Source organism: Cognatilysobacter segetis, from assembly GCF_004359965.1.
GTDB lineage: Bacteria > Pseudomonadota > Gammaproteobacteria > Xanthomonadales > Xanthomonadaceae > Cognatilysobacter > Cognatilysobacter segetis.
Window position 1 is genome coordinate 1 of record NZ_SMRQ01000017.1, and the last position, 56866, is coordinate 56866.

Annotated in this window: 52 protein-coding genes, 2 tRNA genes and 1 pseudogene (1 of these 55 cut by a window edge); 44 read left to right on the forward strand and 11 right to left on the reverse strand. The window is 68.8% G+C overall.

Features of this window, described 5'->3' with window-relative positions:
- The coding region (locus E4F61_RS05410; protein ID WP_162301415.1) for a TonB-dependent receptor plug domain-containing protein at positions 1-545 on the reverse strand (545 nt) is incomplete at its 3' end.
- A 142-nt stretch (positions 546-687) separates the two neighbouring features.
- Between E4F61_RS05410 and apbC the strand changes: the two genes are divergently transcribed.
- Positions 688-1755: an iron-sulfur cluster carrier protein ApbC gene (gene apbC, locus E4F61_RS05415; protein ID WP_133478655.1), complete on the forward strand. Its 1068-nt coding sequence runs from the start codon at positions 688-690 to the stop codon at positions 1753-1755.
- Positions 1756-1816: 61 nt separating this feature from the next.
- Positions 1817-2386, forward strand: coding sequence for a dCTP deaminase (gene dcd / locus E4F61_RS05420; protein ID WP_133478656.1), 570 nt, complete (start codon positions 1817-1819; stop codon positions 2384-2386).
- Positions 2387-2389: 3 nt separating this feature from the next.
- On the opposite strand, the gene E4F61_RS05425 is transcribed toward dcd, so the two are convergent.
- Positions 2390-2803, reverse strand: coding sequence for an HIT domain-containing protein (locus E4F61_RS05425; RefSeq protein ID WP_133478657.1), 414 nt, complete (start codon positions 2801-2803; stop codon positions 2390-2392).
- The gene (locus E4F61_RS05430) at positions 2800-3465 is read right to left on the reverse strand and encodes a dienelactone hydrolase family protein (RefSeq protein ID WP_133478658.1); all 666 of its coding nucleotides are present in this window, start codon (positions 3463-3465) and stop codon (positions 2800-2802) included. Before E4F61_RS05430 ends, E4F61_RS05425 begins: the two co-directional genes overlap by 4 nt.
- A gap of 127 nt (positions 3466-3592) precedes the next feature.
- Between E4F61_RS05430 and rimO the strand changes: the two genes are divergently transcribed.
- Positions 3593-4981, forward strand: a complete 1389-nt coding sequence (gene rimO, locus E4F61_RS05435) for a 30S ribosomal protein S12 methylthiotransferase RimO (protein ID WP_133478659.1) — start codon at positions 3593-3595, stop codon at positions 4979-4981.
- A gap of 33 nt (positions 4982-5014) precedes the next feature.
- Here rimO and greB read toward each other — a convergent pair whose 3' ends face one another.
- Both greB and E4F61_RS05445 read right to left on the reverse strand, forming a co-directional pair.
- Positions 5015-5518 carry a transcription elongation factor GreB gene (greB, locus tag E4F61_RS05440; RefSeq protein WP_133478660.1) on the reverse strand — a complete coding sequence of 168 codons (504 nt, stop codon included), beginning with the start codon at positions 5516-5518 and terminating at the stop codon, positions 5015-5017.
- A gap of 37 nt (positions 5519-5555) precedes the next feature.
- Positions 5556-7016 carry a helicase HerA-like domain-containing protein gene (locus tag E4F61_RS05445; protein WP_133478661.1) on the reverse strand — a complete coding sequence of 487 codons (1461 nt, stop codon included), beginning with the start codon at positions 7014-7016 and terminating at the stop codon, positions 5556-5558.
- A gap of 144 nt (positions 7017-7160) precedes the next feature.
- Here E4F61_RS05445 and E4F61_RS05450 point away from each other — a divergent pair, with 144 nt between their 5' ends.
- Entirely contained in the window at positions 7161-8756 is a 1596-nt protein-coding gene (locus E4F61_RS05450) for a transglycosylase SLT domain-containing protein (RefSeq protein ID WP_133478662.1), read from the forward strand.
- Positions 8757-8777: 21 nt separating this feature from the next.
- Here the strand turns inward: E4F61_RS05450 and asd are convergent, their stop codons facing one another.
- Positions 8778-9632, reverse strand: a complete 855-nt coding sequence (gene asd / locus E4F61_RS05455; RefSeq protein ID WP_133478663.1) for an archaetidylserine decarboxylase — start codon at positions 9630-9632, stop codon at positions 8778-8780.
- Positions 9629-10270, reverse strand: a complete 642-nt coding sequence (locus E4F61_RS05460; protein WP_133478664.1) for an SCO family protein — start codon at positions 10268-10270, stop codon at positions 9629-9631. The genes asd and E4F61_RS05460 overlap by 4 nt, the downstream gene beginning before the upstream one ends.
- 79 nt (positions 10271-10349) lie before the next feature.
- Between E4F61_RS05460 and prmB the strand changes: the two genes are divergently transcribed.
- The 11 genes and pseudogenes from prmB (at position 10350) to E4F61_RS05515 (ending at position 22252) form a co-directional block, all read left to right on the forward strand.
- A complete protein-coding gene (prmB, locus tag E4F61_RS05465) occupies positions 10350-11282 on the forward strand; it encodes a 50S ribosomal protein L3 N(5)-glutamine methyltransferase (RefSeq protein WP_133478665.1) in 933 nt (310 codons plus the stop codon).
- Between the two features lies 1 nt (position 11283).
- Positions 11284-12378, forward strand: coding sequence for a chorismate synthase (gene aroC / locus E4F61_RS05470; protein WP_133478666.1), 1095 nt, complete (start codon positions 11284-11286; stop codon positions 12376-12378).
- A gap of 136 nt (positions 12379-12514) precedes the next feature.
- Positions 12515-13528: an aspartate-semialdehyde dehydrogenase gene (locus E4F61_RS05475; RefSeq protein WP_133478667.1), complete on the forward strand. Its 1014-nt coding sequence runs from the start codon at positions 12515-12517 to the stop codon at positions 13526-13528.
- 80 nt (positions 13529-13608) lie between these two features.
- Complete coding sequence (locus E4F61_RS05480; RefSeq protein ID WP_133478668.1) at positions 13609-15273, forward strand: FimV/HubP family polar landmark protein; 1665 nt, start codon at positions 13609-13611, stop codon at positions 15271-15273.
- Positions 15270-16082: pseudogene (truA, locus tag E4F61_RS05485) on the forward strand (tRNA pseudouridine(38-40) synthase TruA); the annotation flags it as partial. The gene E4F61_RS05480 and the pseudogene truA, both read left to right, overlap by 4 nt.
- A 13-nt stretch (positions 16083-16095) precedes the next feature.
- Positions 16096-16764, forward strand: coding sequence for a phosphoribosylanthranilate isomerase (locus E4F61_RS05490; RefSeq protein WP_133478670.1), 669 nt, complete (start codon positions 16096-16098; stop codon positions 16762-16764).
- Between the two features lie 48 nt (positions 16765-16812).
- Complete coding sequence (gene trpB, locus E4F61_RS05495; protein WP_133478671.1) at positions 16813-18042, forward strand: tryptophan synthase subunit beta; 1230 nt, start codon at positions 16813-16815, stop codon at positions 18040-18042.
- Positions 18043-18119: 77 nt separating this feature from the next.
- Positions 18120-18914 (forward strand): tryptophan synthase subunit alpha, encoded by a 795-nt coding sequence (trpA, locus tag E4F61_RS05500; protein WP_133478672.1) that lies wholly within the window; start codon positions 18120-18122, stop codon positions 18912-18914.
- 110 nt (positions 18915-19024) lie between these two features.
- Entirely contained in the window at positions 19025-19903 is an 879-nt protein-coding gene (accD, locus tag E4F61_RS05505) for an acetyl-CoA carboxylase, carboxyltransferase subunit beta (protein WP_133478673.1), read from the forward strand.
- The gene (gene glmM, locus E4F61_RS05510) at positions 19900-21249 is read left to right on the forward strand and encodes a phosphoglucosamine mutase (RefSeq protein WP_133478674.1); all 1350 of its coding nucleotides are present in this window, start codon (positions 19900-19902) and stop codon (positions 21247-21249) included. Before accD ends, glmM begins: the two co-directional genes overlap by 4 nt.
- 61 nt (positions 21250-21310) lie before the next feature.
- Positions 21311-22252 carry an isopenicillin N synthase family dioxygenase gene (locus tag E4F61_RS05515; protein ID WP_133478675.1) on the forward strand — a complete coding sequence of 314 codons (942 nt, stop codon included), beginning with the start codon at positions 21311-21313 and terminating at the stop codon, positions 22250-22252.
- 72 nt (positions 22253-22324) lie between these two features.
- Here the strand turns inward: E4F61_RS05515 and E4F61_RS05520 are convergent, their stop codons facing one another.
- Entirely contained in the window at positions 22325-22996 is a 672-nt protein-coding gene (locus tag E4F61_RS05520) for a DUF6445 family protein (RefSeq protein ID WP_133478676.1), read from the reverse strand.
- Positions 22997-23003: 7 nt separating this feature from the next.
- Positions 23004-23531: a DNA-deoxyinosine glycosylase gene (locus E4F61_RS05525; RefSeq protein WP_133478677.1), complete on the reverse strand. Its 528-nt coding sequence runs from the start codon at positions 23529-23531 to the stop codon at positions 23004-23006.
- Positions 23532-23589: 58 nt separating this feature from the next.
- On the opposite strand from E4F61_RS05525, the gene tpiA reads away from it, so the two are divergent.
- The 25 genes from tpiA (at position 23590) to pnp (ending at position 49074) form a co-directional block, all read left to right on the forward strand.
- Positions 23590-24342: a triose-phosphate isomerase gene (gene tpiA / locus E4F61_RS05530; RefSeq protein ID WP_133478678.1), complete on the forward strand. Its 753-nt coding sequence runs from the start codon at positions 23590-23592 to the stop codon at positions 24340-24342.
- A gap of 16 nt (positions 24343-24358) precedes the next feature.
- A complete protein-coding gene (gene secG / locus E4F61_RS05535) occupies positions 24359-24808 on the forward strand; it encodes a preprotein translocase subunit SecG (protein ID WP_133478679.1) in 450 nt (149 codons plus the stop codon).
- Positions 24809-24901: 93 nt separating this feature from the next.
- Positions 24902-24986: transfer RNA gene (locus tag E4F61_RS05540), tRNA-Leu, on the forward strand.
- Positions 24987-25080: 94 nt separating this feature from the next.
- On the forward strand, positions 25081-25437 hold the full coding sequence (locus E4F61_RS05545) for an NADH-quinone oxidoreductase subunit A (RefSeq protein ID WP_133478680.1): 357 nt from the start codon (positions 25081-25083) through the stop codon (positions 25435-25437).
- A 10-nt stretch (positions 25438-25447) separates the two neighbouring features.
- Positions 25448-26014, forward strand: coding sequence for a NuoB/complex I 20 kDa subunit family protein (locus E4F61_RS05550; protein ID WP_133478681.1), 567 nt, complete (start codon positions 25448-25450; stop codon positions 26012-26014).
- Positions 26015-26043: 29 nt separating this feature from the next.
- Entirely contained in the window at positions 26044-26769 is a 726-nt protein-coding gene (locus tag E4F61_RS05555; RefSeq protein WP_133478706.1) for an NADH-quinone oxidoreductase subunit C, read from the forward strand.
- Positions 26766-28058: an NADH-quinone oxidoreductase subunit D gene (locus tag E4F61_RS05560; RefSeq protein WP_133478682.1), complete on the forward strand. Its 1293-nt coding sequence runs from the start codon at positions 26766-26768 to the stop codon at positions 28056-28058. The genes E4F61_RS05555 and E4F61_RS05560 overlap by 4 nt, the downstream gene beginning before the upstream one ends.
- A gap of 28 nt (positions 28059-28086) precedes the next feature.
- Positions 28087-28614: an NADH-quinone oxidoreductase subunit NuoE gene (gene nuoE / locus E4F61_RS05565; RefSeq protein ID WP_133478683.1), complete on the forward strand. Its 528-nt coding sequence runs from the start codon at positions 28087-28089 to the stop codon at positions 28612-28614.
- A 7-nt stretch (positions 28615-28621) separates the two neighbouring features.
- Positions 28622-29986: an NADH-quinone oxidoreductase subunit NuoF gene (nuoF, locus tag E4F61_RS05570; RefSeq protein ID WP_133478684.1), complete on the forward strand. Its 1365-nt coding sequence runs from the start codon at positions 28622-28624 to the stop codon at positions 29984-29986.
- Positions 29983-32214: an NADH-quinone oxidoreductase subunit NuoG gene (gene nuoG, locus E4F61_RS05575; protein ID WP_133478685.1), complete on the forward strand. Its 2232-nt coding sequence runs from the start codon at positions 29983-29985 to the stop codon at positions 32212-32214. The genes nuoF and nuoG overlap by 4 nt, the downstream gene beginning before the upstream one ends.
- A 3-nt stretch (positions 32215-32217) precedes the next feature.
- Positions 32218-33279, forward strand: a complete 1062-nt coding sequence (gene nuoH / locus E4F61_RS05580) for an NADH-quinone oxidoreductase subunit NuoH (RefSeq protein WP_133478686.1) — start codon at positions 32218-32220, stop codon at positions 33277-33279.
- A gap of 16 nt (positions 33280-33295) precedes the next feature.
- Complete coding sequence (gene nuoI, locus E4F61_RS05585; protein ID WP_133478687.1) at positions 33296-33784, forward strand: NADH-quinone oxidoreductase subunit NuoI; 489 nt, start codon at positions 33296-33298, stop codon at positions 33782-33784.
- Between the two features lie 7 nt (positions 33785-33791).
- The gene (locus tag E4F61_RS05590; RefSeq protein WP_133478688.1) at positions 33792-34427 is read left to right on the forward strand and encodes an NADH-quinone oxidoreductase subunit J; all 636 of its coding nucleotides are present in this window, start codon (positions 33792-33794) and stop codon (positions 34425-34427) included.
- Between the two features lie 5 nt (positions 34428-34432).
- A complete protein-coding gene (gene nuoK, locus E4F61_RS05595; protein ID WP_133478707.1) occupies positions 34433-34747 on the forward strand; it encodes an NADH-quinone oxidoreductase subunit NuoK in 315 nt (104 codons plus the stop codon).
- Between the two features lie 4 nt (positions 34748-34751).
- Positions 34752-36899 carry an NADH-quinone oxidoreductase subunit L gene (gene nuoL / locus E4F61_RS05600; protein ID WP_425480115.1) on the forward strand — a complete coding sequence of 716 codons (2148 nt, stop codon included), beginning with the start codon at positions 34752-34754 and terminating at the stop codon, positions 36897-36899.
- Positions 36900-36930: 31 nt separating this feature from the next.
- Positions 36931-38445 carry an NADH-quinone oxidoreductase subunit M gene (locus E4F61_RS05605; RefSeq protein ID WP_133478709.1) on the forward strand — a complete coding sequence of 505 codons (1515 nt, stop codon included), beginning with the start codon at positions 36931-36933 and terminating at the stop codon, positions 38443-38445.
- A 10-nt stretch (positions 38446-38455) separates the two neighbouring features.
- Positions 38456-39910: an NADH-quinone oxidoreductase subunit NuoN gene (gene nuoN / locus E4F61_RS05610; protein WP_162301418.1), complete on the forward strand. Its 1455-nt coding sequence runs from the start codon at positions 38456-38458 to the stop codon at positions 39908-39910.
- 79 nt (positions 39911-39989) lie between these two features.
- Positions 39990-40066: transfer RNA gene (locus E4F61_RS05615), tRNA-Met, on the forward strand.
- Between the two features lie 157 nt (positions 40067-40223).
- Positions 40224-40832, forward strand: a complete 609-nt coding sequence (gene rimP / locus E4F61_RS05620) for a ribosome maturation factor RimP (protein ID WP_133478690.1) — start codon at positions 40224-40226, stop codon at positions 40830-40832.
- A gap of 7 nt (positions 40833-40839) precedes the next feature.
- Positions 40840-42351, forward strand: coding sequence for a transcription termination factor NusA (nusA, locus tag E4F61_RS05625; protein ID WP_133478691.1), 1512 nt, complete (start codon positions 40840-40842; stop codon positions 42349-42351).
- Positions 42352-42477: 126 nt separating this feature from the next.
- Positions 42478-45057, forward strand: a complete 2580-nt coding sequence (infB, locus tag E4F61_RS05630) for a translation initiation factor IF-2 (protein ID WP_133478692.1) — start codon at positions 42478-42480, stop codon at positions 45055-45057.
- Positions 45057-45449, forward strand: coding sequence for a 30S ribosome-binding factor RbfA (rbfA, locus tag E4F61_RS05635; protein WP_133478693.1), 393 nt, complete (start codon positions 45057-45059; stop codon positions 45447-45449). Before infB ends, rbfA begins: the two co-directional genes overlap by 1 nt.
- A gap of 10 nt (positions 45450-45459) precedes the next feature.
- A complete protein-coding gene (truB, locus tag E4F61_RS05640; protein ID WP_133478694.1) occupies positions 45460-46425 on the forward strand; it encodes a tRNA pseudouridine(55) synthase TruB in 966 nt (321 codons plus the stop codon).
- A gap of 165 nt (positions 46426-46590) precedes the next feature.
- Positions 46591-46851 (forward strand): 30S ribosomal protein S15, encoded by a 261-nt coding sequence (gene rpsO / locus E4F61_RS05645; protein ID WP_133478695.1) that lies wholly within the window; start codon positions 46591-46593, stop codon positions 46849-46851.
- A gap of 114 nt (positions 46852-46965) precedes the next feature.
- Positions 46966-49074, forward strand: coding sequence for a polyribonucleotide nucleotidyltransferase (gene pnp, locus E4F61_RS05650; protein WP_133478696.1), 2109 nt, complete (start codon positions 46966-46968; stop codon positions 49072-49074).
- 106 nt (positions 49075-49180) lie between these two features.
- Here the strand turns inward: pnp and E4F61_RS05655 are convergent, their stop codons facing one another.
- Positions 49181-50638, reverse strand: coding sequence for a DUF1501 domain-containing protein (locus E4F61_RS05655; RefSeq protein ID WP_133478697.1), 1458 nt, complete (start codon positions 50636-50638; stop codon positions 49181-49183).
- 10 nt (positions 50639-50648) lie between these two features.
- Complete coding sequence (locus E4F61_RS05660) at positions 50649-52439, reverse strand: DUF1800 domain-containing protein (RefSeq protein ID WP_133478698.1); 1791 nt, start codon at positions 52437-52439, stop codon at positions 50649-50651.
- Between the two features lie 182 nt (positions 52440-52621).
- On the opposite strand from E4F61_RS05660, the gene E4F61_RS05665 reads away from it, so the two are divergent.
- The 4 genes in view from E4F61_RS05665 to ligA are tightly spaced (at most 52 nt apart) and all read left to right on the forward strand, a layout consistent with a single transcriptional unit that may run on beyond the window.
- The gene (locus tag E4F61_RS05665; protein WP_133478699.1) at positions 52622-53236 is read left to right on the forward strand and encodes a CDP-alcohol phosphatidyltransferase family protein; all 615 of its coding nucleotides are present in this window, start codon (positions 52622-52624) and stop codon (positions 53234-53236) included.
- A gap of 52 nt (positions 53237-53288) precedes the next feature.
- A complete protein-coding gene (locus E4F61_RS05670) occupies positions 53289-54212 on the forward strand; it encodes a poly(R)-hydroxyalkanoic acid synthase subunit PhaE (protein ID WP_133478700.1) in 924 nt (307 codons plus the stop codon).
- Positions 54212-55306, forward strand: a complete 1095-nt coding sequence (locus E4F61_RS05675) for a class III poly(R)-hydroxyalkanoic acid synthase subunit PhaC (protein WP_133478701.1) — start codon at positions 54212-54214, stop codon at positions 55304-55306. Before E4F61_RS05670 ends, E4F61_RS05675 begins: the two co-directional genes overlap by 1 nt.
- Positions 55307-55310: 4 nt before the next feature.
- A protein-coding gene (gene ligA / locus E4F61_RS05680; protein ID WP_133478702.1) for an NAD-dependent DNA ligase LigA crosses the window boundary here: on the forward strand, positions 55311-56866 show its 5' portion. The gene runs 784 nt beyond the window's last position; only the first 1556 of its 2340 coding nucleotides appear in the window; the start codon lies at positions 55311-55313; its stop codon lies beyond the right edge, outside the window.

A 56866-nucleotide genomic window follows, 5' to 3' on the forward strand; every position in this document is an offset into this window, starting at 1 on the left:
GCGATGGCGTCGGAGCCGTAGATCGCCGAGGCGCCGCCGGTAAGGACTTCCACGCGCTCGATGATCGAGGACGGGATGGCCTTGATGTTGACGACGTTGTTGTCGCGGTTGTACGGCTGCGGGTACTGCGCGGGGCGGCGGCCGTTGATCAGCGTCAGCGTGTAGCCGGGGCCGAGGTTACGCAGGTTGACGACCTGGGCATTCGGCGTGAAGCCGGTGATCGCGAGGTCACCCGTGAACGACGAGGTCGTGTTCTGGGTGAGCGTCTGCAGCATGTCGCCGACGGTCTGGAAACCTTCGCGATCGATGTCCGCGCGGGTGATGACCGTGACGGGGGCCGGACCTTCGGTCTCCGAGCGCTTGATGCGCGAGCCGACGACGGTGACCCGGTCGAGCTCGGTCTTCTTCGCGGCGTCTTTCGATTCGTCCGTGGTGGTGGTCGTGGCCTGCTGAGCGAAGGCCGCGGTGGCCGCCGGAAGGACGAGGGCCGCGAGGACGGCCGATGCGATGCGGCTGCGCCGCAGTCGCTGTTGCGTAACTGGCATTTGGTTTCCCCAAAACAGAAAATGATCAGTGCCGCCCTCCTTGCGGCCCCCTGTCTCCCTGACGCCTCGACCGTAACATGGCTTTAACAAGTTGTGTTGCGGGGACGGCCCGTCCTCAGCATCCTTTTTTTGGAACGCATTCATGAGCGACCCGCTGGCCAGACGCCTCGACGCCCTCCCGCTCAATGGTTTCGGCGTCACCGTCGGAGAGGTGGGCCGCGTCTCGGTCGGGCCCGAGGGGCCGGGTGGTGTCGTGGTCGACATCACGTTCGGTGTGCCCATTGCTGCCGTGCAGCATGAAATCGTGCGATCCGTGGCGGAGGTTATTGCACTCGTTGGCAGGGACGGCCCCCCGGCGGTGGTCCGGCAGCGCATCGGCGTCCACGCGCCGCAGGCGGCCACCGTGCCCTTGGCGAACGTCCGGAACCTGATCGCCGTCGGGTCCGGCAAGGGCGGCGTGGGCAAATCGACGGTCGCCGTCAATCTCGCGGTGGCGCTGGCCCGGGAGGGCGCGCGGGTCGGGATCCTCGATGCCGACATCTACGGACCCAGCATCCCCACCATGCTCGGCGTATCGGGGCGGCCGGACAGCCCCGACGGCAAATCGATCGAACCGCTGCGCGCCCACGGCGTGCAGGTGATGTCGATCGGCCTGCTGGTGGAGCAGGACACGCCGATGATCTGGCGCGGACCGATGGCGACCTCCGCGCTGACCCAGCTGCTGAACGATTCGCGCTGGGACGACCTGGATTACCTGGTGGTCGATCTGCCGCCCGGCACCGGCGACATCCAGCTGACGCTCTCGCAGAAGATTCCCGTGGCCGGCGCCGTGGTGGTGACGACGCCGCAGGACGTGGCCACGCTCGATGCGCGCAAGGCGCTGAAGATGTTCGAGAAGGTCGAGGTGCCGGTGCTCGGCCTCGTCGAGAACATGGCACTGCATGTCTGCTCGAACTGCGGCCAGGCCGAGCACATCTTCGGCGAGGGCGGTGGCGCCCGCCTCGCGGCGGAATACGGGTATCCGTTGCTCGGCAGCCTTCCGCTCGAACGCTCCGTCCGCGAGCGGGGAGACGCGGGTGCGCCGATCGTGGTGGCGGAGCCGGACTCGCCGGCCGCTCAGGCCTTCGTCGCGATGGCGCGACGGGTCGCGGCCGAACTCGCGAAGCGCCCGACGGTGGCGCGTCCACTTTCGGTGCGGCTGGCCGACTGACCGGGCCGCCGTCGGTACCCGGCCGGCGGCTAGAATGCGTCTTTTCCGCACGGACGGCCCGATGAGCATCAAGAGCGACCGCTGGATCCGCCGCATGGCGCAGGAGCAGGGCATGATCGAGCCCTTCGAGCCCGGGCAGGTCAAGCACGCGGCCTCCGGCGAGCGCATCGTCAGCTACGGCACGTCCAGCTACGGCTACGACGTGCGCTGCTCGCGCGAGTTCAAGATCTTCACGAACATCAATTCGACGATCGTCGACCCGAAGCATTTCGACAGCGGCAGCTTCGTCGACATCGAGTCGGACGTCTGCATCATTCCGCCGAACTCGTTCGCACTGGCGCGCACGGTCGAGTACTTCCGCATCCCGCGCGACGTGCTGGTCGTCTGCCTCGGCAAGAGCACGTACGCGCGCTGCGGCATCATCGTCAACGTGACGCCGCTCGAGCCCGAGTGGGAAGGCCACGTCACGCTGGAATTCAGCAACACCACGCCGTTGCCGGCGCGCATCTACGCCAACGAAGGCGTGGCGCAGATGCTGTTCTTCCAGTCCGATGAGGTCTGCGAGACGTCGTATCGCGACCGCGGCGGCAAGTACCAGGGCCAGACGGGTGTCACGCTGCCGAAGACCTGAGTTTCAGGCGGCCCCGATCAGTCCGCGAAGGCGTGCGACGAGCGCGTCGCGCGCCGCCGGCGCGTAGGGCAGGGCCGGCCCGCCCCATACGGGCGAAGGCCAGCAGGCGTCGTCGTTCCGCCGTGCGACGACGTGCACGTGCAGCTGCGAGACGACGTTGCCGATCGCGGCGATGTTGAGCTTGTCGACCTGTCCGACCACCCGCAGCGCGTTGGCGCAGCGCGTGGTCTCGTCGAGCAATCGATGCCGGTCGCGCTCGTCGAGATCGATCCATTCGACGGCCCCCGCGATGCGCGGCACCAGCACCAGCCATGGGTAATGCGCGTTGTCCATCAGGCGCACGTCGCTGAGCGGCAAGGTAGCGACCGCGACGGAATCGCTCTCGAGGCGTGGATGCAGCGACCAGCCCGCCGTCATGCGAGCGCGTCGCGCAGGAAGCCGACCGTGCGCGTCCATGCGGTCGCGGCTGCATCGGAATCGTAGTCGGCGCGCCGGTCGCAGTTGAAGCCGTGGCCCGCGTCGTACAGGTGCACCTCGGCCTGCGGATACGCCTGGCGGTGCTTTTCGATGTCGGCTGGCGGAATGCTCGCGTCGTGCTCGCCGAAGTGGAACACCATCGGCGCGCGCAGCGGCTCGTCGAGGAAGCCGACGCTCCGCGCGCCGTAGTAGCTCACCGACGGCAGCCCGAGGCGGGTATTGGCGAGCAGCGCCAGGCTGCCGCCCCAACAGAAGCCGACCGCGCCGACCTTCGCGTGATGATGGCTGCGGAGCCACGACGCCGCCGCGTCCACGAGTTCGACCGCGCGCTCGAAGCCCAGCGCGGTCACGAGGTCGCGGCCGCGGGCCACGCCGGCCTTGTCGTAGTCCAGCTCGACCCCGCGCTCCACCGGATCGAAAAGCGCCGGCGCGACCACGTCGAAGCCTTCCCGTGCGAAGCGGTCGCACACGTCGCGGATGTGCGCATTTACGCCGAAGATCTCCTGGATGACCACCAGGCCGCCGAGCGCTGCGCGGTCCGGGGCCGAATGCCAGGCGCTGATGCGCCCCTGCGGGGTATCGAGTTCGATCCAGCTGCCCATGGCGCCTCCGTGAATGCGTGCCACGGCCGCTCCGGAGCGGCCACCGCCCGCCGTTATACTGGACACCCGCCGCGGCCGACGTCGCGGCCCGTCGCGCCGCCGCTTCCGGCGGCCCTCGAGACCCGCTATGTCCGCCCAGAATCCCGTCCGGAACCCCAAGGTGGGTTTCGTCAGCCTCGGCTGTCCGAAAGCGCTCGTCGACTCCGAGCGCATCCTCACGCAGCTCCGCGTCGAGGGCTACGACCTCGTGCAGACCTATGACGATGCCGACGTCGTGGTGGTCAACACCTGCGGCTTCATCGACAGCGCGGTCGAGGAATCGCTCGACGCGATCGGCGAGGCGCTTGCCGAAAATGGCAAGGTGATCGTCACCGGCTGCCTCGGCAAGCGCGCCGACGTGATCCGCGAAGCGCATCCGGATGTGCTCGCCATCACCGGCCCGCAGGACTACGCGAGCGTGATGTCGGCCGTGCACGCGGCGCTGCCGCCGTCGCGCGATCCCTTCCTCGACCTGCTGCCCGCGGCGCAGGACGACGTCGGCATCAAGCTGACGCCGAAGCACTACGCGTACCTCAAGATTTCCGAAGGCTGCAACCACCGCTGCAGCTTCTGCATCATTCCGTCGATGCGCGGCGACCTCGTATCGCGCCCGGTCGACCAGGTGCTGCGCGAGGCCGAGAAGCTGGTGATGGGCGGCGTGCGCGAGCTGCTGGTCGTCTCGCAGGACAGCAGCGCCTACGGCGTCGACGTGCGCTATGCCGAGCGCGAGTGGCGCGGCCGCGCCTACCAGACGCGCATGAAGTCGCTGTGCGAAGGGCTGTCGCAGCTAGGCGTGTGGTCGCGCCTGCACTACGTGTATCCGTATCCGCACGTCGACGACGTCATTCCGCTGATGGCGGAAGGGAAAGTGCTGCCGTACCTCGACATCCCGTTCCAGCACGCCAGCCCGCGCGTGCTGCGGCTGATGAAGCGCCCGGGTGCGGTCGAGAAGACGCTCGAGCGCGTGCAGAACTGGCGCCGCATGTGCCCGGACCTCACGCTGCGCAGCACGTTCATCGTCGGCTTCCCGGGCGAGACCGAGGCCGAATTCGAGGAGCTGCTCGACTTCCTCGACGAGGCGCAGCTCGACCGCGTCGGTGCGTTCGCGTACTCGCCCGTGGAGGGCGCGGCTGCCAACGCGCTGCCCGATCCCGTGCCCGAGGAAGTGAAACAGGAGCGCCTCGCGCGCTTCATGGAGCGCCAGGCCGAGATCTCCGCGGCGCGGCTCGAAGCCAAGGTGGGCACGGTGCAGCGCTGCCTCGTCGACGCGATCGACGGCGACCTCGCGATCGCGCGGTCCAGGGCCGATGCGCCGGAAATCGACGGCGTGGTGCAGATCCAGAACGGCATGGAGTTCGGCCTGCAGCCGGGCCAGTTCATCGACGTCGAGATCCTCGGCAGCGACGAGCACGACCTCTACGGCGAAGCGGTGAGCACGGAGACCGCGGCGGCGCTGCAGCTGCCGATGCACGCCTGACGCGTCGCGCCGCCGGCCGACTGCGGCGCGGCGTCAGCTGCCGTAGCGAACGCCGACGATCGCCACGCGCCGCGGCCCGGCGGGCAGCTGCACCTCGACCTCGTCGTCCTCGCGCTTCTTGAGCAACGCGCGTGCGACGGGCGAGTCGATGCTGATGTCGCCGCGGGAGGGGTCGGCCTCGTCCGGACCGACCAGCCGGTAGCGCAGCGATTCGCCGGTCTCGACATCGTCGAGGTCGACGATGGCGCCGAAGAAGATCGCATCGCGATCACCGGGCGGGGCCTCCACGACCTTCAGCGCCGGCACGCGCTTGCTGAGGTATCGCACGCGCCGGTCCAGCTCGCCGAGCTGCTTCTTCCGGTAGATGTATTCGGCGTTCTCCGACCGGTCACCCTCGGCCGCCGCCGCGGAGAGCGCGCGCACGATCTCCGGCCGCCGCACGCGCCACAGGTCGTCCAGCTCCGCCTTCAGGCGCTCGAATCCGTCCCGCGTGATCAGCGCGGTGCTGTGCTCGGCCGGCGGGCGCCAGCGGCTCACGGGGCCGCGTGTCCTGCCATGCGCGACGTCCGGCGCATCAGCGCCCGCGGCCGCCGAACAGGCCGCCCAGCAGTCCGCGCACGATCTGCCGGCCAATCTGGCTGCCCACGGTGCGAGCCGCCTGCTTGGCCATCGTCTCGACGAGCCCCTGCCGGTTCGATGCACGGGGCGCGGCCTTTGCCGGCGGCGCCGCCGCGACGGAAGCGGCCTGCTCGGCGCGGCGCGCGAGCAGCTCGGCCGCGGATTCGCGATCGAGCGGTGCGTCGTACTTCGCGCCGACCGGGCTCGACGCTCGAACCTGCTGGCGTTCCTCGGCCGTGATCGGCCCGATGCGCGAGCGCGGCGGCGCGATCAGCACGCGCTCGACCGGCGCGGGCACGCCTTCAGCCGACAGCAGCGACACCAGCGCTTCGCCGATCGCCAGCTGCGTCAGTGCCGCCGTGACGTCGATCGCCGGATTGGGCACGAAGGTCTCCGCCGCCACGCGCACCGCCTTCTGGTCGCGCGGCGTGAATGCACGCAGCGCATGCTGCACGCGGTTTCCCAGCTGGCCGAGGATTTCGCCCGGGACGTCGTCGGGAAACTGCGAGCAGAAGTACACGCCCACGCCCTTGGACCGGATCAGGCGGACGACCTGTTCCACCCGCTGCCGAAGCGCGGGCGTCGCGTCGTCGAACAGCAGGTGCGCCTCGTCGAAGATGAAGACGAGCCGAGGCTTGTCGAGGTCGCCCACTTCCGGCAACTGCTCGAACAGCTCCGACAGGAGCCACAGCAGGAACGTCGAATACAGGCGCGGCCTGAGCACCAGGCTGTCGGCCGCGAGCACGCCGATCACGCCGCGGCCGTCGGTGGTGGTGCGCATCAGGTCCGACAGCTCGAGCGCCGGCTCGCCGAAGAATCGCGCGCCGCCGTCGGACTCCAGGCGGAGCAGCGCACGCTGGATCGCCGCGATCGACGGGGCGCTCACGAGCCCGTACTGCGTCGACACCTCCTTGCGGCGCTCGGCCAGGTGCACGAGCACCGCGCGCAGGTCCTCGAGGTCGAGCAGCAGCAGCCCCTGGTCGTCGGCGAGGCGGAACGCGATGTCGAGCACGCCCGACTGCGTGTCGTTGAGCTCGAGCATGCGCGACAGCAGGATCGGACCGATCTCCGACACCGTGGTGCGCACCGGGTGGCCCGCGGCGCCGAACAGGTCCCAGAACACGACCGGATTAGCCTCGGGCGCGTGATCCGTGATCCCGAGCGTGTCGAGCCGCGATCGAACGCGCTCGTTCGCGGTGCCGGGCATCGCGAGGCCGGCGACGTCGCCCTTCACATCCGCGAGGAACACCGGCACGCCGATACGGGAAAAGCCTTCCGCCAGCGTCATCAGGCTGACCGTCTTGCCGGTGCCGGTGGCGCCGGCGACCAGCCCGTGGCGATTGCCCACGCGCGAGGCGAGCTCGATCGGCTTGAGCTCGGGCGGGGCGGTCTTGCCCAGCAGGATCGGTGTGGTCATCGGACGGCCGCGGCGGGGGATGACCGGATTCTAACCACGCGTGCGGAGCGCTTCGGAAACGCGCAGTGCGTTCCTTGCCGATGCGGGCGCGCGGCGGCTACGCTCGGCCGTCCTGCAGTTCCGGTCGTCACGATGATCCCCCGCATGCCCCGCCACCGTCTCGTCCGCGGCTGCATCGCCGCGCTGTTGCTCCTGCCCACGCTCTCGATCGCCGCGAAGCGCGATGCCGAAACCGCGGCGACGCTCGGCGCGCGCATGCAGGCCGCGGAGGCGCGCTTCAGCCGCGCGGCGGTCGCCGTCCGCAACGAGGAGCCCGACGCGCAGCGCGAGAGCGACGCGGCGCTGCAGGACATGGAGGACGTGATGGCGGCCTGCGTGCGAGTCCGCGGGTGTCCCGTCAGCACACTGCTGTCCACGTACAACCGCCTGCTGAAGCAGGCGGTGGATGCGGACGCCGCAGACGAAGAGGAGGAGGACGGGCTGCCGGCCGACGCGCTGGGCCACGAAAGCCTGGCCGCGAACGTGCCCGAGGCGGCGAGGGCGGCCGCGCTGCTGTCGGAGGACCATCGCTTCGACCGGATGGTCGAATACAACCCGGCGGTCCAGCAGGCGATCCGCCGCTGGCTCACCGACATGCGCGGCTCGCTGATCTCCAGCTGGGAGAACTACCAGTACATGCGCTACCTGATGTGGCCCGAGTACCAGAAGCGCGGCCTGCCGGAGGCGCTGCTGTTCGGGATCATGGCGAAGGAATCCAACGGCAAGGTGCACGCGACGTCGCGTGCCGGCGCCGCGGGGCCGATGCAGTTCATGTACGCGACGGGCCGTCGCTTCGGCCTCGGCGACGACGGCACCGGGTTCGACACGCGCTACGACCCCCGCGCAGCGGCGCAGGCCAGCGCCGAATACCTCAACGAGCGCATGGGGCAGCTCAATCGCAACATCGAGCTCGCGCTGGCGGCGTACAACGGCGGCGAGGGGCGTGCGCTGCGCGTCTACCAGGGCGGCGGCGGTCGCACGTTCTGGGACGAATCGATCTACAACCAGTTCCCCGCCGAAACGCGCGACTACGTGCCCATGGTCGTCGCGGCCGCGTGGCTGTTCATGCACCCGAAGGAGTACGGACTCACCTTCCCGAAGGTGAATCCCAAGCCGGCCCCGCTGCGGTTGTCGCAGTCGGCGTCGATCTACCAGCTCGGCATCTGCCTCGGCAACCACGGCGTGCGCGAGGGCTACATGCGCACGCTGCGCAACCTCAACCCGCGCTACCAGCCGGAAACCTTCCTGCCGGCCGGCACCAGCCTCAATGCGACGACGCGCATCGTCGGGCTCTACAACCGCTGGTGCGTCAACGGCCGGCGTGCCCAGCTCGCCCGCACGCTGGTGGTCAGCGACCCGAGCCGCGCCGTGGTGCGCACCGGACCGCTCCAGACGATCCCGGACAGCGACGCTGACGCAGCGCCTTCGGATTCGGTGCAGTCCACGGGCACGGCGGGTGCGGTCGTCGCGGCGAAGCCGGCCGTTTCGACGACCGTTCCCGCGTCCAGCGCGCGTGTCGCAGATGCGGGTCGCAAGCCCGCGAAGGCCCGCGACTACCGCGTGCAGAGCGGCGAATCGCTGTCGACGATCTCGAAGAAGTTCGGGTGCGACATGGCGGTGGTAGCCCGCGCCAACGGCCTCAAGCGCGACGGCACGCTCCGGCAGGGCCAGTCGCTTCGCCTGGAGGGCTGTACGGACTGACGCCCGGCCCGCCGCGCCGCGTCAGCCGGTGACCGGCGCGGCGCGGGTCGCGAGGCGCTGTCCCAGCTGGACCGGGGACTCCGCCTGCAGCGATGCGTCGAGCGTGGCGACGCCGCGCGGGAGCAGCACGATCACGGTCGAGCCGTAATTGAAGCGCGCCATCTCGGCGAAGCGCTCCAGCGTGATGCCCGGCTCGAAGCGCTTCTCGGTCACCTTGTGGCCGTACTGCGGGATCTCGATGCCGCTCCACACGGTTTCGACGCCCGAGACCAGCAGCGCGCCCACCATCACGACCGCCATCGGGCCGAAGTCGGTGTCGAAGTGGCAGACGAGGCGCTCGTTGCGCGCGAACAGCCGCGGCACGAGACGCACCGCATTGGGCCCGACGCTGAAGAGGCGCCCCGGCACGTGCACGGTGCGGGTGAGCGTGCCGGTCCACGGCATGTGCACGCGGTGGTAGTCGCGCGGCGAGAGGTAGACGGTCGCAAAGACGCCGTCGTCGAACGGTCGCGCGTCGGCCTCGCTGGCGAGCAGTTCGGCCGCGGTGAAGCTTCGGCCCTTGGCCTGGAAGATTTCGCCGCCGCGGATCGGGCCGCACTGGCTGATCCGGCCGTCGGCGGGCATCAGGATCGCGTCCGGATCCGGATCCGGCGTGCGGGCGCCCGGCCGCAGCGCACGGGTAAAGAACGTATTGAACGACTCGTACGAGCGCGGATCCGCGTTCGCCGCCTCCGTGAGGTCGACGCCGAACTTGCGCGTCACCGTGTCGATCAGCCAGCGGCTGACGCGCGGGTGCTTCGAGTACGCCAACGAGCGCGCCAGCGACGACAGGAAGCGATGGGGCAGGGCGTAGGTGAGGCGCGTGACCAGGCTCATGGGGCGCTCGTCGTCAGAAGGCGGAGGTCGGAGGCGATCGCGGCCGGATCGAGCGGCGGTTGCACGATGCCCGCCATGCGGCCCTGCGGGTCGAGCGCGACCAGCGTCGCGCTGTGGTCCATCGCATAGGCGTCGGCCGGCGCGCCGGGCACAGGCGGCGACTTGGCGAACACCAGGCTGATCGAGCGCGCGAAGCGCTCGAGGGTCGGCACGTCCGCGGTGGCCGCGATGGTGTCGCGATGGAAGGCGTGGGCGTACTCGCCGACGCGGTCGGGCGTGTCGCGATCAGGGTCGACCGACACGAACAGCACGCGCGGGCGGGTCGTTTCGGGAATCGCTTCCCACTGCTTCTGTGCCCGAGCGAGATCGGCCAGCGTGGTGGGGCAGACGTCCGGGCAGTGGGTGAATCCCAGGAACACGAGCGTCCAGTGGCCCTTGAGCTCGCCGTTGGCGAGCGCCGTACCGTCCGACTGCCGCAGGCTGAACGTGGGCAGATCGCGCGGCGGGTCGATCAGGTGGATCGCCTTCAGCGGCGGAGCCGCGGGGGTGGCCGGCCCGAAGACGTGGCGCGCGAGCAGCAGGCCGAGGCCCGCGGCGACCGCGGCGGCGAGAACGAGCAGCGTCGTCCGGTTGAACATGGTCGGCTCCGGGCCCACGGGACCGGCGATGATACCGGCCGACCGCTATAATCGCGGGCCTTCTTCGCGTGCGACGTCAATGGACGCCGGTCTCCCGACCTTCCAGCAGGTCTCGATCATCGACCTGATCCGCCACGGCGGCTCCCTCTTCAACGCCTCGGGCCTGACCTTTGGTCACAGCTACGACAACGCGCTCGACGAGGCGACGCAGCTCGTGCTGCACGCGCTGCACATGCCGCACGACCTCAGCCCGGTGTACGGCGCCTCGCGCGTCACCGAGGAGGAAATGCGCCGCGTGCTGGACCTGTTCCGCCGCCGTGTCGAGGAGCGCGTGCCAGCCGCCTACCTCACGGGCGAGGCATGGTTCGCGGGGCTGAGCTTCAAGTCCGACCCGCGCGCGCTGGTGCCGCGCTCGCCGATCGCCGAGCTCATCACCAGCGGCTTCGAGCCGTGGCTGGGCGAGCGCGAGGTCGAGCGCGTGCTCGACCTCTGCACCGGTTCGGGCTGCATCGCGATCGCCACGGCGCATTACCAGCCGAACTGGGACGTCGTCGGCATCGACATCTCCGACGACGCGCTCGCCCTCGCGGCCGAGAACAAGGAGCGACTGCAGGTCCCGAACGTGTCGTTCGTCAAGTCGGACCTGTTCGATGGCCTGCCGGGCGAGATGTTCGACCTGATCGTCACCAACCCGCCGTACGTGACCAACGACGAGACCGATGCGCTCCCGCGCGAGTACGCGCACGAGCCGGAACTCGGCCTGCGCGCGGGCGACGACGGCCTGGACCTGGTGCTGCGGATCATGCGCGATGCTCCGGACCACCTGACCGAGGAAGGCCTGCTGATCTGCGAGGTCGGCGAGGCCGAGCATGCGCTGACCGCGCTGCTGCCCGAGCTGCCGATGGCATGGGTGGAGTTCAAGGTCGGCCAGATGGGCATTTTCGTGGTGGAGCGCGCCGATCTGGTCGAGCACCACGCCCGGATCCGCGAGCTCGCCGACGCCCGCGCCTGACGTGAACACCTTCGGCCACCTGCTGCGCGTCACGACCTTCGGCGAAAGCCACGGTCCGGCGATCGGCTGCGTGGTCGACGGCTGCCCGCCCGGGCTGCCCATCGCGATCGAGGACTTCGCGCGCGACCTCGAGCGCCGCGCGACCGGCCGCAGCCGCCACACGTCGCAGCGCCGCGAGGCGGACGAGGTCGAAATCCTCAGCGGCGTGTACGAGGGTGTCACCACCGGCACGCCGATCGCGCTCCTCATCCGCAATACCGACGCGCGCAGCAAGGACTACGCCGCGATCGCGAAGCAGTTCCGCCCCGGCCATGCCGACTACACGTACCAGGCCAAGTACGGCATCCGCGATCCGCGCGGCGGCGGCCGGTCGAGCGCGCGCGAGACGACGATGCGCGTGGCGGCGGGCGTCATCGCGAAGAAATGGCTGGCGCAGGCGTTCGGTGTCGAGGTGCGCGGCTACCTGTCGCAGCTGGGCGAGATCCGTTCGTCGCGGCCCGACATGCCCGACTGGCTGGACGTCGAATCGAACCCGTTCTTCTGGCCCGACGCCACGCAGGTGCCGGAGCTGGAGGCCTACATGGACGCGCTGCGCAAGTCCGGCGATTCGGTCGGCGCGCGCGTGGAAGTCGTCGCGACGGGCGTCCCGCCGGGCTGGGGCGAGCCGATCTACGGGAAGCTCGATGCCGAGCTCGCGGCGACGCTGATGAGCATCAACGCGGTGAAGGGCGTGGAGATCGGCGACGGCTTCGACGTCGTGGCGATGCACGGCTCGCTGCATCGCGACGTCATGCGGCCCGGCGCGGACGGGCGGCCGGATTTCGAAACCAACCACGCCGGCGGCATCCTGGGCGGCATCAGCACCGGGCAGCCGCTGCGCTGTTCGATCGCGTTCAAACCCACGTCCAGCCTGCGCCTGCCGGTCGAGAGCCTCGACGTGGACGGCAACGTGGTCGAGGTGGTCACGACCGGCCGGCACGATCCGTGCGTCGGCATCCGCGCGACGCCGATCTGCGAAGCGATGGTCGCGCTGGTGCTGATGGACCAGGCGCTGCGCCATCGCGGCCAGTGTGGCGACGCGGTCTCGAAACGATAGCGGCCAGACGTCGCGCGCGCCGGACGGCGCGATGCGCGCCTGCGCCGCGTCGCTTGTCATCGAATCCCGTACACCCCATCGTCGACGCGAGCGCTGAGTGCCGCCGCGCGACGCGTCCCAGAGACCGAGAATCCGTATGAAGAATCCCGTGAATGTCGCGATCGTGGGCGCCACCGGCGCCGTCGGCGAGACCATGCTGAAGGTGCTCGCCGAGCGCGAGTTCCCCATCCGCGAGCTGCACCTGCTGGCGAGCGAGCGCTCGGCCGGCGAGAAGGTCGATTTCAACGGCCGCAGGATCGTGGTGGAGAACCTCGCCACGTTCGATCCCGCGGGCATCGACATCGCGCTGTTCTCCGCCGGCGGCGACGTTTCGAAGGAATACGCGCCGAAGTTCGCCGCGGCGGGCGCCGTGGTGATCGACAACTCGTCGGCCTTCCGTCGCGACGACGACGTGCCGCTGGTCGTTGCCGAAGTGAATCCCGAGCAGTTGAAGAACCGGCCCCGCGGCATCGTCGCCAATCCGAACTGCTCCACCATGCAGATGCTGACGGCGCTGGCGCCGATCCATCGCGAGGCGCGCATCGAGCGCATCAACGTGGCGACCTACCAGTCGGTATCGGGCACAGGTCGTCGCGCGCTGGAGGAGCTGGGCCGGCAGACGGCCGCGATGCTCAACTTCCAGGACCCCAAGCCCGAGGTCTACCCGGTGCAGATCGCGTTCAACGTGATCCCGCACGGCGGCGATTTCCTCGACAACGGCTACACCAGCGAAGAGATGAAGCTGGTCTGGGAGACGCGCAAGATCCTCGGCGACGAATCGATCCAGGTGAACGCGACGGTGGTGCGCGTGCCGGTGTTCTACGGCCACTCGGAAGCCGTGCACATCGAGACGCGCGAGAAGATCAGCGCGGCGCGGGCACGCGAGCTGCTGGAAGGCGCGCCGGGCGTCGAGGTGGTCGACGAGCAGCGGGGCGGCGGGTATCCGACGCCGGTCTCGCACGCGTCGGGCAACGATCCGGTGTACGTCGGGCGCATCCGTGAGGACATCTCCCACCCGCGCGGCCTCTCGCTCTGGGTCGTCGCCGACAACCTCCGCAAGGGCGCGGCGCTGAACGCGGTGCAGCTGGCCGAGCTCGTCATCGCGGAGTGACGCGTTCGCGCGCGCCGCATCGCGTGGGCGGCGCGCGCCGGGCCTGCTAGAGTCGGCGCCGGATGAGGGGAGAGAAATCCGTGAGGTCAAAGCTGCGATCCGCCTGCCTGCTGGCCCTCGCGCTGGCGAGCGGGTCCGCCCAGGCGCTGGGCCTCGGGCAGATCCAGGTGAAGTCGGCGCTCGGCCAGCCGTTGCTCGCCGAGATCCCGATCGTCAGCAGCGACCCGTCTGAGCTCGTCAGCCTCGACGCGGGCCTCGCCTCGCCCGAGACGTTCACGCGCATCGGGCTCGAACCGCCGATCGGCATCGTGGCCGACCTGCGCTTCACGGTCGGCAGCGACGCGCAGGGCCGCCCGCTGATCCGCATCACGACGGTTCAGCCGGTCACCCAGCCGCTGCTGGATTTCCTGGTCCAGGTCGACTGGGGCCAGGGCCGGCTCGTCCGCGAATACACGGCGAACCTGGCCGCGCCGGGCGCCGTCGAGGCGGCGCCGGACGTCGCGGTGCAGGCGCCGGCGGTCGAATCCACGCCCGTGATCGAGCGGCCGGTCGCCACGGCACCCACGCCGGCGGATACGCCTCTGCCGACGCGTGCGGTTCCGGCGTCGCGTCCACCGGGCGCCGCGCCGGCCGGGGCCACCGCGGGATCGCCGGCGGGCGGCAGCGAATACCGCGTCCGCGCGGGCGACACCGCCTCGAAAGTGGCCTCGCAGGTCGCGCCCGCCGGGGTGACGGCCGAGCAGGCGATGGTCGGCCTGCTGCGCGCGAATCCGGATGCGTTCGTCGCCGGCGATCTCAATCAGCTTCGCCGCGGCACCGTGCTCCGCGTGCCGGCGTCCGCGGAACTCGAAGCGATCGAGGCGCGGGAGGCCGCGGCGCTCGTGCGCGCGTCCGCCAGCCAGTGGCGGCAGGCGCGCTCGCAGCCGCAGGCGCCCGTGGCATCCGCCGCTCGCGCGCCCGTGGCCGCCGCGGCACAGGCCGGCCCGGCGGGGCGTCTGGAAATCGTTCCGCCCGGCGCAGGCCGGCAGGCCCGCGGCGGCACCCAGTCCGGCATCGAGGCCGGAGGCGAGGGAGAGATGCTTCGACAGGAATTGCAGACCACCAAGGAGAGCCTGGCCGCGCGCGACGCGGAGGTGCAGGAACTCCGTAGCCGCTTGGCGGAACTGGAGAAGCTGCAGAACGACCAGCAGAAGCTGATCGCGATGCAGAACTCGCAGCTGCACGCGGCGCAGCAACGCGCGCCCGCGCAATCGACGCCGCCCGCGCCGCAGGCATCGTCGGCGCTGCCGTGGGTGATCGGCGGCGTCGCGGTCCTGCTGGCGGGCCTCGCTGCGGCCGCCTGGCGTCGCCGCCGCGCACGGCGCGACCCCGTGTTCCGTGCGCCCCCGGAATCGCCGCGACCCTCGCTGGCCGACGCGTTCGCGCCGGAAGCGGCCGCACCGGCCGAGCCCGTCGTGCCCCCGGCCGACCCGGTCGACGTTCGTCCGTCCTGGGAGCGCAGCGCCGGCCGCCCGCCGCGCGCCGCGACCCGAAGGCCGGCCGCGGCGCCCGTGGCGACTGCCCTGGCCGCATCGGACGTAGCGGCTGACGCCGAGCCGTCGCCCGTCGAGCGCCTCGAGCTCGCCCAGGCCTATCTCGACCTGGGCGACGCGAACAACGCGCGCCGGCTGCTGGGCGAGGTGATGGATTCCGACGATGCGACGGCACGCGGCGTCGCCGCCAAGATGCTGCAGGACATCGGATGACCGACGGGACGACGGCGCCGGCACCGGCCGCCGTCACGCGCTACGCGATCGGCATCGAGTACGACGGGACCTGCTTCAGCGGTTGGCAGCGCCTGAGCGCCCACGGCGAACCGGAGCCCACGCCGCTGCCGACCGTGCAGGCCACCGTCGAGGCCGCACTGTCCTTCGTCGCCGGGTCGTCGATCGAATTGACCTGCGCCGGACGCACCGATGCCGGCGTCCACGCGGCCTGCCAGGTCGCGCATTTCGACTCGCCGGTGCGCCGGGATCCGCGCGGCTGGACGCTGGGCGCCACCTCGAAGCTTCCGCCGGAAGTCGCGGTGCTGTGGTGCCGGGAAATGCCTTCGGACTTCAACGCGCGCTTTTCCGCACGGGCGCGTCGATACGTCTATCGGATACTCAACCGCCCGGTCCGGCCGGCGCTGTCGCGGCAGGTGCTGGCCTGGGAGCGACGCCCACTTGACGCGCCCGCGATGCACCGCGCGGCACAGTCCCTGATCGGCGAGCGGGATTTCTCCGCCTTCCGTACCGTGCACTGCCAGGCCGCGCATGCACGGCGCGAGATGCAGGAGATCATCGTCCGCCGTGCCGGCGACATCGTGGAGGTGGAAGTGCAGGCCAACGCCTTCCTTCACCACCAGGTGCGCAACATCGTCGGCAGCCTGTTGATGGTCGGTCGCGGCGAAAGGCCCGAGGGCTGGATCGCCGAGGTGCTGGACGGGCGCGATCGCACGCTCGCCGGCCCGACCGCCCCGTCGGCCGGCCTGGTCTTCCTGGGCCCGCGCTATCCCGCGGACTGGCACCTACCCCCGAGGTCACCCTGTGAACCGAACGCTCTTCCGAACCCGCATCAAGTTCTGTGGCTTCACCCGTCCCGGCGACGTGCGCCTGGCCTGTGAACTCGGCGTCGACGGCATCGGCTTCGTGTTCGCCCACAAGAGCCCGCGCCGGATCGCGCCGGAGGAAGCGCGGGCCATGCGGCAGGCGCTCGCGCCTCTGGTGGACGCGGTCGCGCTGTTCCAGGACAACTCGCTGGAAGAGGTTCGCGACGTGGTGCGCCAGGTCAGGCCCAGCCTGCTGCAGTTCCACGGCGGCGAGGACGACGCCTTCTGCCGGTCGTTCGGCCTGCCGTACCTGAAGGTGGTGCCGATGGGCGACGAGATCATGGCCCCGCACTACCTCCAGCTGCGCTTCCCGGGCGCCGCCGGCTTCCTGCTGGACGGCCACCGCAACGGCGAGAGCGGCGGGAGCGGCAGGACCTTCGACTGGACCCGGATTCCCAAGGACCTCCAGAAGCCCTTCGCGCTCGCCGGCGGCCTGCGGCCCGAGAACGTCTTCGACGCCGTGACCACCGCCACGCCATGGGCGGTCGACGTGTCGAGCGGGATCGAGACCGAGCCCGGCATCAAGGATGGCGACAAGATGCGTCGCTTCGTCGAGGAAGTCCGGCGCGCCGACTGCCATACGGACGCCGCCGTCGCCGCCTGCTGATGGCCTAAACTGGCGGGCCGCTTCCCCCGCGGTCCGCAAGGCCATCGCATGTCCGCTGCCGCCCCGTCGTCGACTGTCGACGACTTCAACGCCTATCCCGACGCCGCCGGCCACTTCGGCCGGTTCGGTGGCCGCTTCGTCGCCGAGACGCTGATCGGCCCGCTGCAGGAACTGGCCGACGCCTACGACGCCGCGCGCGTCGATCCCGCGTTCATCGAAGCCTACGACCGCGACCTGGCGCATTACGTCGGCCGGCCGAGCCCGATCTATTTCGCCGAACGCCTCAGCCGCGAAGTCGCCGGCGCGCGCATCCTGCTCAAGCGCGAAGACCTGAACCACACGGGCGCGCACAAGATCAACAACACCATCGGCCAGGCGCTCCTCGCCAGCCGCATGGGCAAGACGCGCATCATCGCGGAGACCGGCGCGGGCCAGCACGGCGTCGCGAGCGCGACCGTCGCGGCGCGGCTCGGCCTCGAATGCGTCGTCTACATGGGCGCGACCGACATCGAGCGCCAGAAGATCAACGTCTATCGCATGAAGCTGCTCGGCGCGACGGTCGTGCCGGTGAGCAGCGGTTCGGCGACGCTGAAGGATGCGCTCAATGAAGCGATGCGCGACTGGGTGACGAACGTGCGCGACACGTTCTACATCATCGGCACGGTGGCGGGCCCCGATCCGTACCCGCGCATGGTGCGCGACTTCAACGCGATCGTCGGCCGCGAGGCGAGGGCGCAGATGCTCGCCGAGTACGGGCGGCTTCCGGATGCCGTGACCGCGTGCGTCGGCGGCGGCAGCAATGCGATCGGCATCTTCCACGCCTTCCTCAACGACCGAGGCGTGCGCCTGGTCGGCGCCGAGGCGGCGGGCGACGGCATCGACACCGGTCGCCATGCCGCGTCGCTGGCCGCCGGCCGCCCGGGCGTCCTACACGGCAACCGCACCTACGTGATCTGCGACGACGACGGACAGATCATCGAGACCCACTCGATCTCCGCCGGGCTCGACTACCCGGGCGTCGGACCCGAGCACGCGTTCCTCAAGGACACCGGTCGTGCCGAGTACGTCGGCGTCACCGACGACGAAGCGCTCGCGGCGTTCCATCGGCTCGCGCGCACCGAGGGCATCCTGCCGGCGCTGGAGTCGAGCCACGCGATCGCGCAGGCGATCAAGCTCGCGCGCACGCTGCCGAAGGACGCGCTGGTGCTCTGCAACCTGTCGGGCCGCGGCGACAAGGACGTGCACACCATCGCCGCGCGCGAAGGGATCGCGCTGTAACACGCCGTCGCGGGCACCATGCCCGCCGCATCGACGACCCGACCCGCCGCTCGATCGAGCGGCCCTGCAGACGCCCGATGAATCGAATCGACACCCGTTTCGCGCAACTCAAGTCCGCCGGCCGCAAGGCGCTGGTGCCGTTCGTGACCGCCGGCGACCCGTCGCTCGAGGCGACGGTCCCGGTCATGCACGCGCTGGTCGAGGCCGGCGCCGACGTGATCGAGCTCGGCGTCCCGTTTTCCGATCCGATGGCGGACGGCCCGACCATCCAGCGCAGCTCCGAACGCGCGCTGTCCCGCGGCGTCGGGATCGACTACGTGATGGCCAGCGTCCGCGCGTTTCGCGAGCGCGACGACCTCACGCCGGTCGTGCTGATGGGCTACCTCAATCCGGTCGAGATCCGCGGTCCCGAGGCTTTTTCGCGGGTGGCCGCGGCATCCGGCGTCGACGGCATCCTCCTGGTCGACCTGCCGCCCGAGGAAGCGCGCGAATTCCGCGACGCGTTCGAGGCCGCGGGCGTCGCGTTGATCCTGCTCGCGTCGCCCACGTCGTCGGCCTCGCGCATCGACATGCTGCGTGCGTTGGCGCGCGGCTACCTGTACTACGTCAGCTTCGCCGGCGTGACCGGCGCCGCCGACCGCCTCGATGCGGGCGCCGCCGGGGAGCGCCTGCGGGCCATCCGCGACGGCATGCAGGTGCCGGTCGTCGCCGGCTTCGGCATCCGCGACGCGCAGAGCGCCGCAGCGATGGCGCGTGACGCGGAGGGCGTCGTCGTCGGCAGTGCGCTGGTGGCGGCGCTGGCCGACGCCGCGGATCCCGCCTCGGCCGCACGCGCCTTCCTAGCGCCGCTGCGCGCCGCGCTGGACGCCTGACGCCATCTGCGGCCACGGCGCTCCGGCCCGTCCGGAGCGCGCGGGGGGCTGCGCTACACTGACCCGCTGGCCGCGCGGCGGCCGTTCGTCCGACAGGGGGAGCCTCCAGCATGTCCTGGCTCAAGAAACTGATGCCCTCCGGCATCCGCACCGAGGGGGCCCAGCGCCGCCGCAGCGTGCCGGAAGGCCTGTGGGAAAAATGCGGCCGCTGCGCGACCGCGCTGTACCGGCCCGAACTCGAGGAAAACCTCGAGGTCTGCCCGAAATGCGGGTTCCACATGGCGATCCGCGCCCGTGCGCGGTTGGCGTCGATCTTCGACGCCGGCAGCACGACCGAGATCGGCGCCGAGCTCGGCCCGGTCGATGTCCTGAAATTCCGGGACCAGAAGCGCTATTCCGACCGCATCCGCGCCGCGCAGAAGTCGACCGGCGAGCGAGATGCCCTGGTCGCCATGAAGGGCACGCTCGACGGCCGTCCGCTCGTCGCCTCCTCGTTCGACTTCGCCTTCATGGGCGGCTCGATGGGCTCGGTGGTCGGCGAGCGCTTCACGCGCGCGGCCGAGACCGCGCTCGAGATCGGCAGCCCGTTCGTGAACTTCTCGGCGTCGGGTGGCGCGCGGATGCAGGAGTCGCTGTTCTCGCTGATGCAGATGGCGAAGACCGCCGCCGCGCTCGGGCGCCTGCGCGAGGCCGGCCTGCCGTACATCTCGGTGCTCACGCATCCGACCACCGGCGGCGTTTCCGCGTCGTTCGCGATGCTCGGCGACCTCAACATCGCCGAACCCGAGGCGCTGATCGGCTTCGCGGGCCCGCGCGTGATCGAGCAGACCGTGCGCGAGAAGCTGCCCGAAGGCTTCCAGCGTTCGGAGTTCCTGCTCGAGCACGGCGCGATCGACATGATCTGCGACCGCCGCGAAATGCGTGCGCGACTGTCGAACATCCTGGCGATCCTGATGAAGCAGCCGGCGCCCGCGGACGTCGCCGCATGAGTCGCCGGTATTTCGGTACCGACGGCATCCGCGGCCGGGTCGGCGATGGCCCGATCTCCGCCGACTTCGTGCTCCGGCTCGGCAATGCCTACGGCCACGCGCTGCGTTCGCATGCGCCGGCGTGGCGCAAGCCGGTCGTCATCATCGGCAAGGACACGCGCATCTCGAACTACATGTTCGAGGCCGCGCTGGAAGCCGGGCTCGTCGCCGCGGGCGTCGACGTCCAGCTCATGGGCCCGATGCCGACGCCCGCGGTTTCGCACCTGACGCGTTCGCTGCGCGCGGACGGCGGCATCGTGATCTCGGCCTCGCACAACCCGCATTACGACAACGGCATCAAGTTCTTCTCCGCCGAAGGCGAGAAGCTCGACGACGCGACCGAGCTCGCGATCGAGGCCGCGCTCGACCTGCCGTTCCGGACCGTCGCGTCCGAAGAGCTGGGCAAGGCCGTGCGCACGCGCGAGGCGCTGGGCCGCTACGTCGAAGCGTGCAAGACCAGCGTGCCGCGCCGCTTCGACCTCGAGGGCATGCGCATCGTGATGGACTGCGCGAACGGCGCGACGTACCAGATCGCGCCCATCGTGTTCCGCGAACTGGGCGCGCGCGTCACCGCGATCGGCATCGAGCCCAACGGCACCAATATCAACGACGGCGTCGGATCGACCCACCCTGAACACCTCGCCGCGCGCGTCGTCGAGACGGGTGCGGACCTCGGCATCGCCTTCGACGGCGACGGCGACCGCGTGCTGTTCGTCGATGCCGACGGCCGCGTGCGCGACGGCGACGACCTGATCTACGTGCTCGCGACCGACTGGCAGGCCTCGGGCCGGCTGCGCGGGCCGGTGGTCGGCACCCTGATGAGCAATTTCGGCCTCGAGCAGGCGCTCGGCCAGCGCGGCATCAATTTCCTGCGCGCGAAGGTCGGCGACCGCTACGTGCACCAGCAGCTCGTCGCGCACGACGGCGTGCTCGGCGGCGAGGCGTCCGGGCACCTGCTGTGCCTGGATCGCGCCAATACCGGCGACGGTATCGTCAGCGCACTGCAGGTGCTGGAAGTGCTGCGACGGCGCGGTATCGGCCTGGGCCAGGCGCTCGACGGGCTGCGGCGCGTGCCGCAGAAGACCGTCAACGTGCGCTGCGCCGCCGGCGCCAAGCCGGCGGACGCCGAAAGCGTCAGGGCCGCACTCGCGGAGGCCCAGCAGGCCGTGGCCGGGCGCGGTCGCGCTTTCCTCCGTCCGTCGGGCACCGAGCCTGTCGTCCGGGTGACGGTCGAGGCCGACGACGATGCGCTCGTCGACGCCACGCTCGAGCGCCTGGCCGCCGCCGTGCGCGACGCCGCCACCTGATTCCGATCAAACCGTCGACGCCGGCCGTGCGCGACACTGCCGCCTCGACACGAGAAATCCCATGAGCCAGATCCCGACCCTCGACATCCAGCGCTTCAACGATCCCGCCCAGCGCGACGCGTTCGTCGCCGAACTCGGCGCCACCTATCGCGAGTGGGGCTTCGCGGGCATCCGCAACCACGGCATCGACCGCGCGCTGATCGACGATGCCTACCGCGTGTTCGCCGAGTTCTTCGCGCTGCCGGAAGAGGTCAAGCGCAAGTACCACGTGCCGGGCGGCGGCGGTGCGCGCGGCTACACGCCCTTCGGTATCGAGACCGCGAAGGGCGCGCAGCATTTCGACCTCAAGGAGTTCTTCCACATCGGGCGCGAGATCGCACGCGATTCGAAGTACGCCGACGCGATGCCGGCGAACGTGTGGCCCACCGAAATCGCCGAATTCCGTGACGTCGGCTACCGGCTTTACACGGCGCTCGACGACCTGGGCTCGCGCATGCTGTCCGCGCTCGCGCTGCACATCGGCCTGCCGGGCGACTACTTCGTCAACGTGACGAACCAGGGCAATTCGATCCTGCGCCCGATCCACTATCCGCCGATCACGACGCCCGACGTGCCGAACGTCCGTGCCGGTGCGCACGAGGACATCAACCTCATCACGCTGCTGGTCGGCGCCAGCGCCGAAGGCCTCGAAGTGCTGTCGCGCAAGGGCGAATGGATCCCGTTCACCGCGCAGGCCGACACCATCGTCGTCAACATCGGCGACATGCTGCAGCGGCTGACCAACCACGTGTATCCGTCGACCACGCACCGCGTGGTGAACCCGCCGGGCGACAAGGCGCGCCAGCCGCGCTACTCGACGCCGTTCTTCCTGCACCCGAATCCGGACTTCGTGATCGACGTACTGCCGTCCTGCGTGAGCGCGGACAATCCGAGCCGCTACCCGGAGCCGATCACGGCGCAGGGCTACCTCGAGGAACGGCTTCGCGAGATCAAGCTGAAGTAACCGTCCGGAGCAGACACGAAAAGCCCGGCGAAAGCCGGGCTTTTCCATTTGACGGGTCGCGGTCGCGACGCGCTACGCCATCCAGAAGAACACCGCGGTCATCCGCTTGTCCTCGAGTGTCCGGCCGAAGTAGCCCGTCGCGCTGTGGATGAGGTTCGCCCGATACACGAGCAGGCGGTTGTAGCGGGGCGGGATCGCCACGTCGTGGGCGAAGCTGCCGGGCGCGACGAAGCGCGTGCCGAGCGCCTCCACCAGGTTGTTGTGCGGCGGCATCACGCTGTTGCCGCCCAGCTGTCCGGAGGGCAGGCGCTGGCGGAAGAAGCTGGTACCGCAGTCCTCCGGTGCGGTCGGATTGAGATACAACACGGCGGCGAAGCGGCAGAGTGCGCGCGAATCCGTATGCGGTCGCACCTCGCCTTCGTCGGCGCCGACCACCTGGATGCAGTTGTGGTTGAGCGTCGTGCCATCCGGCGAGCGGCCCACGCTGAGGCGGCTCGCGCCGGTGAGGGCCTGGACGCGCGCCTCCACGATCGCGAGCTCGTCCGCGACCAGTCCCGGCATCACGCGCATGCCCGGCCAGCTTTCCTCGCGATGGGGCCAGCCGAGCGCCCAGTCGGTGCGGGACAGCGCGCGCCCCCGCACGCTGTCGGGGTCCGGCAACACGCTGTCCACGATCCAGTAGTCCCGACCCTCGGTGGGCTTGCGGTACGGAAGGACGGGCAGGGTGCGCGCGACGGGCTTCATCGGCCGACTATACCGGCGGTGCCGCAGGCCGCTCGACGCCCGCCTCGCGCAGCGCGCGCTCCCAGGCCGCGGCTTTCTCCTCGAAGCCGACGCTACGGTTCGCCGGGCTCGTCGACGGCAGGCGGACAAGCGCGACACCTGCGGGCACGGCCGTCGCCGGGACCTGGCGGAGGAACGTGTCTTCCGCGGTGGCGCCGTTGAACAGCACGGCGCGCAGCGACCCGTGCGCGGCGAAGAAGTGCGCGAAGTCGTTCGCGACGGCACCGCGGATCGCACTGTCCAGGCTGCCCTCGCGTTCGCAGCGGCCGATGACGTCCCACAACGCGATCCCGGCGCCGCGCAACACCGCGATGCGCCGTTCGTATGGCAGGGAAGGCGACGCGCCGACGAACCGGTCCATCAAAGGCCAGAACAGGTTCTGGGCGTGCGCGTAATACTGCCCGCGCCGGAGCGACGCGCCGCCCGGCATGCTGCCCAGCACGAGCGCGCGGGCGGACGGATTCTCGATCGGAGGCAGGCCTTCGAGCAGGGGCATGGTTCGGTCCGTGGACGGCTGGGCTAGACTCTCGCGCCACGTCGTAGCGGAGCATGAGATGCGTCGTCGAATCGTCGCCGGAAACTGGAAGTTGCACGGAAACCGCGCGTTCGCGGCGTCGCTGCTCGACGAGGTCGTGGCGGCCGAGCGCCCGGAGGGCGTCGAGTCCGTGATCCTGCCGCCGCTGCCCTACCTGAGCGAGCTGGCCGAGCGCTACGGCGCCCGCGGCATCCGGTTCGGCGCCCAGGACGTCAGCGCGAACGAGGCCGGGGCGTTCACGGGCGAGGTTTCGGCCGCGATGCTTCTGGACGTCGGCGCGGTGTACGGCCTGGTCGGGCACTCCGAGCGCCGCGAGTACCACCACGAATCCAACGAGCTGGTCGCGCGCAAGTTCCGCGCGGCCAAGCGGGCGGGGCTCGTCCCGATCCTCTGCGTGGGCGAAACCCTGGAGGACCGGGAGGCCGGCCGCACGTGGTGGCGCCTGGAGCAGCAGCTCGAGCCGCTGCTGGCCGGCGGCGGCGTAGCGGATCTCGAGGGCGCTGTGCTGGCCTACGAGCCGGTCTGGGCGATCGGCACCGGCCGCACGGCGTCGCCGGAGCAGGCCCAGGAGGTCCATGCGTTCCTGCGTGGCGAGATCGCGCAGCGCGATGCTAGAATCGCCGGCTCGCTGCCGCTGCTGTATGGCGGCAGCGTCAAGCCCGACAACGCGGCGGAGCTCTTCGCCCAGCCCGATGTCGACGGTGGACTGGTCGGCGGCGCGTCGCTGAAGGCCGCGGACTTCCTGGCGATCGTGCGAGCGGCCGCCCACTAAAGCATTCGATGGGGCCATGCCCATGCTGTTCGTCAACATCATCTACGTACTGCTGGCGATCGCCATGATCGCACTGATCCTCATGCAGCGCGGCGCCGGCGCGCAGGCGGGCTCGGGCTTCGGCGGCGGCGCCTCGGGTACCGTCTTCGGTGCACGTGGGTCGGCGAACTTCCTGTCGAAGTCGACGAAGTGGCTGGCGGTCGCGTTCTTCGTGCTGAGCCTCGCCATTTCGTGGAGTGCGTCGCGCGGTGCGCGCACCCCCGAGGCCGCGAGTGGCAGCATCATGGCCGAGGTCCCGGCCGCGCCGTCGCAGGTGCCGACGGCACCCGCGGGCGGTGCCGTACCGGCCGCGCCGTCCGCCGCGCCGCAGACCGCGCCTGTCATCGCGCCGCCCGCCGCATCGCCGAATACGGTGCCCGCGGCGCCTGCGACGACGACCCCGAATTCGCCGTCGACGGGTGGTTAAACGGCGTAATTCAGTTACAATGTGGTGCTCCGGTAGGGAACACCGGAGCGGGTCGATCGGGATCCGGTCGACGAGTCCCGGATGACATGTTTTGCCCAGGTGGCGGAATTGGTAGACGCACTACCTTGAGGTGGTAGCGACTTAGGTCGTGGGGGTTCGAGTCCCCCCTTGGGCACCATCCTGACGAGCGACCGGCCGTATAGCGTGCCGGTTGCAGCAAGCGCGCCGCGCGGCCTCCGCCGGCCCGCCGCGCGAGAGCCGAGAGAACACGAGTGCTGGCCGAATATCTGCCGACTTTGCTGTTTCTGATCGTCGCCGGCGGTATCGGCGTCGCCCTTATCATCGTTGGACGCGTCCTCGGGCCCAAGACCCCGACGGTCGAGAAGCTGCTGCCCTACGAGAGCGGCTTCAACGCGTTCGAAGACGCGCGCATGCAGTTCAACGTGCGCTATTACCTGATCGCGATCATCTTCATCGTCTTCGACCTGGAGATCGCGTTCGTGTTTCCGTGGGCGCTGGTCTTCCGGGACCTCGGCGTGTTCGGCCTGATCGAGATGGGTACCGTCCTCGCGCTGCTGGTGATCGGTTTCGCCTACGTGTGGAAGAAGGGCGCCCTGGAGTGGGAGTGAGGCGGCAGCGATGAAGACGATCTCCGACCTCATGTTCAATCCGCTGCCCGAAGGGCGGCTCGACGACATCCTGCTGCCCGAGGCCGACAACCCGGTCATGCAGCAGGGCTTCGTCACGACCAACCTCGACACGCTCTGGAACTGGGCGCGCACCGGCTCGATGTGGCCGATGACGTTCGGTCTCGCCTGCTGCGCCGTCGAGATGATGCACGCGGGCGCCGCGCGCATCGACCTCGACCGCTACGGCGTGGTGTTCCGTCCGTCGCCGCGACAGTCCGACGTGATGATCGTGGCGGGCACGCTGGTCAACAAGATGGCGCCGGCGCTGCGCCGCGTGTACGACCAGATGCCGGATCCGAAGTGGGTCATCTCGATGGGCAGCTGCGCGAACGGCGGCGGTTACTACCATTACTCGTATTCGGTCGTGCGCGGCTGCGATCGCATCGTGCCGGTCGATATCTACGTGCCGGGCTGCCCGCCCACCGCCGAGGCGCTGACCTACGGCATCCTGCAGCTGCAGAAGAAGATCCGCCGCGGTACCAACTTCGGTGATCGCCGGCAGGGGGTACGCGAGTGAATGCCGTCGTGACAGACGACTCGGCCGCGATGCCTGTCGAGCCGGCACTTGCCGCGCGCCTGCGCGAGCGTTTCCCGTCGGGCGTCGTTTCCGTTGCGCTGCCGCGCGGCGAGACGACGCTCGAGCTGCCTCACGATCTGTGGTTCGAGGCCGCGAACGCGTTGCGCGACGAACTCGGCTTCGAACAGCTGATCGACCTTTGCGGCGTCGATTACCTCAGCTACGGCAGCGACGAGTGGGATACCAGCGTCTCCTCCGAGGGCTTCTCGCGTGGCGTCGAGGGCAAGGTGATGGGCCGCTTCGTCTGGGGCGAGCAGCCCAACGGGGAAGGCGTGGCGCCGGAGCGGCGCTACGCGGTCGTCGTGCATCTGCTTTCGGTGCAGCACAACGTCCGCCTTCGCATCCGCACGTTCGCGCCTGACGATGCCGTGCCCGCGGTGGCGTCGCTCGTGCCGGTCTGGTCCGTCGCCAACTGGTTCGAGCGCGAGGCGTTCGACCTCTACGGCATCGTCTTCGACGACCATCCGGACCTGCGTCGCATCCTGACCGACTACGGTTTCGTCGGGCATCCGTTCCGCAAGGATTTCCCCCTCATCGGCAACGTCGAGGTGCGCTACGACGCCGAGCGCCGTCGCGTCGTGTACCAGCCGGTGACGATCGAGCCGCGCGTGCTGGTGCCGCGCGTGATCCGCGACGACGCGCGATACGCGACGTCCGTCGGTGAAGCCGCGCAGCGCGCGGAGGTGAAGAAGTGAGCGCGCTTCCGAACGACGCGACCTCGGGCCTCAACAATCCCGAGATCCGCAATTACACACTGAATTTCGGCCCGCAGCACCCGGCCGCGCACGGCGTGCTGCGCCTGATCCTCGAGATGGACGGGGAAGTCGTGCGTCGCGCCGATCCGCATATCGGCCTGTTGCACCGCGCGACCGAGAAGCTCGCCGAATCCAAGCCGTACAACCAGTCGGTGCCGTACATGGACCGGCTGGATTACGTCTCGATGATGTGCAACGAGCACGCCTACGTGCGCGCCATCGAGACGCTCCTGGGCATCGAAGCCCCGGAGCGCGCGCAGTGGATCCGGACGATGTTCGACGAGATCACGCGCATCCTGAACCACCTGATGTGGCTCGGCTCCAACGCGCTCGACCTCGGCGCGATGGCGGTGTTCCTCTATGCGTTCCGCGAGCGCGAAGAGCTGATGGACGTGTACGAGGCGGTGTCGGGCGCACGCATGCACGCGGCGTACTACCGTCCGGGCGGCGTGTATCGCGACCTGCCCGATCGCATGCCCAAGTACCGCGAATCGCCTTGGCGCAAGGGCAAGAAACTCAAGCATTTCAACGAGGCGCGCGAGGGCTCGCTGCTCGACTTCATCGAGGCGTTCACGCAGGGGTTTCCAGCACGCGTCGACGAGTACGAGACGCTGCTCACCGACAATCGCATCTGGAAGCAGCGCACGGTCGGCATCGGCGTGGTGACGCCCGAGCAGGCCTACGACTGGGGCATGACCGGCCCGATGCTGCGCGGTTCCGGCGTCGCCTGGGATCTGCGGAAGACGCAGCCCTACGCGTGCTACGATCGGGTCGACTTCGACATCCCGGTCGGCAAGACCGGCGACTGCTACGACCGTTATCTCGTGCGCGTCGCCGAAATGCGCGAGTCGAATCGCATCATCCAGCAGTGCGTGAAGTGGCTCCGCGCGAATCCGGGCCCCGTGATCGTCGACAACTTCAAGGTCGCGCCGCCCAAGCGCGAAGAGATGAAGGACGACATGGAAGCCCTCATCCACCACTTCAAGCTGTTCTCGGAAGGCTACTGCGTGCCGGCGGGCGAGACCTACGCCGCCGTCGAAGCGCCGAAGGGCGAATTCGGCGTGTATGTCGTGTCGGACGGCGCGAACAAGCCCTTCCGCCTCAAGGTCCGCGCGCCCGGATTCGCGCATCTCTCGTCGATGGACGCGATCGTCAAGGGCCATATGCTCGCCGACGTCGTCGCCATGATCGGCACCTACGACATCGTTTTCGGCGAAATCGACCGCTGACGCGGCGACGCTGGGGATCGCACCTGCAATGAAAGCCACCGGCAATTTCGAGGCCTGCCAGAACGTCGACCCGATGGTCGCGCTGACGGATGCCACGCGCGCCCACATCGACCACTGGCTGGCGAAGTTCCCGGCCGATCGCCGCCGCTCGGCTGTGCTGCAGGGCCTGCACGCGGCGCAGGAGCAGAATGGCGGCTGGCTGTCGGACGAAATCATCGCCGCGGTCGCCAAGTACGTCGGCATCCCGCCGGTCTGGGCGTACGAGGTCGCGAGCTTCTACTCGATGTTCGAGACCGAGAAGGTCGGTCGTCACAACGTCGCGTTCTGCACCAACATCAGCTGCTGGCTCAACGGCGCGCAGGAGCTGGTCGAGCATGCCGAGAAGAAACTGGGCTGCAAGCTCGGCGAATCCACGGCCGACGGCCGCGTCTACCTGAAGCGCGAAGAGGAATGCCTCGCCGCCTGCTGCGGTGCGCCGGTCGTCGTCGTCAACGGGCACTACCACGAGAAGCTCGACGCCGCGAAGGTCGACGCGCTTCTGGACGGTCTGGAGTAATCGCGCGATGGCGCATTCCCACCACGACTACTCGAAGGGCTACGGCCCGGTCGGCCCGGCGCCGCAGGAGCACAACGTCGTCTACACGACGCTGCACTTCGATACGCCTTGGTCATACGACAACTACGTGCAGACCGGCGGTTACAGCGCCTGGCGCAAGATCCTTGCCGAGAAGATGGAGCCGGCGGCGATCATCGACATGGTCAAGGCGTCCGGCCTTCGCGGTCGCGGCGGCGCGGGCTTCCCGACCGGCCTGAAATGGTCGTTCATGCCCAAGGGTGCCGGGCAGAAGTACATCCTCTGCAATTCCGACGAGTCCGAGCCGGGCACGGCGAAGGACCGCGACATCCTGCGCTACAACCCGCACGCCGTCGTGGAAGGCATGGCGATCGCCTGCTACGCCACGGGATCGAGCGTCGCCTACAACTACCTGCGTGGCGAGTTCCACCACGAGCCGTTCGAGCATTTCGAACAGGCGCTCAGGGAAGCGTACGAGAACGGCCTGCTCGGCAAGAACGTGCTGGGCAGCGGTATCGACATCGATATCTACGGTGCGCTCGGTGCCGGCGCCTACATCTGCGGCGAAGAAACCGCGTTGATGGAGTCGCTGGAAGGCAAGAAGGGCCAGCCGCGCTACAAGCCGCCGTTCCCTGCGAATTTCGGCCTCTACGGCAAGCCGACGACGATCAACAACACCGAGACGTACGCGTCGGTGCCGGCGATCATCCGCAACGGCGCCGAGTGGTTCGCGAATCTCGGCAAGCCGAACAACGGCGGCCCGAAGGTGTTCTCGGTGTCGGGCCATGTCGCAAACCCGGGCAACTTCGAGATCCGCCTCGGCACGCCGTTCTCCGAGCTGCTGCAGATGGCGGGCGGCGTGCGCGGTGGACGCAAGCTCAAGGCGGTGATCCCGGGCGGCTCGTCGATGCCGGTGCTGCCGGGCGACACGATGATGTCGCTGACGATGGACTACGACGCGATCCAGAAGGCCGGTTCGGGCTTGGGCTCGGGCGCTGTCATCGTGATGGACGACACCACGTGCATGGTGCGCGCGTGCCAGCGCATCGCGCGCTTCTACTTCAAGGAGTCGTGTGGCCAGTGTACGCCGTGCCGCGAAGGCACCGGCTGGATGTACCGCATGCTCACGCGCATCGCCAACCGCGAAGCGACGCTCGACGACCTGCACATGCTGCGTGCCGCGGCGGGCCAGATCGAAGGCCACACCATCTGCGCGTTCGGCGAGGCGGCCGCATGGCCGGTGCAGGGTTTCCTCCGCCATTTCTGGCATGAATTCGAGTACGCGATCGTGAACAAGCGCTTCCTCGTCGACGACGAGGCCGCCGGCACGGTGGTGCAGAAGGTGGCCGCATGAGCGCGCAACCCGTGAACCCGAACCTGCCGCCCGACCACGTCACCGTCTTCATCGACGGCGTCGAGATGGCCGCGCCGAAGGGTTCGATGATCATCCAGGCCGCCGACAAGGCGGGCATCCCGATCCCGCGCTTCTGCTACCACGACAAGTTGAGCGTCGCGGCGAACTGCCGCATGTGCCTGGTGGAGGTCGAGAAGATGCCGAAGCCGGCACCGGCCTGCGCCACGCCGGTGATGGACGGCATGAAGGTCGTGACGCGCAGCGAGAAGGCTCTGAAGAGCCAGCGCAACGTGATGGAGTTCCTGCTGATCAACCATCCGCTCGACTGCCCGATCTGCGACCAGGGCGGCGAGTGCGAGCTCCAGGATCTGTCGATGGGCTACGGCCGATCGATCTCGCGCTTCTCCGAGCGCAAGCGCACCGTGCCGGACGAGGACATCGGTCCGCTGGTCGCCACCGAGATGACGCGCTGCATCCAGTGCACGCGCTGCGTGCGCTTCACCGCGGAAGTCGCCGGTACGTACGAGCTGGGCGGCATGTACCGCGGCGAGAACCTGCAGATCGGCACATACGACGGGAAGCCGCTGACGACCGAGCTGTCCGGCAACGTCATCGACGTCTGCCCGGTGGGCGCACTCACGAACAAGGTGTTCCAGTTCAAGGCGCGTCCGTGGGAGCTGATGGCGCGCGAGTCGCTCGGTTATCACGACGCGCTGGGCAGCAATCTGTTCCTGCACGTCCGTCGGGGCGAAGTGCTGCGCACCGTTCCGCGCGACAACGACGCCGTCAACGAGTGCTGGTTGTCGGACCGCGACCGCTATTCGCACCAGGGCCTGTACGCGGCGGACCGCGCAGTGCGCCCCATGGTGAAGGAAGCCGGGGAATGGGTGGAGACGTCGTGGGAGCAGGCGCTCGCCCGCGCCGCAGGCATCCTCCGTGACAACGGCGCCGACGACCTCGGCATGCTCGTGCATCCGTCGACCTCGAACGAGGAGGGCGCCTTGCTCGCGCGCATGGCCGATGCGCTGGGCACGGGCAATATCGATCACCGAATCGGCCAGCTCGACCTGTCCGACGGAGCGGTGGCCGCACCTTTCGAAATGCTGGTCGCGGACATCGAGGCGGCGCAGGCGATCGTCATCGTCGGCTCCAACATCCGTCACGAGCTCCCGCTCGTGCACGCGCGCATCCGCAAGGCGTGGACGCGCGGCGCGAAGGTCTACGTCGTCAACCCGGTCGACTTCGACGTCACGTTCGAGCTCGCGGGCCGCCAGATCGTGGCGCCGTCGCGGATCGCGGACGCGCTCGGTGATGCGTCGCTTCGCGAAGCCCTCGGTGGCGTCGAATCTGTCGCCATCATCGTCGGCGCCCTGGCCGAGGACGGCCCGCACGCGTCGCGCATCCGCATTGCGGCTCGCGCGCTCGCCGATGCGACGGGCGCGAAGCTCTGCCGCATTCCGCAGGGCGCCAATGCGCTCGGACTCGCGCGCCACGGCGTGTTGCCGACGTCGCTCGACGCTCGCTCGATGCTCGAGCAGCCGCGATCGGCGTACGTGCTGTACGGGATCGAGCCGGGTCTCGACTTCGCCGCTACACCCCAGGCGCTTGCGGCCCTGAACGGCGCGCAGGTCGTGGCGTTCAGCCATTTCGCCTGCGAGTCGACGCGCGCGATCGCCGACGTGATCCTGCCGATCGGCCTGCTTCCGGAGATCGACGCGACGTTGACCAATCTCGACGGTCGCGAACAGGCCACGGTCGCGGGCGGAAAGTTGCCGGACCAGGCGCGGCCGGGTTGGCGCGTGCTGCGCGCGCTGGCAAGTGAACTCGGTATTCCGGGCTTCGATTTCGTCGATCTCGCCGGCGCCCGCGCGTCTATCTCGCCGCGCGCGGTTCAGGTCGCCCGGTGCGCCGCGCCGGAGCCGGTTGCAGGGGGGCTGGAAGTCGCGGCCGCGCAGGGCATCTATCGCGTCGATGCCGTGGTCCGCCGCGCACCGGGGCTGCAGGCGCATCCGCTTAATCGCGAACCGCGCGCCTATCTCAACCCGCAGGACGCGCAGTCGCTCGGCTTGGAAACGGGCGCGGTCGGCCGCTTCGCCGTCGCGGCCGGTACGGCCAAGCTCCCGGTGGAAGTGAGTTCGAAGGTCGCGCCAGGCACGGTGTATGTCGAACGTGGCCATGCCGCGACCGCGCCGCTCGGCCATTCGCGCGTCGAAGCGGGGAGGGCCTGATCCATGGTCCATGAGGCCATCAATTCGATGCACGGCTGGTTCGACGGGTTGGGCGTTGGCGGCCAGCTCGCCTGGATCGTGCTGAAGATCCTCGTCGTGATGATGCCGGTCATCATCGCCGTCGCGTTCTACGTGGTCTGGGAACGCAAGCTGATCGGCTGGATGCACGTCCGCCACGGGCCGATGTATGTCGGCATGGGCGTGTTCCAGGCCTTCGCCGACGTGTTCAAGCTGCTGTTCAAGGAAGTCATCTCGCCCGTGCGCGCGGATCCGGTGCTTTATGTGCTGGCGCCGCTGCTCGGCCTGGCGCCGGCGTTCGCGGCGTGGGCCGTGGTGCCGTTCGACGCGAAGATGGTCATCGCGGACGTCAATGCGGGCCTGCTTTACCTGCTCGCGATGACCTCGCTCGGCGTGTACGGCATCATCCTGGCCGGCTGGGCGTCGAACTCGAAGTACGCGTTCCTCGGCGCGATGCGGTCGGCGGCGCAGGTCGTGTCGTACGAGATCGCGATGGGTTTCGCGCTGGTCGGCGTTCTGATCGCGGCCGGCAGCCTCAACCTCACCGACATCGTGATGGCGCAGTCCGGCAACGCCGGTCTGTTCGAGTGGTTCATGTGGCCGCTGCTGCCGCTGTTCGTGGTGTACTTCATTTCCGGCGTGGCGGAGACCAACCGCGCACCGTTCGACGTCGTCGAAGGCGAGTCGGAAATCGTTGCCGGCCACATGGTGGAGTACTCGGGTTCGCAGTTCGCGCTGTTCTTCCTTGCCGAATACGCGAACATGATCCTGGTCAGCTTCCTGACCGCGCTGTTCTTCCTCGGCGGCTGGCTGAGTCCCTTCCAGGGCCTCGGTATTCCGTTCCTGTCGGTCGACGGCTGGTGGTGGCTGTTCGCGAAGGTGATCTTCTTCGCCAGCGTCTTCATCTGGTTCCGTGCCTCGTTCCCGCGCTACCGCTATGACCAGATCATGCGACTCGGGTGGAAGGTGTTCATTCCGTTGACCATCGCGTGGATCTGCGCCACCGCGCTGATGGCGTACTACGGCGTTTTCGTGCCCTTCAAGTGACGGACGCCCGAACCCCATGAACCGCATTACGTCCTACTTCAAGAGCCTGCTGCTCATCGAGTTGATGCAGGGCCTGTGGCTGACGCTGAAGTACCTCTTCAAGCCGAAGTACACGGTCATGTACCCGATGGAGAAGATCCCGCAATCGCACCGCTTCCGCGGGATCCACGCGCTGCGTCGCTATCCCAATGGCGAGGAGCGCTGCATCGCCTGCAAGCTCTGCGAGGCGGTCTGCCCAGCGCTGGCGATCACCATCGACTCGGAGAAGCGCGAGGACGGCACGCGGCGCACCACGCGCTACGACATCGACCTGTTCAAGTGCATCTACTGCGGGTTCTGCGAGGAGTCCTGCCCGGTGGACTCGATCGTCGAGACGCACGTTCTCGAGTACCACTTCGATACGCGCGGCCAGAACATCGTGACCAAGCCGCAGTTGCTGGCTATCGGCGACCGCCTCGAGTCCGAACTTGCCGAGCGCCGCTCGGCCGACGCGGCCTACCGCTGAGGACACCATGGACTTCGCGCAGATCGCCTTCCTCCTGTTCGCCGCCACGGCCGTCGTCGCCGCGGGTGCGGTCATCACGCTCCGCAACCCGGTGCACGCCGTGCTGTGCCTGGTGCTGACGTTCTTCTCCGTCGCCTGCACGTGGATCGTCGCTGGTGCCGAGTTTCTCGGCGTGGCGCTCATCCTGGTCTACGTGGGCGCGGTGATGGTGCTCTTCATGTTCGTGGTGATGATGCTCGACATTGACGTTGCACCGCTGCGTCGCCATTTCGTGCGCTTCCTGCCCGTCGGCCTGACGGTCGCGGTGGTGATGCTCGCGGAGATCGTCACGCTCATCGGCGTGCGCGCCAACATGGCCGCGCGGTTCACCGATGAGCCGGCCTCCGGCGACGTACCGAACACCGTGTGGCTGGCCCGCACGCTGTTCAGCGAGTTCGTGCTCCCGTTCGAAGTGGCGGCCGTGATCCTCACGGTTGCGGTCGTGGCAGCCGTCATGCTGACCCTGCGGCACCGCGGAGGTGTGCGGCAGCAGGATCCGACGTGGCAGTCGAGCGTCCGCGCCGCTGATCGGGTGCGCATGGTGCGCATGGCGCCGGTCCGGTCCGCGGCGCCGTCGGTCGAGAAGTCGGGGGGTGAGGCATGAACCTGATGGCGAACGGCGTGACGCTGGGCCATTACCTCGCATTGGGCGCGGTGCTCTTCTGCATCAGCGTCGCGGGGATCTTCCTCAATCGCCGCAACATCATCGTGCTGCTCATGTCGATCGAGCTCATGCTGCTCTCGGTCAACGTGAACTTCGTGGGGTTTTCCCGCTACCTCGGCGACGCGTCGGGCCAGGTGTTCGTGTTCTTCATCCTGACCGTCGCAGCGGCCGAGGCCGCCATCGGCCTGGCGATTCTCGTCACGCTGTTCCGCAACCGGCGCACGATCAACGTCGCCGAAATCGATTCGATGAAGGGTTGATCCGATGCCTGGAGTGGACCACCCGATCTCCCGCAGCCTGCTCGTCGCGATCGTCCTCGCGCCGCTGATCGGCTCGATCCTCGCCGGCCTTTTCGGCCGTCGGATCGGCCGCGCCGGCGCGCACTGGGCGACGATCCTCGGCGTGGCGACCAGCTGCGTGCTGTCCATCAGCGTGCTCTGGCAGCTGGTGGGGCAGGGCGCGCCGCCGTTCAACGAGAACCTCTACACGTGGTTCGACATCGGCGGCTTCCAGGCGCACGTCGGCTTCATGGTCGACAAGCTGACGGCGATGATGATGGTCGTCGTGACGTTCGTGTCGCTGCTCGTGCACATCTACACGATCGGCTACATGCACGAGGACCCCGGCTACCAGCGGTTCTTCAGCTACATCTCGCTGTTCACCTTCTCGATGCTCATGCTCGTCATGAGCAACAACTTCCTGCAGCTGTTCTTCGGCTGGGAAGCGGTGGGCCTGGTCTCGTACCTGCTCATCGGCTTCTGGTTCAAGAAGCCCACGGCCGTCTTCGCGAACCTCAAGGCGTTCCTGGTCAACCGCGTCGGCGACTTCGGGTTCCTGCTCGGCATCGCGCTGGTGCTGCTCGCGTTCGGCTCGCTCGACTACGGCACCGTGTTCGCGCGCGTGCCGACCATGGCGGGTCGCGCGCTCGGCGACCTGTTCAACCACGGCGGCGCGGCGACGGGCATGTGGTCCTGGTCGGTCATGACCGTCGCGTGCATCTGCCTCTTCATCGGCGCGATGGGCAAGTCCGCGCAGGTGCCGCTGCACGTCTGGCTGCCGGATTCGATGGAAGGCCCGACGCCGATCTCCGCCCTGATCCATGCGGCGACGATGGTGACCGCCGGCATCTTCATGGTCGCGCGCATGTCGCCGCTGTTCGAGATGAGCCAGACGGCGCTGAATTTCGTGCTGTTCATCGGCGCAACGACCGCGTTCTTCACCGGCCTGATCGGCATGGTGCAGTACGACATCAAGCGCGTCGTCGCGTATTCGACGCTCTCGCAGCTCGGCTACATGACCGTCGCGCTGGGCGTGTCGGCGTACTCGGCCGCGGTGTTCCACCTGATGACGCACGCCTTCTTCAAGGCGCTGCTGTTCCTGGCCGCGGGCTCCGTGATCATCGGCATGCACCACGAGCAGGACATGCGGAAGATGGGCGGGCTGCGGAAGTACATGCCCATCACGTACTGGACGAGCCTGATCGGCACGCTGGCGCTGGTCGCGACGCCGTTCTTCAGCGGGTTCTACTCGAAGGACATGATCATCGAGGCGGCCAAGCTCGCCGCCAAGCACCGTCACTCCGCAATCGCCACGTACGCGTACTGGGCGGTACTGCTCGGTGCCTTCGTCACGTCGTTCTACAGCTTCCGCCTGCTTTACATGACGTTCCACGGCAGGGAGCGCTTCCGTGACGCCGCTCCGTCGGATGCCCATCTCAACGTGGACGCGCATGGCGCGCAGACCCTGCACGAGCCTCTGGACGACGACGGCCACGGTCATCACGACGGCCACCACGGTCCGGTCGAGCCGCACGAGTCGCCGTGGGTGGTGACGCTGCCGCTGGTGCTGCTCGCCATTCCGTCGATGCTCGTCGGCTTCTTCACCGCGGGACCGATGCTGTTCGGCACCGACTGGAGCGGGCGCGTCAAGCAACTGCCGTTCTTCCTCGGCGCGATCGATCTGCAGCCCGCCCGCGACACGATGGCGCACCTGGCCGCGGAAGACTGGCACGGACCCGTCAAGCTCGCGCTGCATGGCTTCCTCGGCCCGGCGTTCTGGCTGACGTTCGCCGGTTTCGCGCTCGCCACGGTCATGTACCTGTGGAAGCCGGAGCTCGCCACCAAGGCGCGGCGCATGTTCGCTTGGCCGGTACGCGTGCTCGAGAACAAGTACGGCTTCGACAATCTCTGGATCGACGGCTTCGCCGGGGGCGGCATCGGACTCGGTCGCGTCTCGCGCATGTTCGACAGCGGCGTCATCGATGGCGTCGCCGTGAATGGCAGCGCCCGCGTGGTCGATGTCGTCGCGCGCCTGTCCCGTCGCCTGCAGTCGGGCTACCTCTACCACTACGCATTCGCGATGATCGTCGGCCTGATCCTGCTCCTGGCCTTCATCATCCGCGGCTGGCACTGACCTAAGGGACCGCGACGTGAGCCCCGAGCCCTTGAACGGGACCTTTCCCCTGCTGAGCCTCCTCATCTGGCTGCCGATCCTCGCCGGCGTCATCACGCTCGCCATTGGCAACGCGCGGCCGAACGCGGCCCGCTGGTTCGCGGTCGCCAGCGCGGTCCTGGTGTTCGCACTCACCATCCCGCTGTTCACCGGCTTCGACTACGCGAATCCGGGGATGCAGTTCGAGGAGGCGCGCATCTGGATCCGCAGCTACGACATCCAGTACCACGTCGGCATCGACGGCATCTCGGCCGCGCTCATTGCGCTGACGACGTTCACGTCGGTCCTGGTGCTGGTGGGTGCCTGGGGCTCGGTCGACCAGCGGGTGAGCCAGTACTACGCCGCCTTCCTGATTCTGGAGGGGTTGATGGTCGGCGTGTTCTCCGCGCTCGACTCGATGCTGTTCTATGTCTTCTTCGAAGGCATGCTGATCCCGATGTTCATCATCATCGGCGTCTGGGGCGGCCCGCGCCGCGTGTACGCGTCGGTGAAGTTCTTCCTCTACACCTTCCTTGGCTCGCTGTTCATGCTGGTCGGGCTGATCTACCTGTACCTGAAGGGCGGCAGCTGGCAGCTCACGGACATGTACGCGCTGCCGCTGTCGATGCATGAGCAGACCTGGCTCTTCTTCGCATTCTTCATCGCCTTCGCGGTGAAGGTGCCGATGTTCCCGGTCCATACGTGGTTGCCCGACGCGCACGTCGAGGCGCCCACCGCCGGCTCGGTCGTGCTGGCCGCGATCATGTTGAAGATCGGCGGGTACGGCTTCCTGCGCTTCGCGCTGCCGATCGTGCCGGATGCGAGCTGGGCGTGGGCATGGCTGCCGCTCGCACTGAGCATCGTCGCCGTGATCTACGTCGGCCTCGTCGCGCTGGTCCAGGACGACATGAAGAAGCTGATCGCCTATTCGTCGATCGCCCACATGGGCTTCGTGACGATCGGTACCTTCATCGCGCTCAGCCTCGTGCGCGAGTCGTCCAATCCGATCGGTGCCGAGCTCGGCCTGCAGGGTGCGATGGTGCAGATGATCAGCCACGGCTTCGTGTCGGGTGCGATGTTCAGCTGCGTGGGCGTTCTCTACGACCGCATGCACAGCCGCATGATCCGCGACTACGGCGGCGTCGCGAACGTCATGCCGTGGTTCGCCGCCTTCATGGTGTTCTTCGCCATGGCCAATGCCGGCCTCCCGGGCACGTCGGGCTTCGTCGGCGAGTTCATGGTCATCCTGGCCAGCTTCCAGAAGAGTCCGCTGCTCGCGTTCGGTGCCGCCTTCACCCTGATCATCGGCGCGGCCTACACGTTATGGCTGGTGAAGCGCGTCGTCTGGGGCGAGGTCGGCAACGCTCACGTCGCGGAACTTACCGACATCAACCGCCGCGAGGGCTTCGTGCTCGGCGCGTTCGCGGTCGGCGTGCTGCTGCTGGGCCTCTGGCCGAAGCCGCTCACCGACCTGATGCAGCCTTCGATCGCGCAGCTCGCCAAGCAGATCGAGTCGTCCAAGCTGTAATGCCGACGGAATACCGCCGCCCATGATCGCCAACCTGCCCGACGCCACCGAACTGCTGCCGCTCCTTCCGGAGATGGTGCTGACCGGCGCGGCGTTCGCCCTGCTGATGCTCGACCTGTTCCTCGACGAGCGTCGCAGGATCGCCACCCACGGGCTCGCCGTGCTCGCGCTCGTTGTCACCGCCGTGATGGTGGTGGCGGGCGTCGGAGGCCACGGCACGACGCTCGGCGGCATGTTCGTCCGCGACACCGCGGCCGAGGTGCTGAAGGTGGCGGTGCTCGTCGTGTCCGCGTTCTCGATGCTGTACATCTGGCCCTTCCTGCGCGCGCGTTCGCTGTACCGCGGCGAAGTCGGCGTCCTGGTGCTGTTCGCGACCGTCGGCATGATGCTGCTCGTGTCGGCGGGGAGCCTGGTCATGGTGTACCTCGGGCTCGAGATGCTCGCGCTGTGCTCCTACGCGCTGGTGGCCATCGACCGCGACAGCCCGCTCGCCTCCGAAGCGGCCATCAAGTACTTCGTGCTTGGCTCTCTCGCCTCCGGCCTGCTGCTGTACGGCATGTCCCTGGTCTACGGCGCGACGGGCACGCTTGACCTCACGGCCATCGCGAACGCGATCGCGGGCGGCGAGGGCTCCACGATGCTGGTGACCGGCGTGGTGTTCATGCTGGCCGGCGTCGCGTTCAAATTCGGCGGGGCGCCGTTCCACATGTGGCTGCCCGACGTGTACACGGGTGCGCCGACGCCGATCACGCTGTTCATCGGCTCCGCGCCCAAGCTCGCGACCTTCGGCATGGCCTACCGGCTGTTCGAAGTCGGCGCCGGCGGCCTCGACGACAAGTGGCGCCTGCTCGTGGCGGTGATCGCGGTGGCGTCGCTGGCCATCGGCAATCTGGCCGCGATGGTGCAGTCCAATCTGAAGCGCATGCTCGCGTACTCGACGGTCTCGCACGTCGGCTTCCTGTTCATGGGTATTGCGGGCGGCGGTTCGCAGGGTTTCGCGGCCGCGATGTTCTACGCGATCAGCTACGCGCTCATGGCGGTGGCGGCGTTCGGCACGATCGTCGTGATGTCGTCGCGCGGGTTCGAGGCCGATCTCATCGACGACTACCGCGGCCTCAACGCGCGCAGTCCCTGGCTCGCCGGGCTCGTCCTGTGCGTCATGGCGTCGCTGGCCGGCCTGCCGCCGTTCCTCGGCTTCTGGGCGAAGCTCGCGGTGCTGCGCGCGGCGCTCGACGGCGGCATGCTGTGGCTCGCCATCGTCGGCGTGGTTTTCGCCGTCGTCGGCGCGTTCTATTACCTCCGCGTGGTGAAGGCGATGTACTTCGATGCACCGGTCGCCGACGCGCCCGACGTGGTTGCCGGACGGCCGCTGCGCGCGGTATTCGCGGTCAATGCGTTGGGGCTGCTGGCGCTGGGTATCGCGTGGAACCCGGTCATGGCGTGGTGTCAGCGCGCGTTTGCCTGAGTCTTCGCCGAACGATGCCGATCGGTGCGTGATTCAGGCTTGCGCGGAATCCGTGACCGACATACAATCGTCGGCCTGATGCGGGGTGGAGCAGTCTGGCAGCTCGTCGGGCTCATAACCCGAAGGTCGCAGGTTCAAATCCTGCCCCCGCTACCACATTGATCCGGCGGCAAAGCGGTTCGCCGACGGATGAATGCTTGGGCTCGACGATCGCGGCTCCACGTGATCGACCGACATCCAGCAGTACCGGACAAGGGGCCCAATGGGCCCCTTGTTGTTTTCGGATGCGGCGTAAAGCCACCGGAGGGATCGCATGGCGGACAAAGCCACCCAAATCGCTGGCCTGCTTGCGCCGACGGTCGAGGCTCTTGGCCTCGAGCTGATCGGTATCGAGTACCTGCCGTCGCCGGGCGGCGCGATGCTGCGCCTCTACATCGACGTCCCGCAGGCCGACGCGGCCGCCGGGCGCCTGGTCGGGATCGAGGACTGCGAGTCAGTGAGCCGCGAGGTGTCCGCGCAGCTCGATGTCGAGGACCCGATCACGAGTCATTACACGCTCGAGGTCTCGTCGCCGGGCGTCGACCGTCCGCTCTTCACGGCAGCGCATTTCGCGCGCTTCGCCGGTGAGGAAGCGAAGGTGACCCTGAAGCTGCCTCAGGACGGACGTCGCCGACTGCAGGGTCGCATCGCCGCCGTCGAGGGCGAGACCGTGCGGATGGAGGTCGAAGGCGTGGCCGGCCAGACCGTCGCGGTCGACGTGGCGATCGGCAATGTCGAGAAGGCCCGCCTGGTGCCCGACTGGACCGCTCTGGGCTTCGCACCGAGCAAGGAATCGAAGGGCCGGAGCGGCAAGGCCGCCAAGGCACCGAAGAAGCAAGCCAACCCTAAGCCGGCGGCCGAAGGCCCGACCGAGGCGGAGTAATCGAGAGATGAGCAAGGAACTTCTGATGGTCGTGGACGCGGTCGCCAACGAGAAGGGCGTCCCCCGCGACGTCATTTTCGAGGCGATCGAAGCGGCGCTGGCCTCGGCCGCGAAAAAGCGCTACCACGACGAGGACGTGCTGGTGCGCGTCGCCATCGACCGCAAGGACGGCAGCTACGAGACGTTCCGCCGCATGGAGGTCGTCGCCGACGACGTCGTGATGGAGTCGCCCGATCGGCAGATCCGCCTGATGGATGCCGTCGACGAAGTCGAGGGCGTCGAAGTCGGCGACTTCATCGAGGAACAGGTCGAGAACGCCGAGTTCGGCCGCATCGCCGCGCAGGCCGCGAAGCAGGTCATCGTGCAGAAGGTGCGCGAGGCCGAGCGCCAGCAGGTCATCGACGCATGGAAGGATCGCGTCGGCGAGCTCGTCACCGGCATCGTCAAGCGCGTGGAGCGCGGCAACATCTACGTCGACCTGGGCGGCAACGCCGAGGCGATCATTCCGAAGGACAAGGGCATCCCGCGCGACGTGCTGCGTACCGGCGACCGCGTGCGCGGCTACCTGTTCGACGTGCGCCCGGAGCCGCGCGGCCCGCAGATCTTCATCAGCCGCGCCGCGCCCGAATTCATGATGGAGCTGTTCAAGCTCGAAGTGCCGGAAGTCGGGCAGGGCCTGGTCACGATCCGCGCCTGCGCCCGCGACCCGGGCGACCGCGCGAAGATCGCGGTGCTTGCGCACGACAACCGCACCGATCCGATCGGCGCATGCATCGGCATGCGCGGCTCGCGCGTGCAGGCCGTGAGCAACGAGCTCAACGGCGAGCGCGTCGACATCATCCTGTGGTCGGATAACCCGGCGCAGTTCGTGATCAACGCGATGGCGCCGGCGGAAGTGCAGTCGATCGTCGTCGACGAGGACAAGCACTCGATGGACCTCGCGGTCGCCGAAGAGCGCCTCGCGCAGGCGATCGGCAAGGGCGGCCAGAACGTGCGCCTCGCCAGCCGGCTGACCGGCTGGCAGCTCAACGTCATGACGGCGGACCAGGTGCAGGCCAAGAGCGAGGCCGAGCAGGCCGCGTCGCGCGCGCTGTTCCAGGAAAAGCTCGAGGTCGACGAGGAAATCGCCGGCATCCTGGTGTCGGAAGGCTTCAACACGGTCGAGGAAATCGCCTACGTACCGGTCGGCGAGCTGCTGGCGATCGAGGGCTTCGACGAGGACATCGTCGAGGAGCTGCGTTCGCGCGCCCGCGACTCGCTGCTCAACGACGCGCTGGCCGAAGAGGAGTCGCTGGAAGGCCAGATGCCGTCCGACGACCTGCTCGCGCTCGAAGGCATGGACGAGGCAACCGCGCATGCGCTCGCCGGCCACGGCATCCGCACCAGCGAGGACCTGTCCGAGCTCGGCGCGGACGAGGTGGTCGAATTCGGCATCGACGGGCTGGACGAGGAACGCGCCGCGGCGCTGATCCTGGCCGCCCGCGCCGAGGAGATCGCCCGGTTGGAGCGCGGCGAGTAAGCCGCCCCGCGGTCGTCGGCGCGCCCGACGGCCGCTTGGCGGTACCGGCGGGGCGCCCGCCCCGGCCGCGCTAGAATTCAATGGATACGCCCGGCCCCGGCCGCGCCACGAGAACACGGAAACCGAATGTCGCAGCAAACCACGATTCGCAAGCTTGCCGAGCTGGTCAACACGCCGGTCGAGACGCTGCTGGAACAGCTGGCGGAAGCCGGCATGAAGTTCAGTGGCCCCGACCAGGTGGTGACGAGCATCGAGAAGGTGAAGCTGCTCGGCTTCCTGAAGCGTGCGCACGGCAAGGCCGACACGGCCGCGGCCGAAGCCGACGCGCCGAAGAAGATCACGCTCAACCGCACCCGGAAGCAGGAAATCACCGTGGGCGGTGGCGGCAAGGCGAAGGCGACGGTCGACGTCGTCGTTCGCAAGAAGGTCACGCTGGTGCGCTCGGACGAGGCGGGCGGTGGCCCGACCGACGAGCGCAGCGAGATCCTGCGCAAGCTCGAGGAGTCGCGTCAGCGCAACCTCGAGGAGCAGCAGCGCCTGGCCGAGTCCGACCGCAAGCGCGCCGAGGAGCTCGAGCGCGTCCGCCGTGAAGCGGCCGAAGCCGAACAGGCGCGCCTCGAAGCCGAGCGCATCGCCAAGGCAGCCGCGGAAGGCGATGCCGAGGTCCGCAAGCCGGCGGGCGGCCATGGCCGCCCCGCGCCGCGCGCGGCGGAGCCGGCGCGCGCACCGGCGCACGATGCCAAGCACAAGACGCGCGGTTCGCACGCGATGGTCGCCGGCGTCGAGGACGACGATCGCGCCAGCCGCTTCGCGGGCCAGATGCACCTGAGCGCGGCCGATCGCGCGCGCCGGGGTGCAGGCGGTCGCGGCAAGCCGAAGCCGGCCGGCCGTCGTCAGCTGGACCAGTCGCGCACCGGTTCGGGCTTCATGCGCCCGACCGCACCGGTCCGGCGCGAAGTCGCGATCGGCGAGACGATCACCGTCGCCGAGCTCGCGCAGAAGCTGGCGCTGAAGGGCGGCGACGTCGTCAAGGCGCTCTTCAAGATGGGCGTGATGGCGACGATCAACCAGACCGTCGACCACGACACGGCCGTGCTCGTGACCGAGGAGCTGGGCCATACCGCGGTCCGCGCCAGTGACACCACCGCCGAGGACCTGCTGATCGCGCACGTCGAGGAAGGCCAGGGCGAGAAGGCCCCGCGTCCGCCGGTCGTCACGATCATGGGCCACGTCGACCACGGCAAGACCTCGCTGCTCGACTACATCCGACGCACGAAGGTCGCGTCGGGCGAGGCGGGCGGCATCACGCAGCATATCGGCGCGTACCACGTCGAGACGCCGAGGGGCGTCATCAGCTTCCTCGATACCCCGGGCCACGCGGCGTTCTCCGCCATGCGTGCCCGCGGCGCGAAGCTGACCGACGTCGTGGTGCTGGTGGTCGCGGCCGACGACGGCGTCATGCCGCAGACCATCGAGGCCGTGCAGCACGCGAAAGCCGCGGGCGTGCCGCTCGTGGTCGCGATCAACAAGATCGACAAGTCCGATGCCGATCCGAGCCGCGTGAAGAACGAGCTGCTCGCGCACGACGTCGTGGCCGAGGAATTCGGCGGCGACACGCAGATGGTCGAGCTTTCCGCCAAGACCGGCGCGGGCGTCGACGAACTGCTCGACGCGCTGGCGCTGCAGGCCGAAGTGCTCGAGCTGCGCGCCGTGCCGACTGGCCGCGCGACGGGCGTCGTCATCGAGTCGTCGCTCGACAAGGGCCGTGGCCCGGTCGCGACGGTGCTCGTGCAGCAGGGCGAACTGCAGAAGGGCGACTATGTCGTCTGCGGCGTGCAGTACGGCCGCGTTCGCGCGCTGTTCGACGAGAACGGACAGCAGGTGCAGTCGGCGGGACCGTCGATCCCGGTGCAGGTGCTCGGCCTGTCGGGCGTGCCTGACGCGGGCGACGACCTCGTCGTCGTCGAGGACGAGCGTCTCGCCAAGGACGTTGCACAGCAGCGCGATACCAAGCGCCGCGAGCATCGCCTCGTGGCACAGGGCGGCAACCGCATGGAGGACATCCTCGCCCAGATGGGCGAGGGCGCCGGCCAGCTCACGCTCAACCTCGTCGTCAAGGCGGACGTGCAGGGCTCCGTCCAGGCACTCCGCGACGCGCTGACCGGCCTGTCGAACGACCAGATCCGCATCAACGTGATCGGCTCGGGCGTGGGCGGTATCACCGAGTCGGATGCCCAGCTCGCGGCGACGTCGAAGGCCACGATCATCGGCTTCAACGTGCGTGCGGACGCGACGGCGCGCAAGGTCATCGAGAACCAGGGCGTGGACCTGCGCTACTTCTCGATCATCTACGACGTCATCGACCAGGTGAAGCAGATCGCGTCGGGCGTGCTCGGCAAGGAAATCCGCGAGGAGATCATCGGTACCGCCGAGGTTCGCGACGTGTTCCGCTCGTCGAAGTTCGGCGCGGTCGCCGGCTGCATGGTCATCGAGGGCGTCATCCGTCGCGGCAAGCCGATCCGCGTGTTGCGCCAGCAGACGGTCATCTTCGAAGGCGAGCTGGAATCGCTGCGTCGCTTCAAGGAGAACGTGGACGAAGTGCGCAACGGCACGGAGTGCGGCATCGGCGTCAAGGCGTACAACGACGTCAAGCCCGGTGACCAGATCGAGTGCTTCGAGCGCATCGAAGTCCAGCGCACGCTCTGATGCCGTCCAAGAGCTTCCATCGCACCGACCGCGTGGCCGCCCAGCTCCGTCGCGAGCTGGGCACGCTGGTACACGAGGCCGTCCGCGAACGCGGACTGCCGTCGGTCAGCGTGTCGGACGTTGAAGTCACGCGGGACATGGCCCACGCGAAGGTCTTCGTGACCGCGCTCCAGCCCGAGCGCGCGGACGAAGCGATGAAGGGCCTGAAGGACGTGGCGAAGCAGATCCGCTACGAACTCGGGCGTGCGATGAAGTTGCGCCACGTGCCGGAACTGCATTTCCACTACGACGCATCCTTCGATCGCGGCGAGCGCATCGACCAGCTGCTGCAGGCGAATCCGCCGATCGACGACGCAGCGGAGGGCGATACGTCCCCCGCGCGCGACGCCTGATCCCCGACCGGTGAACGGCAAGACGCGGTTCCGTCGGCTCGACGGCATCCTGCTGCTCGACAAGCCGTCGGGCATGAGCTCGAACCAGGCGCTCCAGCGCGTCCGTCACCTGTTCCGCGCCGAGAAGGCCGGACACACCGGCAGCCTCGATCCGCTGGCGACCGGCCTGCTGCCGGTCTGCTTCGGCGAGGCGACGAAGATCGCGGGCCTGCTGCTCGGGTCGCGCAAGGGCTACGAAACCGTTGCCCGACTGGGCATCACCACGGATACCGACGACGCCGACGGCAGCGTACTGCGCGAGCGGCCGGTGCCGGTGCTGGACCCCGTGGCGCTCGATGCTGCCCTTGCGAGGTTCCTGGGGCGGATTCGCCAGCGCGCGCCCATCTACTCGGCGCTCAAGCAGGGCGGCGAGGCGCTCTACGCGAAGGCGCGGCGAGGCGAGGCAGTGGACGCGCCGGAACGCGACGTCGACGTGGACGTCTTTCGAGTCGTGGAGCGCGGCGAGGGCTGGCTGAGGCTGTACGTCGAATGCGGATCGGGCACGTACGTGCGCAGCCTGGTGCGCGACCTCGGTGAGGCGCTGGGCTGCGGTGCGCACGTCGCCGAACTGCGCCGGCTTTGGGTGGAACCGTTCGGCGCACCCGTCATGCATACGCTGGCGGACCTGCAGGCGGCCGATGCAGGCGCGCTCGACAGTCGCCTGTTGCCGATCGACGTGGGCCTGGCGGGCTTTCCGCAACGCCTGCTTGACGACACCGCGGCCCGCCGCTTCGGGCACGGCCAGACGGTACCGGATCCGTCCGAAGCGGCCGCGAGCCCGGCTCCAGCCGCGCGCCCGTCCAGCGCCGGCAGCCACGGCGGCAGTGATCTCATGGTCGTGCGTGGCCCGGACGGACGGCTGCTGGGTCTCGCGGCGCCGCTGGACGGCATGCTGAAACCGCAACGTCTCTTCAACTGGGCGGCCGACGCCGCCTAGCGGCCGGTGCCACTGTCCGCCTTGTTGGGGCCGACCCCCGGCGGCTACAATATGCGCGCCTTCGGGCACCCCTCATCATCAACCGACGGCCCAGGCGGTGCGTCGGCCCGGAAGTCTTTCCGTCGCCGAATGCGTCTGCAGGGTCCGCGTCTCCAAGGAAACAAGATGTCGATCGATACCGCAAAGGTCATCACCGAACACGCGCGCGGCGCCAACGACACCGGTTCGCCGGAAGTCCAGGTCGCCCTGCTCACCGCCCGCATCGAGCAGCTGTCCGAGCACTTCAAGCTGCACAAGCAGGACCACCATTCGCGTCGTGGCCTGCTGCAGATGGTCAACCGCCGTCGCAGCCTGCTGGACTACCTGAAGCGGAAAGACAACGAGCGCTACAAGGCCCTGATCGAGAAGCTCGGTCTGCGCCGCTAAGCGAGACACCGACCGCGGCGCAGTGATGCGCCGCGGTTTGTTTTGGGACATGCAGAAGCACCGGCCGGGGCAGGGGCCCCGGACGAAACCAAGCGACACAAGGGATCACACAACGTGGCGAAAATTACCAAGACCTTCCAGTACGGCGCCCACCAGGTCACGCTGGAGACCGGCGAAATCGCACGCCAGGCAGGCGGCGCGGTCCTCGTGAAGATGGACGACACCGTGGTGCTCGTTTCGGCCGTCGCGGCCAAGACGGCACGTGAAGGCCAGGACTTCTTCCCGCTCACGGTCGACTACCAGGAGCGTTTCTACGCCGGTGGCCGCATTCCGGGCGGGTTCTTCAAGCGCGAAGGCCGCGCGACGGAGAAGGAGACGCTGATCTCGCGCCTCATCGACCGTCCGATCCGCCCGCTGTTCCCCGAAGATTTCAAGAACGAAGTGCAGATCATCGCGACCGTCGTCTCGATGAATCCGGAAGTCGACGGCGACATCCCGGCGCTGCTCGGCGCGTCCGCCGCGATGGCGCTGACCGGTGCGCCGTTCCAGGGCCCGATCGGCGCCGCGAAGGTCGGCTACATCAACGGCCAGTACGTGCTGAACCCGACCGCCTCCCAGCTGAAGGAATCGCAGCTCGAGCTCGTCGTCGCCGGTACGAAGGACGCCGTGCTGATGGTCGAGTCGGAAGCCGACGTGCTGTCGGAAGACGTGATGCTCGGCGCCGTGATGTTCGGCCACCAGGCCTCGCAGGTCGCGATCAATGCGATCAACGAGCTCGTCGCCGAAGCCGGCACCCAGTCGTGGAACTGGGAAGCGCCGTCGAAGAACGAGTCGATGATCGACGCGCTGCGCAATGCGATCGGTGATCGCCTCGGTGCCGCGTACCAGATCGTCAACAAGGCCGAACGCCGCACGTCGATCCAGACGCTGAAGAAGGCCGCGATGGAGATGCTGCAGCCGCACGTCGAAACGCACGGCTGGAATCCGAACGACGTCTCGAAGGAATTCGGCGAGCAGGAATACCAGACGATGCGCCAGTCGGTGCTGCGCACGCGCAAGCGCATCGACGGCCGTGACCTGACCACCGTCCGCCCGATCACCTCGAAGGTGGGCGTGCTGCCGCGTACGCACGGCTCGGCGCTGTTCACCCGCGGCGAAACGCAGGCGCTCGTGGTCGCGACGCTCGGCACCGCGCGCGATGGCCAGATCATCGACGCCGTCTCGGGCGAGTACAAGGAACACTTCCTGTTTCACTACAACGTCCCGCCGTACTCGGTGGGCGAGACCGGCCGCATGATGGGCCCGAAGCGTCGCGAGATCGGCCACGGCCGCCTCGCCAAGCGCGGCATCCTCGCCGTCATGCCGACGATGGAGGAGTTCCCGTACACCATCCGCGTCGTGTCGGAGATCACCGAGTCGAACGGCTCCTCGTCGATGGCGTCGGTCTGCGGTTCGTCGCTGGCGCTGATGGACGCGGGCGTTCCGATCAAGGCGCCGGTCGCGGGCATCGCGATGGGCCTGATCAAGGAAGGCGACGACTTCGCGGTCCTGTCCGACATCCTCGGTGACGAGGACCACCTCGGCGACATGGACTTCAAGGTGGCCGGCACCGCGGAAGGCATCACCGCGCTGCAGATGGACATCAAGATCCATGGCATCACCGAGGAGATCATGAAGGTCGCGCTCGCGCAGGCGAAGCAGGGCCGTCTCCACATCCTCGGCGAGATGGCCAGCGCGCTGACGACGCCGCGCTCGGAGCTGTCCGAGTACGCGCCGCGCCTGCTCACGATGAAGATCCACCCGGACAAGATCCGCGAAGTGATCGGCAAGGGTGGCGCGACCATCCAGGCGATCACCAAGGAGACCGGCACGCAGATCGACATCCAGGACGACGGCACGATCGTCATCGCCTCGGTCAACGCCGCCGCCGCGCAGGCTGCCAAGGCGCGCATCGACCAGATCGTCTCCGACGTCGAGCCGGGCCGCATCTACGAAGGCAAGGTCGCCAAGATCATGGACTTCGGTGCGTTCGTGACCATCCTGCCGGGCAAGGACGGCCTGGTGCACGTCTCGCAGATCTCCAACGAGCGCGTCGAGAAGGTTTCGGACAAGCTGAAGGAAGGCGACGTGGTGAAGGTCAAGGTGCTGGAAGTCGACAAGCAGGGCCGCATCCGCCTGTCGATGAAGGCCGTCGAGGAAGGCGAGGGCGCCCCCGCCGAGTAATCGGCGCGGCATCCGGCGATTCGCGAAAGGCGGGCTTCGGCCCGCCATTTCGCGTTCTGCGGCGCGGGTGCGCGATGCACGTCGAGCTTTCGCGCCACGCGGGACGCTAGAACACGCGCCGTAGGATCCGGTCGCGCACCGAACCGCCGCGCGCGCGCAGGCCTGCCTCGATGGCGAGGTCCTGGGCGCTCTGCACCGGGGCCGCGGTCGCCATGCTGTACGCACCGACGGACGCCTGCGACGCCGCGGCCATGTCCGTACCCTGCACGAGTCCGAGCGGGGCGTACGCCGCGTAGCCCGGGAAGATCGTCGACAGGTTCGAATTGCGCATCCGGCGGACGAGGATTTCGGAGAGCACGCGACGGTAGTCGGTCGTGACCGGCAGGTCGCCGTTCGCGGACGCGATGACGGCGTCCGTGAGGCCGGGCCACTGGCCGTAGAAGCGTCGACCGTTCACGGCGCCGCCCATGACGAGCATGGGGTTGCCGCACCCGTGGTCGGTGCCGCCTGCGGCGTTCTGGCGGATGCGGCGTCCGAATTCGGACTGCACGACCGTCGTCACCCGCGTCGCCACGCCGCTCGCCTCGAGCTCGGCCTGGAACGCCGACAGCGCCTGCGAGAGTTCGGCGATCTTGTTCTGGTAGTAGTGATAACCCGCACCCGCCGTTCCCTGGCCGTCGTGCGTGTCCCAGCCGCCGAGATCGACGGCGGCGTAACGCAGCCCGACGCCGAAGCGGATCGACTGCGCGACGGTCCACAGCTCGCGCGCGATTGTCGACGTCGGCCACGCGGCCGGCGGCGGCGCATAGGGCTGCGTCGCGACGACGCGCAGCGCCCGCTCGGCCAGTGCGCCGGACGTCTCGAGGCCGGTTTCGCCGCCCCAGAGCTGCTTCAGTGTTTCCTGCATGCCCACGAGCCCGGCGGGCGAGTCGCTGCGCGTCTTCATCCAGGCCCAGGCGCCGCCGTTGAGCTGGAAGTCCGACGGGCTTTCCATCGTGATCGCGCGCGTCGTGCCATTCAGCGACGCCGGCTCGCGCGACATGCAGGCGAGCGCGGCCATCGCGGCGGCGTCCGTGCCCGATTGCGTGGCGATGGCGCGCGCCATCCACCCGCTGTTGAGGCCGCGTGCGGCGCCCTGCTCGATGGCCATCTGCGCGTCGAAATGGCTTCGCGATGCGGAGGTCGTCAGGCCCGCCGCGTGCACGATGGCGACGCGACCGGCATTCCACAGGTCGCGCAGCCCGGTCGCCGACGGATGCAGGCCGAAGTCGCTGGCGCTGCCGTCGGAATACGTGAGCGGCAGCGCGCCGTACGTGCCGCTCGCGGCGATGTTGAGCGAGGGTCGCACCGACTCGTAATAGGCGCGATCGCTGCTGCCCATCGGGACGACGAAGTTGAGCCCGTCCATTGCGCCGCGCAGGAACAGCACGACGACCACGTCGCCGTCGCTCGCGGCCGCGCGCGCATCCGATCCGAAGAGCAGGCGCGGGCCGACGGCACCGGCGGCTGCGGTTGCGCAGGCGCCCTTGAGGAACTGTCGACGGGTGAAGCGGGGGGTATGCATGTCGGCGTCCTCAGCGGCTCAGGAATTCGGGCGAGAGCAGGATCAGCGAGACCGTGCTCTTCAGTCGCGACTGGTTGTAGTGCTTCCTGAGGTCGTTGCCGGACCACACCTCGTCGTCGTTGAGCACGAAGCTGGCCGGGTCGCCGTTCTGTGCGAGGAACTTCACCAGCGCCTGGCGGCGCGCGGAATCGGGTGCGTAGCCGAGCAGGCGTTTGCACCAGTAGTCGACGAGATTCTCCGGCGTCCACCTCGACACGTTGGCGCGCGTCACCTGCAGCACCGGAATGAGCGGGAAGCCCCCATCGGTGGTGTCCGTGAGCCAGTCGAGCATCTTCCACGTCTGGCCGTAGCTGTTGGAGCCGGACCACGGGCTCATGACGTCCGGATAACCGTTCGGCGCCGGCCAGCCGAAGGGGGTGTGGCCGGTGAAGCCGAAGCGCCACGCGAACTCGTCGCTGCGCTCGCCCGATGTTGCGAGCGTCCAGTCCGAACCGCCCGCGCGCATCGCGGCGACGACCGCGGTGAACGGCTTGCGCGACTTGTTGCCCCAGGCGTTGAACATCTCCGTGGAGTTCAGGATGTGGCGCAGCACGTGCACCATCTGGTCGGGCGCCTGCCAGCGGTCGCGGAACACGGCGGCCGCGCTCCAGACCAGCGACGGCGCGGGCGCGTCGTTGATGAAACGCCGGATCAGCTTCGCGCAGATGTGCCGCGCGGTCGCGGGGTGCGATGCGAGGCGGTCGAGCACGTCGCGACCGTCCTTCATGTCGGGCTGCTCGGGGAAGAGCTGCTTGCCGAGGACGGTCTTCGGATTCGCGTCGTGCCATGCGGCCCGGTAGACGAACGTGCCGTCGTTCTCGTTCGGGTACTGCCAGTTGCCGTACTTCAGCGTCCACCCGGTGAACGCCGCGGCGACTTCGTACACGTCGATGTCGGTGTAGCCGGCGGGATACGAGGCATCGGCCGGGTCGCGCGGCAGCGTGGCGGGATCCTGGAAGCCGTAGTAGTTCGCCGTGCCGAGCGTGTGCAGCTCCATGAGCTCGCGTGCCCAGTTCTCGTTCTGGCCGGCCTTCGTGTTCGTGTAGTTGTCGAGGAAGAACAGCATCGTCGGGCTCTTCGCGACGTCCTCGAGCATCGCGCGGAAGTTGCCGAACGCGTGGCGACGGATCACGTCGCGATCGAAGTGCGGCGACACCGGGCCGCCTTCGTAGTCGTAGCCGTTGACGCTGAAATGGTCGTGCCAGAAGTCGACCGCCATCTCCAGCAGCTGGCGTCGCGAGGAGGTGGCGCGCACGAAGGCGGCGCGCTGCATCTCGAGCGCGGGACGCATGCGCACGTCCCAGTCGGGATTCGGCACCACGTGGTCCGCCCAGAGCTGCTGCAGGGACTTGCCGAGCGTGGTGTAGCCCCCCCGGGCGAGGCGCGCGTCGACCGCGCTGTCTTCGATGGACGCGTAATCGAGCTGCCAGTCGACCCAGTTCGCCAGGCGCTGCACGTCGGTCGAGCCGAGGCCCTGGAACTCGGCGAGGCTCGCGGGCGTCGGCCCGAACGAGAGGTTGCGCAGCATGCGCACCGCGAACGGCGCCCGGGCGAGGGTCAGCGTGTCGGGCAGGATGGACGCCGCGCGCGTGTCGGCATCCGGCTCGACGCTGCGCTCGAACGGTTGGCTGCGGATCCGCTGGCCGTCCCCGTATTTCTGCACGAGGGTGGGCGCTGCGGCCGGCGCACGGCGGGAGACGGTCCAGAACGCACCGCGCCGCGTGGCGCGGGCGAGCCGCGCCACATACATCGAACGCTTCATTTCCTTCCTCTGGATCCCCCTCCAGTGCACGCACTATAGGAACGGGCCGACGCGGGAACCGCGATCCGCATCACGGGCATCGCGGCGGCGCGCGGCAAGCGCCGCTTGCCTTTGTGAACCCGCTGTTGCGGGCGTCACACTTTGTTTGGCAGGCTCGACACGACCTGCCGACGGGACCCGCCATGAAGCGCCATTTCTCGATGCTCCGCGACTTCCATCTGGCGGACTGGTTCACGCTCGCCAACGCGTTCTGCGGCACCGGCGCGATCTTCGCCGCGATGCGATTCCTGCAGGAGGGCGTGGTGCGCGACCTGCTGACGGGCATGGCACTCATACCGCTGGCCTTCATCTTCGACGCGCTGGACGGCCGCGTGGCGCGCTGGCGCAAGTCGGCGTCAACCCTCGGCCGCGAACTCGATTCGCTGGCCGACGTGATCTCGTTCGGCGTGGCGCCGGCGTCGCTGGCCTACGCCTGCGGCCTCCAGGGCGGCTGGGACTGGATCGTGCTGAGCTATTTCGTCGGCTGCGGCGTCAGTCGACTCGCCCGCTACAACGTCACGGCCGAGCAGCTGGCCGGCGACGGCGACAAGGTGCCGTACTTCGAGGGCACGCCGATTCCCACCAGCCTGGTGCTGGTGATCGTGCTGGCGGTCGCGGCCGTGCAGGGCGCGCTGGGGCCGGACGTCTGGCTCGGCGTCGTGCGCCTGGGACCGTGGCAGCTGCATCCGCTCGTGCTGCTGTTCGCCATCTCCGGCTCGCTGATGATCAGCAAGACGCTGCGCATCCCCAAGCCCTGACCGGGCGCAAACCCGGCTTCGTTATCATCGGCGTCCGATCGGAGGATTCCCCATGTCGACATCGCCGTTCGGAGCCTCGGGCTTCGGATTTCCCGCGTTCGATCCCGCCCAGTTCGAGCGCCTCGGCCGCCAGTGGTTCGCGGCGTTTTCGCCGGCGGCACCGGCCGCAGCGCCCGACCCGTTCGCGTGGTGGAAGCCCGCGGCGCCGGCCGCTCCGCAGGGCTTCGACCCCACCGCGCTCGCCCAGCAGTGGATGGCGCAGATGCAGCAGCTCGCCGCGCAGTTCGGCGGCGAACCCGCGCAGCCGGCGGACATCGCGCGGGCCTGGCGCACGATGCTGGGCGACAACCCGTTCGCGCAGGCCGTCGCGGCCGGCGCCTTCATGCCGTCCTCGTTCATGCCGCCCGGCGTTGCAGGGGCGCGCGGTCCGTTCGACATGCCCGCCTTCGGCTACACGCGCGAGCACCAGGAACGCGCGCAGGCATTCGCGAAGGCGGCCGCCGACTTCCAGACCGCCGCACAGGCGTTCGGCGGCGTCGTCGCCGAAGCGGGGCAGGACGCGTTCACCCGCTTCGAATCGCTGCTGACGCGCCGTTCCGGCGAAGGCAAGCCGGTCGAGAGTGCGCGTGCCCTGTTCGACCTCTGGATCGACGCCGCCGAGGATGCCTACGCCGATATCGCGCTTGGCGAGCGTTTCCAGTCGGCGTTCGGCGAGTACGTCAACGCACAGATGCGGCTGCGCGCCGCCATGCAGAAGGAAGTCGAGCTGACCACTGGCCAGTGGGGCATTCCCGGTCGCGCGGAAGTGGACGCCGCCCATCGTCGCATCGCGATGCTCGAGCGCGAGCTCGCGCGACTGCGTGCGCAGGTCGACGCGCTGTCGGAGCCTCCGCGCGACGCGCCGCGGCCGGAGCCCGCCGCATCGGCCAAGCCGGCCGCCGCCAAATCCTCGACCCGCAAGACCGGTAAACGCTGATGGACCCGAAGCACGGATCGCCGATCGACATCGGTTTCGACGCGCTCGCGCGCGAAGCGCTGCAGGTGCAGACGCGCCTGCGCAAGGGCGTCGAGACGCTCGCCTCGCTGGACCCCGTCGAGATCGGCGCGAGCGAGCGCGAGGAAGTGTGGCGCGATGGCAAGGTCGCGCTCTACCGGTTCCGGCGCGAGGGCGTCGAGCCCACGGAGACGGTGCCGCTGCTGATCGCGTACGCGCTGGTCAATCGTCCGTACATGGTGGACCTGCAGAGCGACAAGTCGATCGTGCGCGGCCTGCTCGAGCGCGGGCAGGACGTGTACATCATCGACTGGGGGTATCCGGACCGGTCGGATCGCTATCTCGAGCTCGAGGACTACATCCAGCGCTTCCTCGGCGGCGCGGTCGACCACCTGCGCCGGACGCACGGCGTCGATGCGGTGAACCTGCTCGGCATCTGCCAGGGCGGCGTGTTCTCGCTGTGCTACGCGGCACTCAACCCGCGCAAGGTGCGCAACCTGGTCACGATGGTGACGCCGGTGGACTTCCACACGCCGGACAACATGCTGGCCGGCTGGGCGCGGCAGCTGGACGTCGACCTGATGGTCGACACGCTCGGCAACGTACCGGCCGACGTCATGAACTGGTGCTACCTGACGTTGAAGCCGTACCGCCTGCTGGTGCAGAAGTACGTCGGCTTGGTCGACATCCTCGAGGACAAGCGCGCGCTCGAGGACTTCCTGCGCATGGAGACGTGGATCTTCGATTCGCCCGATCTCGCGGGCGAGGCCTTCCGCCAGTTCATCAAGCAGTTCTACCAGCGCAACGGCCTCGTCGAGGGCGGCGTGCGGATCGGCGAGCGCGACGTGAACCTGCGCGCGATCGACATGCCGGTACTCAACATCTTCGCGGAGCAGGACCACCTCGTGCCGCCGTCCGCATCCAGGCCGTTGCGGGGCCTCATCGGCAGCGACGACTACAGCGAGGTTTCGTTCCGCGGCGGCCACATCGGCATCTACGTATCCGGCCGCGCGCAGCGCGACATCCCGCAGGGCATCCACGACTGGCTCGCCCAGCGCTCCAAGGCGGCACGCTGACCGCATGACCCGAGCCGCCGCCCGCGTCGAGACGCTGCGACGCCTCATCGCCGAGGCCAACCACCGCTATTACGTACTCGACGATCCCTCGATTCCGGACGCCGACTACGACCAGCTGATGCGTGAACTCGAGGCACTGGAGTCGGCGCATCCGGAGCTGGCCACCGAGGATTCGCCGACCCGGCGGGTCGGCGCGGTGCCTGCCGGCGCGTTCGCGCAGGTGCGGCATTCGGTGCCCATGCTGTCGCTCGCCAACGCGTTCACCGACGAGGAAGTGGCCGACTTCGAGCGCCGCATCGAGCAGACGCTCGACATCCGCGCACCTGCGTTTTCCGTGGAACCGAAACTGGACGGCCTGGCCGTCAGTCTTCGCTACGAAGGCGGTCGGCTGGCGGTGGCGGCGACCCGCGGCGACGGTACGACGGGCGAGGACGTCACCGCCAACATCCGCACGATCCGCACGATCCCGCTCCGGCTGCTCGGCCGCGGCTGGCCCGACGTGCTCGACGTTCGCGGCGAGGTGTTCATGCCCGTCGCTGCGTTCAACGAGTACAACGCTCGCGTGCTCGCCGAGGGCGGCCGGCCGCTGGCGAACCCTCGCAACGGCGCAGCCGGGTCGTTGCGCCAACTCGACCCGCGCATCACCGCGCAGCGCCCGCTCGCGTTCTACGCGTACGCGATCGGCGCGGTGGAAGGCGGCGATCTGCCGGCCACGCATTCGGCCACGCTGGCACGCCTGCGCGAGTGGGGTTTTCCGGTCAGCGTGGAAAACGACGTCGTGCGCGGCGTCGAGGGCCTGCTGGGCTATTACCGCGCCATCGGGGCGCGACGCGCGCAGCTGCCGTTCGACATCGACGGCGTCGTGTACAAGCTCGACGACTACGCGCTGCAGCGCGAGATGGGCTTCGTCTCGCGTGCGCCGCGCTGGGCGATCGCGCACAAGTTCCCCGCGCAGGAACAGTCGACCGTGCTCGAGGCGATCGACATACAGATCGGTCGTACCGGCGCGGCGACGCCTGTCGCGCGGTTGCGGCCCGTGCAGGTCGCCGGCGTCGTCGTGACCAACGCGACGCTGCACAACGCCGACCAGATCGCGCGGCTCGACGTGCGCATCGGCGACACGGTCATCGTCCGTCGCGCGGGCGACGTGATTCCCGAGATCGTTCGGGTGGTCGAGGCCGAGCGGCCGGCAGGTGCGACGCCCTGGACGATGCCGGGTACGTGTCCCGTCTGCGGGTCCGAGATCGTGCGCGAGGGAGGCGAGGCCGTCTGGCGCTGTTCGGGCGGGCTCGCCTGCGCGGCGCAACGCAAGGAGGCCGTGCGCCATTTCGCCTCGCGGCGCGCGATGGACATCGAGGGCCTCGGCGATCGCCTCATCGAGGATCTCTGCGACCTCGGCTACGTGCGCGAACTGGGCGACCTCTACGCACTGACGCTGGACGATCTGCTCGCGATGAAGCGGCAGGTCGACGCGCGGGAAGCGCCGGTCGAGGCGGTGGACACCAAGCCGCGCGGCAAGGTGGCGACGCGATGGGCGGAGAACCTGCTGGCGTCGATCGA

Excerpts from the sequence above, each read along its gene's own strand:
- glmM (WP_133478674.1), top strand. The coding sequence starts at position 19,900 with ATGAGTCGCCGGTATTTCGGTACCGACGGCATCCGCGGCCGGGTCGGC.
- nusA (WP_133478691.1), top strand. The coding sequence starts at position 40,840 with ATGAGCAAGGAACTTCTGATGGTCGTGGACGCGGTCGCCAACGAGAAG.
- secG (WP_133478679.1), top strand. The coding sequence starts at position 24,359 with ATGCCCATGCTGTTCGTCAACATCATCTACGTACTGCTGGCGATCGCC.
- E4F61_RS05515 (WP_133478675.1), top strand. The coding sequence starts at position 21,311 with ATGAGCCAGATCCCGACCCTCGACATCCAGCGCTTCAACGATCCCGCC.
- E4F61_RS05425 (WP_133478657.1), bottom strand. The coding sequence starts at position 2,803 with ATGACGGCGGGCTGGTCGCTGCATCCACGCCTCGAGAGCGATTCCGTC.
- E4F61_RS05670 (WP_133478700.1), top strand. The coding sequence starts at position 53,289 with ATGTCGACATCGCCGTTCGGAGCCTCGGGCTTCGGATTTCCCGCGTTC.
- rimO (WP_133478659.1), top strand. The coding sequence starts at position 3,593 with ATGTCCGCCCAGAATCCCGTCCGGAACCCCAAGGTGGGTTTCGTCAGC.
- E4F61_RS05655 (WP_133478697.1), bottom strand. The coding sequence starts at position 50,638 with ATGCATACCCCCCGCTTCACCCGTCGACAGTTCCTCAAGGGCGCCTGC.
- nuoG (WP_133478685.1), top strand. The coding sequence starts at position 29,983 with ATGAGCGCGCAACCCGTGAACCCGAACCTGCCGCCCGACCACGTCACC.
- E4F61_RS05555 (WP_133478706.1), top strand. The coding sequence starts at position 26,044 with ATGCCTGTCGAGCCGGCACTTGCCGCGCGCCTGCGCGAGCGTTTCCCG.
- nuoE (WP_133478683.1), top strand. The coding sequence starts at position 28,087 with ATGAAAGCCACCGGCAATTTCGAGGCCTGCCAGAACGTCGACCCGATG.
- E4F61_RS05450 (WP_133478662.1), top strand. The coding sequence starts at position 7,161 with ATGCCCCGCCACCGTCTCGTCCGCGGCTGCATCGCCGCGCTGTTGCTC.
- E4F61_RS05445 (WP_133478661.1), bottom strand. The coding sequence starts at position 7,016 with ATGACCACACCGATCCTGCTGGGCAAGACCGCCCCGCCCGAGCTCAAG.
- E4F61_RS05590 (WP_133478688.1), top strand. The coding sequence starts at position 33,792 with ATGGACTTCGCGCAGATCGCCTTCCTCCTGTTCGCCGCCACGGCCGTC.
- rbfA (WP_133478693.1), top strand. The coding sequence starts at position 45,057 with ATGCCGTCCAAGAGCTTCCATCGCACCGACCGCGTGGCCGCCCAGCTC.
- rimP (WP_133478690.1), top strand. The coding sequence starts at position 40,224 with ATGGCGGACAAAGCCACCCAAATCGCTGGCCTGCTTGCGCCGACGGTC.
- E4F61_RS05665 (WP_133478699.1), top strand. The coding sequence starts at position 52,622 with ATGAAGCGCCATTTCTCGATGCTCCGCGACTTCCATCTGGCGGACTGG.
- accD (WP_133478673.1), top strand. The coding sequence starts at position 19,025 with ATGTCCTGGCTCAAGAAACTGATGCCCTCCGGCATCCGCACCGAGGGG.
- nuoF (WP_133478684.1), top strand. The coding sequence starts at position 28,622 with ATGGCGCATTCCCACCACGACTACTCGAAGGGCTACGGCCCGGTCGGC.
- prmB (WP_133478665.1), top strand. The coding sequence starts at position 10,350 with ATGGACGCCGGTCTCCCGACCTTCCAGCAGGTCTCGATCATCGACCTG.
- nuoI (WP_133478687.1), top strand. The coding sequence starts at position 33,296 with ATGAACCGCATTACGTCCTACTTCAAGAGCCTGCTGCTCATCGAGTTG.
- E4F61_RS05675 (WP_133478701.1), top strand. The coding sequence starts at position 54,212 with ATGGACCCGAAGCACGGATCGCCGATCGACATCGGTTTCGACGCGCTC.
- trpA (WP_133478672.1), top strand. The coding sequence starts at position 18,120 with ATGAATCGAATCGACACCCGTTTCGCGCAACTCAAGTCCGCCGGCCGC.
- infB (WP_133478692.1), top strand. The coding sequence starts at position 42,478 with ATGTCGCAGCAAACCACGATTCGCAAGCTTGCCGAGCTGGTCAACACG.
- E4F61_RS05550 (WP_133478681.1), top strand. The coding sequence starts at position 25,448 with ATGAAGACGATCTCCGACCTCATGTTCAATCCGCTGCCCGAAGGGCGG.
- rpsO (WP_133478695.1), top strand. The coding sequence starts at position 46,591 with ATGTCGATCGATACCGCAAAGGTCATCACCGAACACGCGCGCGGCGCC.
- nuoK (WP_133478707.1), top strand. The coding sequence starts at position 34,433 with ATGGCGAACGGCGTGACGCTGGGCCATTACCTCGCATTGGGCGCGGTG.
- asd (WP_133478663.1), bottom strand. The coding sequence starts at position 9,632 with ATGAGCCTGGTCACGCGCCTCACCTACGCCCTGCCCCATCGCTTCCTG.
- apbC (WP_133478655.1), top strand. The coding sequence starts at position 688 with ATGAGCGACCCGCTGGCCAGACGCCTCGACGCCCTCCCGCTCAATGGT.
- E4F61_RS05460 (WP_133478664.1), bottom strand. The coding sequence starts at position 10,270 with ATGTTCAACCGGACGACGCTGCTCGTTCTCGCCGCCGCGGTCGCCGCG.
- E4F61_RS05475 (WP_133478667.1), top strand. The coding sequence starts at position 12,515 with ATGAAGAATCCCGTGAATGTCGCGATCGTGGGCGCCACCGGCGCCGTC.
- nuoH (WP_133478686.1), top strand. The coding sequence starts at position 32,218 with ATGGTCCATGAGGCCATCAATTCGATGCACGGCTGGTTCGACGGGTTG.
- E4F61_RS05525 (WP_133478677.1), bottom strand. The coding sequence starts at position 23,531 with ATGCCCCTGCTCGAAGGCCTGCCTCCGATCGAGAATCCGTCCGCCCGC.
- nuoL (WP_425480115.1), top strand. The coding sequence starts at position 34,752 with ATGCCTGGAGTGGACCACCCGATCTCCCGCAGCCTGCTCGTCGCGATC.
- dcd (WP_133478656.1), top strand. The coding sequence starts at position 1,817 with ATGAGCATCAAGAGCGACCGCTGGATCCGCCGCATGGCGCAGGAGCAG.
- E4F61_RS05660 (WP_133478698.1), bottom strand. The coding sequence starts at position 52,439 with ATGAAGCGTTCGATGTATGTGGCGCGGCTCGCCCGCGCCACGCGGCGC.
- trpB (WP_133478671.1), top strand. The coding sequence starts at position 16,813 with ATGTCCGCTGCCGCCCCGTCGTCGACTGTCGACGACTTCAACGCCTAT.
- tpiA (WP_133478678.1), top strand. The coding sequence starts at position 23,590 with ATGCGTCGTCGAATCGTCGCCGGAAACTGGAAGTTGCACGGAAACCGC.
- E4F61_RS05430 (WP_133478658.1), bottom strand. The coding sequence starts at position 3,465 with ATGGGCAGCTGGATCGAACTCGATACCCCGCAGGGGCGCATCAGCGCC.
- E4F61_RS05520 (WP_133478676.1), bottom strand. The coding sequence starts at position 22,996 with ATGAAGCCCGTCGCGCGCACCCTGCCCGTCCTTCCGTACCGCAAGCCC.